This window comes from Sinomonas terricola (assembly GCF_034931225.1).
In the GTDB taxonomy this organism is placed as follows: domain Bacteria; phylum Actinomycetota; class Actinomycetes; order Actinomycetales; family Micrococcaceae; genus Sinomonas; species Sinomonas terricola.
In genome coordinates this window covers 113,513-169,436 of sequence record NZ_JAYGGQ010000013.1, presented here as the reverse complement: position 1 = coordinate 169,436, position 55,924 = coordinate 113,513, and the positions used below count along the sequence as shown (strand labels likewise).

The following is a 55,924-nucleotide window of genomic DNA, read 5'->3' as shown; positions in this document are numbered from 1 at the left end:
CACGGCTGGAGCGCGGCGAGGCGGCTCCGGAACGCGTCCAGGCCCTCGTCCCTAAGCTTCGCGTCCGCGCCCTTTCGGATGAGGAAGCCGCACTGCCAATAGTCGCCGCGGTCGATCATGATGAGGAATTGTCCGCGCGAGAGCCGCCCGATCGCGCCCTCCGGATCACTCTGCTCACGCCGCACGCGGAACCACCACACGTCCATCGGGGCCCCGAATTCGCGCGGGACGAGGCCCGCTGCGGCGCGAACGGAGGAGCCGCGGCCGTCGCACGCGACCACGAGGTCGGCCTCGAGCGTGTGCTGGGTCCTGGGCCCTCCGCCGTCGGCTCGACCGCGCCAGACGACCCCGGTGACTCGTCCGCCGTCGCCCGTCCCGCCGTCGCGCAGCAGCCCCGTGACCTCCGCCTCCCGCAGAAGCCGGAAGCCGGGCTCGCGCGCGCCCGCATCGGCGAGCAGCTCAAGGAGGTCCCACTGCGGGACGAGGGCGATGTAGCGGTGCGGGACGCGCAGCCGGGTGAGGTCGCCGAGCTGGGCCGGCCCCGAGTCGAGCTCGGCGCCGATCCACGTGATGCGGCGCTGGGGGAGCGAGGCGAACTGCTCGCCGAGTCCGAGCTCGTCGAGCAGCGTGAGGGTTGAGGGGTGAACGGTGTCGCCGCGGAAGTCGCGTAGGAAGTCGGCGTGCTTCTCGAGGACGGTCACGGAGACGCCGCCGCGGGCGAGGATCAGCCCGAGGAACATCCCGGCCGGTCCGCCGCCGGCGATCGCGACGCGCGTGCGCTCGTTCGCAGGCATGGCTTCAGGCTAGCGCTGCCAGTCCGGGATCAGGAGAGCACGTACACGGTGATCGTGGCCGGCGAACTGGTCAGCCCGCCCTGAGATGCCGTGACCGTGCACGTCCCCGGGGCGACGGCCTTGACGCTGCCCTGGGAATCGACGGTGGCGACCTGCGGATTGGACGAGGCCCACAGACCGCCGCTCAGCGGCTGGGAGGAGCCGTCGCTCATGGTGACGCTCGCCGTCAGCTGGCCCGGCGGGCCACCCTTGTACAGGCTCAGCGCCAGCGGCTTCAGGTGGATGCTCACCGGGAGCGGAGGCCCGACGGTGATCCTCGACGTTGCGGAGAAGGCGATGCCGTTCGGATCCGTCGCGACGGCGGTCACTGTCGCGGTTCCGGGGCCGATCCCGGTGACAGTGCCGCGGTCGTCGACGGCGGCCACTTTGGCGTTCGAAGACGTCCACGAGACACGCCAGCGCACCTCGACTTGGGCGGGGGATATGGACGAGCCGTCGTCGAGCACGAGCAGCGCGCTGAGCGCGCGGGTCAGGCCCGCCGGGATTGTCGCGGAAGCGGGGTCGATGCGAAGCCCGGTCGCGAGCGGCTGCCTCGGTGGCGCCGTCGTCGGGCTGGCGCTGGTGGATCCGGTGGGCGACTGCGGGGCCGGAGAGGTGGCACTTGGGCTGTCCGTCTCGGCCGAGACGACCCACGGGAACGGCCCTGACATCGCGCGGAACACGAGGACTGCCACGGCGAGCGCCGCGACGACGGCGACTGAGACGATCGTGGCCGCGATGTACCTCCGACGCAGCCTGCGGATCCCCAGATCGACCGCCTGTGCAAGGTCGACGGGATACTCGTCGGCGAGCTTCGCCGCCTCGGCGAGAAGGTGGTCGCGCAGGTCGTGGTTCATGGCCGCCCCCTCTCAAGGGAAGCGACGCGCTGGCTCGCGGTGCCGAGCTGTTCCGTCACGAGGGGGGTGGTGCTGTCCGTGAGACCGGCGATTTCGGCGATCGTGAGGCGCCCGAAATCGTGCAGGACAACGGCTACGCGTTCGGGGAATGGCAGCGCGTGGAGCGGGTCCAGAGGCGACCTCGCGCGCCGAGCCTTGGGCGGCGTCGCCCACTTCTCATGCGCTTCGGCGAGCTTCACGAAAAGGCACAGCGTGTAGAGGCGCAGCTGCGGGGTGACGGGACCGCGCCATGCTTCGGCGGTCTGGGCCAGCGCGGCCTCGAGCAGCGTCTTCGCTTCGTCCGGCTCTCCGCACAGCATCTGGGCGCAGAGCTGGAGATCCCCGCGCTGGTGCTCGAAGACGTCGTAGATGTCGTCCCGGTGGTCATCAAGGGAGCCCGAGACCTTGAAGCCCGGAAGCTGGAGCTCCCAATCCCTGAGGGCCGGAAGGACGGCGCCGAGGAGGACAAGCGCCCCGGCGCCGATCGGCAACGTGCTCGCGAGGCCCGGGATGAGCCATGCCGTGCTGGCGAGGGCCACCCCGAGCACGCCGACCGCCAGTCGGGCGGGCTTGAAGACATTCCGAAGGTGCCGGCGGGGTAGTTCGCACATTTGCTGGACCTAGGTTCTGGAGTCGGGCGTCACTGACAGCCTGCCCAGCGTCGACTGCACTTGCGATTTTATCCCCAATGAATTGAATAATCCATGGGTTCACACGGCGCTGCCCTCGCGAGCGGGAGAATCCCGGTGGCGAGGGCAGCGTGAAGGGCAGTGCTCAGGCGAGGGGAGGTCCCGCCGCCCCGGCCGGCGCCGCGGCGGCTTCCGGCTGGGCCGGGAGCGGCCAACCCGCGACCTTCTTGGGGCGCGGAGTGCCGAAGGTGCGGATCTTCGACGTCGTGAGCCCGAGCCGCACGAGCGATTCGGCGGTCGCGACGGCGGCGGCCACGCCGTCGACCACGGGGACGCCGCAGCGCTCGCGGATGCGGGTTTCGAGGTCCGCCATGCCGCCGCAGCCGAGGACGATGACCTCGGCCTTGTCCTCACGGACAGCCCACTCGGCCTCGGTGACGATCGCCTCGATGGCGCGCGCCGGGTCGGATTCGAGTTCGAGCACGGCCAGACCGGACGCACGGACCGACGCGCAGCGGGTGTCGAGGCCCGCGAGCTTGAGGCGGTCCTCGATGAGGGGGACGGTCCGGTCGAGCGTCGTGACGACCGAGAACTTGTGGCCGAGGTACATCGCGGTCGCTGCGGCGGCCTCGGTGATGTCGACGACGGGGACGTCGAGGAGTTCCTGCAGGCCTTCGCGGCCGTGCTCGCCGTAGCCGGCCTGGACGACGGCGTCGAAGTCGCCTTCGTAGCGCGTGACGGCGTCCATGACGGCGACGGCCGCAAGATAGCTTTCGAAGTTCCCCTCGACCGAGTCAGCGCCGAAGCGCGGGGTGATGCCCACGATCTCGGTGCCAGGGAGGGCGACCCGCCTGGCTTGGGCGGCAATCGCGTCCGTCATGGACTGCGTGGTGTTGACGTTGGCGACGAGGATGCGCATCGGGGGACTCTTTCGGACGTCGTTGTCGGAGCGAGCTTGGCGGGCCTGGGGAAACCGAGGCCTTGCTTTGATGTCACGCTCCAACTATGGGTTCCTGCGTGACATTTTAGGAGGGTCTGAGCTCGGGTGGTGGTGGCGGACGACGACGGCGCGTGGGGCCGTCGTCGTCCGCCCGGGGGTGGGGGTTGGGTGAAGATGGGGTTAGGCGGTGGTGAGGGTTTCGGTTTCGGTGGTCTTGATCTGGGGGCGGGTGCGCTCGAGGGCGGCGAAGGCGATGAAGCCGAGGCCGCAGCCGATGAACCAGGAGTAGTCCGAGATCCACTGGGCCTGGCCGAGGATGGTGGGCAGGAGGACGGAGGCGATGGCGGGGACGCCGGAGAGGATGGTGGCGGCGACGGCGTTGGGGTTGAAGCCGTTGACGAACCAGTAGCGGCCCTTGGTGCTCATGGTGTACATCTCATCGACCCAGACACGCTGCTTGGAGACCACGAAGTACCCGGCGATGAGGATCCCGAACAGGGGGCCGATGAGGGCCCCGAGGATGCCGAGGGAGTACTGGATGGCGGTGGCGTTGGAGTACCAGTTCCAGGGGGTGAGGATCACGGAGCCGACGGCGGCGATCATCCCGCCGGTGCGCCAGGAGATCTTCTGCGGGTTCACGTGGGAGAAGTCGAAGGCGGGGGAGATGAAGTTGGCCACGATGTTGATCCCGACGGTGGCGATGACGAAGGTCAGCCCGCCCAGGATGGTCGCGAACGGGGCGTCGATCCTGCTCACGGTCTCGATCGGGTCGGTGATGAGCTCGCCGAACACCGGCACGGTCGCGGAGGCGGTGATCACGGTCAGGAGGGAGAAGAAGAGGAAGTTGATCGGCAGGCCGAGCAGGTTGCCCTTCTTGACGGCCTTGAAGGACTTGGCGTAGCGGGAGAAGTCGCCGAAGTTCAGCATCGGGCCGGAGAAGTAGGACACCACGAGGGCGATCGCGGAGAGCATGACCGGGATCGAGGCGCCGAAGTCCAGTGGCTTGCCCGCGGAGAGGTTCAGGGACACGTGGTCCCATCCGGCCTTGGAGACCAGGTAGATCGCCAGCAGGATCATCACCACGTACACGGCCGGGCCGGCCCAGTCCACGAAGCGCTTGATCGCCTCCATCCCGTGCCAGAACACGAAGCCCTGGGCGACCCACAGGATCGCGTACGCGATGTACCCCAGCGGGGACAGGCCCAGGAAGCCGTTCCCGTTCACCGCCAGGGGCGCCAGGGAGGGCCAGAACTTCAGCATCACGATCACCAGGGACTGGGAGGCCAGGTAGGTCTGCACCCCGTACCAGGCGATCGCGATCAGGCCCCGGATCACCGCCGGGATGTTCGCGCCCTTGACCCCGAAGATCGCCCGGTTGATCACCGGGTACGGCACCCCCGTGGCCTGGGAGGGCTTGGCGACCAGATTGCAGAAGAACTGCACGATCAGGATCCCCACCACCAGGGACACCAGCACCTGCCACGAGGCCAGGCCCAGGGCGAACAGGCTCCCCGCGGTCACGTACCCGCCCACGCTGTGCACGTCCGACATCCAGAACGCGAAGATGTTGTACGAACCCCAATGCTGATCCTTCAGCGGAACCAGGTCCTTATTCGAAAGACGCGGATCGCGCTCTGGAGCGGGGGCGGTGAGGGTGCCTTGCGAGGCAAAGTCATCGGTGGAAGTCAGCGGTTGGACGGCGCTGTCTCGGTTGCTGTTCATGATTCTCTCTTTGGATCGGTTGGCGGCTTGGCGCCGCCTGGAAGGGATCCGCTGGCCTGTTGTGGCTGTGAGGCTCAGCTCCGGTCTGGGGGCCGGTGTGCGGCGAGTCACGATCGGGTGTGACCGATATCTCAGGCGCTTGGTATACAAGGTAACTCTGGGATACCAAAGATCGCAAGAGGTTCGTGGAAATTAATTTCCACGGGCGTGATTCCTCGTTTGGGATACCGAAGCCCGAGTTGCGCCTGGGTGCCTCGGGCCGGCTTCCGGGTTTCCCGCGCTGTGCGGCGCCGGCTTCCCCAACTCTTGGCCGCCAACCCGGCCGACCTCCCCAGTTCTTGGAGGGGCGATGGTGCGACACGCCGGCACGTCCAGGCGAACCTCCGCGGATTGAAGATTGAAGTTGGGGAGGTTGGCCTTGGCGTTTGGGGAGGTTGGCTGTTGATGCTGCGAGCTCGGCCGGCGCGTGCCGAGCCGAGAAGGCGAGGTGCCGTTTCGGCGGACAGGCCTCAGTCTGCCGGATGCCGAGGCATCATTGGGCCGGGAGCTGGAGAACCTGGCCCGGGAAGATGAGGTTGGGGTCGGAGATGATGCTCGCGTTGGCGTCGGCGAGAAGCTGCCAGCCACCCTTGACGCCAAGCTGCTCGGCAATGGCGCTCAGCGTGTCGCCGGACTTGACCGTGTAGGTCTGGCCCGTCACGGGAACCGAGGCTGCATGCTTCGGGGCGGACGGAGCCTGAGGCGCAGGGGCCTGGGCCGGAGCGGCCTTCACCGGGACGGGGGGCTGGGCCTGGGCCGGGGCGACCTGGGCTGGCGTCGGGTTCGCGCCCGCGGTGCCGTAGAGGCCGAGCTTGGCGGAGCATGCGGCCACGCGCCCCAGCCCTGGCTCGCGAGGACGCGCTCGGCGACCGCGATCTGCTGATCCTTGGAGGCCTGGTTCGGCATGCCCGTGCTGCCGTAGGACTGCCACGTGACGAGGGTGAACTGAAGGCCGCCGTAGTAGCCGTTGCCCGTGTTGATGGACCAGTTTCCGCCCGACTCGCACTGGGCGATGGCGTCCCACGTGGACGTGCTCGCCGCGTTCGCGGCGGGGGCGGCGAGGGCGGTGCCACCCAGAGCGGCGCCGGAAATGGCGGCGAGGGCGAGAGAACGGCGCGCAGCGATGGAGCCGGAAGTCTGCGTGCGCCGCCGATCCCTGACAGATCGAGGTCAGGAGATCCCGCGTGCGTCACTCGAGCAGGCTCCGCACGTCGTCGGCGGTGAGCGCCGAGGCGAACATCGCGTCGTCGTCCATGACGGACGTGAAGAGCGCGGCCTTCTTCTCCTTGAGCTCCATAACCTTCTCCTCGATGGTTCCGCGCGCGACGAGTCGGTAGGTCAGGACGGTGCGCGTCTGCCCGATCCGGTGGGTGCGGTCCACCGCCTGCGCCTCGGCCGCGGGATTCCACCACGGGTCGAGGAGGAAGCAGTAGTCGGCCTCCGTGAGGTTGAGCCCGAAGCCGCCGGCCTTGAGCGAGATGAGGAAGACGGGCGCCGTGCCCTCCTTGAAGGCGCGCACGACCTCGCCGCGCCGCTTCGTGGTCCCGTCGAGGTAGGCGAACTCGATCCCTTCCGCCGCGAGCCTCTCGCCCGCGCGCTTGAGGAAGGACGTGAACTGGCTGAAGATGAGCGCGCGGTGGCCCTCCGCGACGACGTCTTCGAGCTGTTCGAGGAGCACGTCGAGCTTCGCGGGGGAGACGCCGTCGAGCGCGGGGTCGACGAGCGACGGGTCGAGGGCCATGAGCCGCAGCAGGGTCAGCGAGCGGAAGACGATGAAGCGGTTTCGATCCAGATCCTCGACCAGCCCGAGCACCTTCTCGCGCTCGCGCTGCAGGTACTGCTCGTAGAGGCGCCGGTGCTTGGGGGAGAGCTCCACGTCGAGCCGCTGCTCGACTTTCTCGGGCAGGTCGCCCGCGACGGCCTCCTTGGTGCGGCGCAGCATGAGGGGCCGGACCCGACGGCGCAGACGGGCGAGCCGCTTCGCATCCCCGCCTTTTTCGATCGGCCGCGCGAATTCCTGCGCAAAATTGCTCGGCCCCGGGAACAGGCCCGGCGCGACGATCGCGAAGAGCGACCACAGCTCCATGAGGCTGTTCTCGAGCGGCGTTCCGGTGAGGGCGAGCTTGAAGGGCGCGTCGAAGTCCCGCGCGTATTGGTGCGCCTTGGTCGCGCGGTTCTTGAGGAACTGGGCCTCGTCCATGATGAGCCCGTCCCATTCGAGGGCCGAGTAGGCGTCGATGTCGAGCCGGAAGAGCGCGTAGCTCGTCACGACGATGTCCGCGCCCCGCGTCACCTCCGCGAGCGGGACACCTGCGGACGCCTCCGTGTCCGCGACCGCGACCGTCTGGAGCGAAGGAGAGAAGCGGGCGGCCTCGGCGGCCCAGTTGGGAACGACGGACGTCGGCGCGACGACGAGGAACGGGCGACGGCGGCGCTCCCCGTCGGCGTGAGGCGTCGCCTCGTGCGCCGCGCCCCGGGCGTGCAGGACGAGGGCGAGCGTCTGGAGCGTCTTGCCGAGCCCCATGTCGTCGGCGAGGACGCCGCCCAGCCCGTTCCGCCACAGGAACGCGAGCCACTGGAAGCCCTCGGACTGGTAGGGCCGCAGTTCGGCCTCGAGGCCGTCGGGAACCGGAACGGCCTCGAGCGCGCCGGGATCGAGGAGCCCGCGGACCGTCTCGCGCCAGCGCGGCGGCTGGACGGTCTCGCCCGCGATCTCGGCGATCTCGTCCCACAGCCCCGCCTGGTACAGGCTCAGCCTCGGGGGCTTGGGTGTGCCGCCCTCGACGCGCCATTCGCGCAGCTCGTGCGACGTCTCGATGAGCTCTTTGAGCCGCAGGATCTCCGGGGTGTCGATCCGGAACCACGACTTGTCCGGCAGCATGACCTTGGTGCGCCCCTTGGCGAGCGCGACGAAGACGTCTTGGAAGGCGATCTGGCGCCCCTCGATCGAGATCATGAGCCCGAGGTCGAACCAGTCGCGCTTCTCGCTCTCGACCGCGCTCAGCACGAGCTCGGGAACGCCGTCGAGCCGGCGATAGTCGGGCCGTTCCCCGCGCAGCACGACGTCGAGCCCCTCGACCGCGCGGAGCTCCGGGATGGTCCGCTCGGCGAAGTCGGCGAAGTCGGCGGTGTCGAGGTCGGCGAGCGTGGCGTCGCCGAGCGCACGATGGCCTCCCGGTGCCCGATGCCCCAGCGCACTGTCTTCGAGGGCGGCGGACGCCCGCTCGATCGCGGCTGCTTCGGCCGCCTCGTCCCGGACGTGGCGCTCGCCCGGCGACGAGTACAGCGGGACCTGGCGGACGTCGTCGCCCGTCCGGTACTCCCAGTGCCACGCGAGGCGCAGGCGATCCCGCGGCTCGAACGTCGCGGTCAGGACGAGCACGGGCGGCTCGACCGGCGGAAGCTCGATGCTCCCATCCCCGCTCGCGACGGCGAGTGTCCGTGCGAGATCGGGGTAGAGCTCGCTCAGGAACACGGCCCTGTCCGGCGCGGGCACCTCGATCGGCTCGGGCCGGCCCAGGAGCACGCGCTCGCGGGCCGTCAGCTGGCGGGCCGTCGGGCCGATCACGATGAACTCGTCCTTCCCCCGGACCATGACGGCGTACGCGCCGTGGTCCGAGATCGCGCCCGTCGCCGTCGGCGGGGCCGGAAGCCGCTCGCCCTCGAAGGCGAGAGACGGCGCAAGGGTGATGGCGCCGTCGTCGGCCGCGCTCACGTCGAGCCCGATCTCCGCCGAGCGCGCGCACACGACCTCGGCGCCGCCGCGCCCCGCCACGAGCTGGACCCCCGCGGCCTGCGCCTCGGCGAGGAGCGCCCAGAGGAGCGGGCTCGTGAAGTCGTCGATGTAGATCCACGGGTCGTTGGGGCGCCAATAGTAGGCGCCGGACGCGTGGTGGAGCGGGTAGAGCTGCTGGAGGAGGCGGAAGTGGGCGGCGTTGAACTCGCCCGCGGCATCGGGGCGGCTGAACGTCTGCCACGAGAGGTTCCCTCGCAGCCAGCGCTTCGTCTGAGCGTTCCAGCTCACGGGGCGGATGCCGAGCTTGGTCCCCTCGCGGTGCTGGCGGGCGAAGGCGCGCCCGAACTTCTTGACCTTGTGGGCGTCGAGGTCGCGCAGTTCGAACTGGACGCCAAGCGCCGCGGGGTGCGGCCGCCGAGCGCCCGCGCGGCCAGCCGCCGGCGGGGCGAGGATCTCGTCGAGCGCCGTGCGCCAGCCGGGGGCTCTTGCGGACGACGGCGCGGCGTCGCCGCCCGCGGTTGCGAGACCCATGCGCGAGCGCAGCGTCTGCTCATTCGCGGCGAGGACGGTCGCGAGCATGTGCTTGCAGTCGGTTCCGACAGGGCACGAGCACCATCCGCCGTCGTACGCGTCGCGGCCTCCGGTGTGCCGGATGCGGATGACGCACTCGTACGGCTCTTCCTCGCCGCCCTGCACGCGCGAGGTCAGCTGGCCCGCTGCGGCGTCCCAGTCCAGCTCGAGGACGTGCCCGCCGCGCGCGTACGCCGTCGCGCGGGCCATCGTCGCGGGGCCGACGGCCTTGAGGAGGCTCGGCACGTCCACGAGCGGCAGCGTGCTAGGCAGCTCAGACGAAGGGGAGGAGGACACCTTGCCATCCTCCCACGCACGCCCGACAGAACAGTCGGGGGAAGATCGCGGAGATGAGCGGGGAGGCCGAACCGCCTCAGCCGGCCGGAACGTCGGAGAGCCGGCGAGCCCCGGTGCCGAGCCCGCGGAACGTCCAGCCCGCGGCCCGCCACGCGTCGCCGTCGAGCACATTCCGTGCGTCGACCATGACCGGGCGCGAGACGCGCTCGGCGAGATCGATCGGATCTATCGCCCGGAACTCCGCCCACTCGGTCACGAGCAGCACGATCTCGGCGCCGTCGCACGCCGCCGCGACCGAGGTCTCGAACTGGAGCTGCGGGTAGCGCATCCACGCGTTGTTGATCGCCTTCGGGTCCGTGACCGTCACGTGCGCACCGGCCTGGGCGAGGCGGAGCGCAACGTCGATCGCGGGCGAATCGCGGATGTCGTCCGTGTCCGGCTTGAACGCGGCCCCGAGGACGGCCACGCGCCGCCCTGACACCGATCCGCCGCACAGCTCGCTCGCGATCTCGGCAACGCGCGTGCGCTGGTTGATGTTGATCTCGTCGACGAGCCCCATCCACGCGTCCACGGACTCGACCCCGAGCTCTCGCGCCTGCGCCCGGAACGAGCGGATGTCCTTGGGCAGGCACCCGCCGCCGAAGCCGAGGCCCGCCGCGAGGTAGCGCTGGCCGATGCGGGGGTCGAGGCCCATCGCCGCGGAGAGCTGCGTGACGTCCGCTCCGGCCGCGTCGCACAGCTCCGCCATCGCGTTGATGTAGGAGAGCTTCGTCGCGAGGTACGCGTTCGCCGCGGACTTGATGAGCTCGGCGGTCGCGAAGTTGCACACGATGCGCGGCACGCCCGCGTGCAGGAGCGGCGCGTAGACCTCGTCGAGCGCGCGCACGACGGCGCTCGCGGCCTGCGCGCCCGGCGCGAGGTCGGCGTCGTCCACCCCGTACACGAGGCGATCCGGCACGAGAGAGTCCTTGACCGCCGTGCCCTGCCGCAGGAACTCGGGGTTCCACGCGAGCTCGGCGCCAGCCCCCACGAGCCATCCGCGCACCCGCTGGACCGTTCCGACGGGCACGGTGGACTTGCCGACGACGACGGAGCCCGCCCGCGCGCGCTCGGCCAGCGAGCGGGTGGCCGCCTCGAGGTATGCGAGGTCGGCGAGCTCGCTCGTCTTCGACTGCGGCGTGCCGACGCACAGGAAGTGCACGTCGCAGTCCGCGACGAGGTCCATGTCGGTTGTGAAGGCGAGCCGGCCGGTGGCCCGCCCGTCCCGGAGCAGATCCTCGAGGCCGGGCTCGAAGAACGGCGCGAAGCCGCGCGCGAGATGCCCGACCTTCTCGGCATCGGTGTCGACGCCCACCACATCGTGGCCCATCGACGCGAGGGTCGCTGCGTGGACTGCCCCGAGGTAGCCGCATCCGATAACCGAGATCTTCATGGGGTTCCTTTCACTGCTTGGCCGCGGTCAGCGCTGGGAGACGAGCGTCCGAGCCGCGATGACGTCTTCGTAGTGGCCCACGAGCTGATCGCAGATCGAGGACCAGGTGCGCCCCTGGACCGTGCGCAGGGCAGCCTCGGCGAACGCGGCTCGCTTCGCGTCGTCGCCGATGAGGTCCTGGACGTAGGAGCGCATCTCGTCGAGCCGGCCCGGGGTGTAGAGCCAGCCGGTCTTGGAGTTCTCGACGAGGTCGAGGGGCCCGCCGCGGCCCGTCGCGACGACCGGAACGCCCGAGGCCATGGCCTCCTGGATGGTCTGGCAGAACGTCTCGAACTCGCCCGGGTGGACGAAGAGGTCGAAGCTCGCCATCATCCGCGCGAGGTCTTCGCCGCCCTGGAAGCCGGCGAAGTGCGCCGTGGGGAGCTGCGCCTCGAGCGTCTGCCGGAGCGGGCCGTCCCCGACGATCACGAGCTTCGTGTCCGGCAGGTCGGCGAGCACGCGCAGGTCCTCGACCTGCTTCTCGGCGGCGAGGCGGCCCACGTAGCCGATGATCTTCTGCTGCCTCCGGTTCGTTCCCCCGCCCGCGGAGGGGACCGTGATCGAGGCCCGCCACGCGGCGTCGCGCTTCGCGGGGCTGAACCGCTGGGCATCCACGCCGCGGCGCCACAGCTCGATGTCGAAGATGCCGCGCCCTCGCAGCTGGTTCATGGCGAACGACGACGGCGCGAGCGTGCGGTCCGAGAGGAGGTGGATCTTCTCGACGCGCTCCCACGCCCAGTTCTCGAGGAACGGGAAGCCATACCGGGCTGCGTAGCTCGGCACCTCGGTCTGATAGATCGCGACCGTCGGGATGCCGAGGCTGCGAGCCGCGCGCACGGCACGCCAGCCGAGCTCGAACGGCGAGGCGAGGTGGACGACGTCGGGCGCAAACTTCCGCAGGATGCGCTTGACCTTCGGGACCGCGCCGAACGCGACCCGGACCTTCGAGTAGCCCATCATCGGCATGGCGGGGAGGCGGCGTACGAGGGCGCCGGAGACGTACTCGGGCTCGGAGGTCGCCTCGCCCGCGGGGGCGATGACGAGGACGTCGTCGCCGCGTTCCTGGAGATGGTCAAGGACCCGCAGAACCGAGTGGGTCACGCCATTCATCTGCGGAAGGAACGATTCGGCAACTATCGCTATCCTCACGCTTCCACGGTCACGGCGGCGCCTAACGGGACGGCGGAAACGCCGTGACGCGGAGGGGAAGGGTTGGTTAACGCGCGGCGTCGGGGCTGCCGCGGGGAGCGACCGCGGCGATGGCGGCAACCGCGACGGCGAGCGCGCCGAGCCCCCAGCCGATCCCCGCCGCGGCCGCGACGGAGCCGACGAGGAGCGGCCCGCCGGCGTCGCCCAGCTCGCGGCCGAGCTCTGCCGAGCCCATCGTGCGCCCCATGCGCTCGTGCGGGGTCGCGTCGGCGAGATGCGCGAACGCGACAGGCGTCGCGACGCCGATGCCCGAGCCGACGAGCAGCGCGGCGGCGTAGACGGCGATGCCCGCCCATGCGCCTGCGGCCAGGGCCCCGCATGCTGCCACGAGGACGCCCGCGACGATGGCTGCGAGGCCGCCCGTCATCCCGGCCCGGTCCGTGATCCTGCCCGCGTCGCGGAGGCGTCCGATCTGCGGCTGCACGACGGACGAGGAGAGGGCGAGCACGGTCACGACGGCGATGCTCGCGGCCGTGCCGAGGCCCTCTTTGGCAGCGAGCGCGGGGAGGAAGCCGACCGCCGCGCCGAGCGAGCCTGTGGCCGCCGCGAGCACGGCCGTGGGACCGACGAATGAGCGTTCGCTCAGCTGGCGGACAAGGTCCGCGAGCCTGTAGCGGGGCCGGGGGAGCGGGTCGAGGCGCGGCATCGCGACCGCGACCCACACCGAGACGGCGAGCGCGAGCCCTGCGAGCACGCCGAATAGGAGCGGGAATCCGCCAATAAGGAGGGCCCCCGCCCCGATGAGCGGTCCGAACGCGTAGCCGAGCCCCTTCCACGCCCCATAGCGGCCGAAGTACCGGCCCGTGCTCGCGCCCGCGACCCGCGCGACGCTGGCCGAGGACGCGGGCGAGAACGCCGAGGCTGCCGCGCCCTGGCCCAGCCGGGCGAGCGCGAGGGCGAGCGGCTGAGCCCACTCGATGCCCACGGCAGACGCGAGCGCGAAGCCGATCAGGCCTCCGACGATGACAGGCTTCGGCCCGATCCGGTCCGCGAGCGATCCGAAGACGGGCTTGAGGAAGACCTCGGCGACGTCGTAGAGGGCCAGGAGCACGCCGAGCACGAGGAGGTTGGCGGCGATGCCGTGGCCGCCCGCGCCGGCTTCCGCGCCGAGGCCGGCCGCGACGCTGTGGGCCCCGAAGGCCGTCGTGAAGCCAGCCGCATAGAGGGGCGCGACGGAGGCCCGGGTCGGCGTTCCCAGGCGGTTGGTTTGGCTCACAGGGCGAGTCTAAGGAGGGGCACCGACAACGGTAGCCCGCGAGGGTGAGTGACCAAGATCACGCGGTCTGTGACGCCCACTGGAAATGACCGACCGGATTCGGCTGTTGCCGCCACCATGACGCTTGAGTTCACTGAAGAGAACACCGCTGCCCACGCAGCCACCCTCGAGGACCTGTTCACGCCCGTCGAGCTCGGATCGCTCAGGGTCCGGAACCGCTTCGCGATGGCCCCCATGACGCGCGAGTTCTCCCCAGACGGGACCGTGACGGACGAGGTCGCCTCGTACTACGCGCGCCGCGCGGCGGCCGGCGTCGGCCTGCTCATCACGGAAGGCGTCTACGTCTCCGAGGACTCAGGCCCGAGCACGCGGGTGCCGCGCCTGTTCGGGGAGGTCCAGCTCGCGGCCTGGACGCGGCTCGTCGAGGCCGTGCACGCCGAGGGCGGCCTCATCGCGCCGCAGCTCTGGCACCTCGGCGCGGAACGGGGCGATCACCCCGCCTACAACGCCGAGCTGCCCACCCTGAGCCCGTCGGGCCTCTCCTCCTCGGGCAAGAGCCGTGGCCGTGCCGCGACCATCGATGAGCTCGCCCGCATCCGCGACGACTTCGCGCGGGCCGCCGCCGCCGCGAAGGACGCCGGGTTCGACGCCGTCGAGCTCCACGGCGCCCACGGCTACCTCCTCGACCAGTTCCTCTGGGAGGGCACCAACAAGCGCGACGACCAGTACGGCGGCTCGCTCGAGGCGCGCACGCGGTTCCCGGCCGAGGTCGCCGCCGCGGTGCGCGACGCCGTCGGCCCCGATCTCCCCGTCATCTTCCGGTTCTCGCAGTGGAAGTCGGGCGACTACGCCGCCCGCATCGCCAACTCCCCGGCCGAGCTCGAAGTGCTCCTCGGCCGCCTCGCGGAGGCAGGCGTCTCGGTGTTCCACGCGTCGACCCGCCGCCACTGGGAGCCGGCGTTCCCCGAGGCCGAGGGCCCGGACGGGCAGCTCGGCCTCGCGGGCTGGGCGAAGAAGGTCACGGGTCTGCCCTCGATCGCGGTCGGCTCGGTGGGACTCGACGAATCGTTCCAGGTCGCGTTCCAGGCCGACGGCCATGCTGGGGTGTCGGGACTCGGGCCCGTGCTCGAGCAGCTCGGCCGCGGCGAATTCGATCTCGTAGCCCTCGGCCGCGTGCTCCTCAGCGACCCCGCGTGGATCGAGAAGATCCGCGACGGCCGGCATGAGGAGATCCGCCCGTTCCGCGCCGAGGACCGCGAAACCCTGAGCTGAGTCCCCGGCCCGGACGGTGCGCCTGAACCGGCTCCCGAGCCGCGCGTGGCAGAGTGGATCGCGATGAAATTGCGCGCCGACCAGTCCGGGCTCCGAGGCCTCCCCATGCCGCTGTGGCTCCAGGGCGCCGTCGAGTCGTTCCAGGCGGTGCTCATCTCCGCCGTCGGTGTGCTCGTCCCCATCGCGGCGGTATGGCTCACGGGCGGCTTCGGTTCCTTCCCTCTGGACCACGCGGCGCGCCTCGGCGGGCAGGCCTGGCTTGTGGTCCACGGCGTCCCGCTCCGGCTGAACGGTGCGGGCGTGGCGGCCGACGGCGGCGCCTCGCCGACGTCGAGCGTCCTCGCGTTCGTGCCCCTCGGCTTTGCGCTCATCCCGTTCTTCCTCTCGTGGCGAGCGGGGCGCCGCCTCGCCCGCGCGTCGTACGCGGACACGCTGTGGCAGGGCCTCCTCGGGGCCGCGGCCCTCTACGCGGCCGCCGGGTTCGCGACCGCGTTCGTGTGCAGCACGCCCGAAGTGAGCGCGGGCGTGGGGCTCGGCGCCGCGGTCCCGCTCGTCCCGGTGCTCCTCGGCCTCGTCGTCGGGGCGCGCCGCGAGGCCGGCTCGTGGGCGCGCCTCATCGGGGTCGAGGCCGTCGACTGGATCTCCCGCACGGGCCAGTACTCGCGCTGGGCCGGGAGCTACGCGTGGGCCATCATCCGCGCGGGCTACGTCTCGGCGGTTGGAGCGCTCGGCCTCTCCGCGGCGCTCCTCACGGTGGACCTCGCCGTGAGGTGGGCGGACATCGCAACGGTGTACGAGGCCCTCGGGGCCGGCGGCGTCGGCGGTGCCGCGCTCACGCTCGCGCAGCTCGGCTACGCTCCGAACCTCGCGGTGTGGACGCTCGGCTGGTCCTCCGGGGCGGGCGTGTCGCTCGGCGTCGGCTCGAGTGCGAGCGCCCTCACGACGGCCGTGGGCCCGCTTCCGCCGATCCCCGCGCTCGCGGCCATCCCGACCTCGTCCGTGCCCGTGGCGTCCGCCGCGCTCGTGCTGCCCGTCATCGCCGGCGTGTTCGGCGGCTGGTGGTTCCAGCGCGCGGGGGAGGACCACTTCGACGAATGGCTCGCGATCAAGGTTCCCGCGCGCTGGTTCACGGCCTCGGTCTCGGCCCTCGTCGTGGGCGCGCTCGTGGGCCTCGTCGGCGGAGCGCTGTGCGCCGGGGCTGCGTGGCTCGCGGGCGGATCCGGGGGGGTGGGGCGCTTCACGCAGCTCGGCCCGAACCCCCTCTGGACGCTCGTGTGGGTCGGGGCAGAGACCGCGATCGGCGCCGTCCTGGGCTACGCACTTGGGCCGTGGCTCGAACGCGGGCAGCTCGCCCGCGCGGAAGGTGTCGCGGCCAAGGCGTGACGCGGCCGGAGCACCGAATATCGTTGACCCATGCGCATCGTGGTCCTCGTCTCCGGCACCGGCTCCAATCTCCAAGCTGTCATCGACGCGGCGAAGGCCGGTGACCTCGATCTCGAGATCGCGGCCGTAGGGGCCGACCGGGAGGGGACCTACGGGATCGAGCGCTCCGAGGAGGCCGGGCTCGAGACCTTCGTCGTGAACTTCAACTCATTCGCGACCCGCGCCGAGTGGGACGCCGCGCTCGCCGATCGCGTGGCCTCCTACGCGCCGGATGTCGTCGTCTCGTCGGGCTTCATGCGGATCGTGAGCGCAGACTTCATCGAGCGCTTCGGGGGGCGCTACGTCAACACGCACCCCGCCCTCCTGCCCGCGTTCCCGGGCGCGCACGGGGTGCGCGATGCGCTCGCCTACGGCGTCAAGGTCACAGGGTGCACGGTCCACTGGGCCGACGCGGGCGTGGACACGGGGCCCATCATCGCCCAGGAGGCGGTCGCCGTCGAGCCGGACGACGACGAGGAGAGCCTCCACGAGCGGATCAAGATCGTCGAGCGGAGGCTCCTCGTCGACGTGCTGCGTCGGCTCGCGGCCGGGGAGCTTGCGCCGCCGGCCACGGTCTGATCGGCGGCGCCGTTCAAAACGCCACAACTCGCGGACGTCCCGGCCGAAAAACGCGCTCAGGCCCCGCGAATTGTGGCGGTAGGCCTCAGGCCTTGACAGGCTTCGCCGGCTTGGGGTCCTTGCGCCGCTTGCGGTCGACGAGTAGCGCGAGGCCGATTGCCGCGAGCCACGAATCCTTCGCCATCGCGACGCCCGCGGGCGTCGGGCGGACGCCGTCGGCGTGGGTGAGGCCGGGGGTCTTGGCGTACGTCGCAACGAGGCCGACCCCGAACGCCGTGAGGCCGAGGGCAGCGAGCTTCGTCGGCACGAACGGCAGCACGAGTGCCGAACCGAGCGCGATCTCGCTCGCGGCAAGCGCCTTGCCGAACGTCGCGGCCGGGATCTGCTTGACCTGCGGGATCGCGTTGGCCGCCATGTTCTGGATGGCCTCGGCACTCTCTTCGTCGAGCGAGAGCTTGGAGACGCCCGAATTGATCATGTAGGCCCCGGTGGCAAGGCGCAGGATGGCGTGGCTCGGCGTGAATCCCATGAGTTCTCCTTCAATCCGCTCGCGTCAAGAGTGTCCCCGCGTTGCGAGGCGCGCCTTCAGCCTAGGGAGCCGGGGCGCGATTGTCAGCCCGTGCGCCTCCGCGCCGCCGGGCGGCTCATGCCTTCGCCCCGGCCCTCGATAGAATGAGGCCGACCACACCCCTTGACGTGCCGTGCGCGAGAGACGAGTGCCCCGTGATCCAGCTTGACCGTGTTCCCATCCGACGTGCCCTCATCTCGGTCTACGACAAGACCGGCCTCGAGGACCTCGCGAAGGGCCTCCACGCGGCCGGGGTGCGGATCGTCTCGACGGGCTCGACGGCGAAGCGCATCGCCGCGATCGGCGTGCCGGTGCAGGGGGTCGAGGAGGTCACGGGCTCGCCCGAGATGCTCGACGGCCGCGTCAAGACCCTGCACCCGCGCGTGCACGGCGGCATCCTCGCGGACCGCCGCGTCCCCGAGCACATGAAGACGCTCGAGGAGTTCGAGATCGAGCCGTTCGACCTCGTCGTCGTCAACCTCTACCCGTTCGTCGACACCGTGCGCTCGGGGGCGGCGATGGACGACGTCGTCGAGCAGATCGACATCGGGGGCCCGGCTATGGTGCGCTCGGCCGCGAAGAACCACGCTGCCGTCGCTGTCGTCGTCGACCCCTCGTTCTACGGCGAGGTCGTCGCCGCGGCCGCGGCGGGCGGCTTCGATCTCAAGACGCGCCAGCGGCTCGCCGCGAAGGCATTCGCCCACACGGCCGCCTACGACACCGCGGTCGCGACGTGGACGGCCAGCCAGTTCCTCGACGAGGACGCCGAGGGCGTCGTGCAGTGGCCCGCCTACGCGGGCCTCGCGCTCGAGCGCTCCGAGGTGCTCCGCTACGGCGAGAACCCCCACCAGCAGGCCGCGATGTACGTCGACAAGGCGGCGCCCGCGGGCATCGCGCAGGCCGACCAGCTCCACGGCAAGGCCATGAGCTACAACAACTTCGTCGACGCCGACGCCGCCCTCCGCGCCGCGTTCGACTTCGCCGAGCCCGCCGTCGCGATCATCAAGCACGCGAACCCGTGCGGCATCGCCGTCGCGACCCCCGGCGCCGAGGACCCGATCGCGGACGCGCACCGCAAGGCCCACGCGTGCGACCCCGTCTCGGCCTACGGCGGCGTCGTCGCGGCCAACCGCACGGTGTCGAAGGGGATGGCGGAGACGCTCGCGGGCATCTTCACCGAGGTCGTCGTCGCGCCCGACTTCGCGCCCGAGGCCGTCGAGATCCTCTCCAAGAAGAAGAACATCCGCCTGCTCGCGCTTCCCGAGGGCTACGACCGGTACCCGACTGAGTTCCGCCAGATCTCGGGCGGCATGCTCGTGCAGGTCTCCGACCGTCTCGACGCCGCGGGCGACGACCCCGCGAACTGGACGCTCGCCGCGGGCGAGCCGGCGGACGAGGCGACGCTCGCGGACCTCGCGTTCGCGTGGAAGGCCTCGCGCGCGGCGAAGTCCAATGCGATCCTCCTCGCGAAGGACGGCGCCTCGGTCGGTGTCGGCATGGGCCAGGTCAACCGCGTGGACTCGTGCCGCCTCGCGGTCGAGCGCGCGAACACGCTGGGCGTCGCGGTGGAGTCCGCTGTCGACGCGCCCGGCGGGGCAGCAGGCGGCGGCGTGGAGGCCGACGGCGGGGCCGCGCCCAAGCGGGCGCGCGGAGCGGTCGCGGCGTCGGATGCGTTCTTCCCGTTCGCGGACGGCCTTGAGATCCTGCTCGACGCCGGGGTCCGGGCTGTCGTGCAGCCGGGCGGATCGATCCGGGACGACGAGGTCATCGCGGCCGCGCAGGCCGCGGGCGTGACGATGTACTTCACGGGTTCACGTCACTTCTTCCACTGACGGCGCGGGGCACCGCGTTCCGCCCTCCGAACTGTCCAGCGCTGCGCCGAGCTCCCCAACTTTAGGCTTCACGTCACGGCGCGCCGCGGGGAACCACCGGCGAGTTGCGCCGTCGTGCGTCTGAACGCTGGGGAGCACGGCGGAAGACCACGGGGGCACGCAAGGAGGGAGGCCCGGGCAACCGGGCCTCCCTCCTTCGCGTCGGGGCTCAGCCCTGCGTGACGGTCACGCCCTGAAGCGCGGTGCTGTTCGCGAGCGAGAGGATCGTGGTCGCGTTGACGGCGTACGACGCGTTCTGGGCCGCGATGAGGGCCGAGTTGACGTCGAACAGGAGCGTCTCGCGGCCCGGGAGCAGGTCGACGGTTTCGGCGGACAGTTCTGCGATGGTGAGCTTGGTCATGATGATCTCCTGAGGTGGTGGCGCCTCGGCGCCGGGGGTGTGGCTGGGGTGAAGGCCGGTCCGGGCGCCGAGCGGGGGTTTCCCCTCCGCAGGGCGCCGGGTCCCGGCCGGGGCCGGTCAGTGCTGGAGCACGCCGACGAACTGGAGCGCGGTGGCGTTCGCCGTCGACCCGACGGTTGCGGCGTTGACCGCGATCGCGAGGTTGACTGCGACGACGGGCGCGACGTTGATGTCGAAGAGCATGGTGTCCCGCTGCGGGAGCAGCTCGGCATGCTCGACGGCGACGTCCGCGGCAGTGAATGCCGTCATGATGTCCTCCTAGGTGGTGTGGGCGGCCCGGCGCGGGTCTGGGTGGGTGCAGCGCGGCCGGGACCGCGGGTCACGATCAGTGCTGGTTGACCGTGATCCCCTGGAGCGCCACGCTGTTCGCGGACGAGAGCACGGTTGCCGCGTTCACGGCGAAAGAGGCGTTCGTCGCGGCGACGAGAGCGGAGTTGAGGTCCCACACGAGGGTCTCGCGTCCGGGGAGCAGCTCGACATCCTCGGCGGCGAGGTCGGCCATGGTGAGCTTCTGCATGATTTTCACCCCCTTTCAGGGTCTTGGTCGGTGACTCTCAACGGGTGAGAGCTGGTCCGGATCAGCTGTGGCGGCCGGTCCGGAGCTTGGGCCGCTGCGACAGGTGCCGCGGGCGGGGAGTCGTGAGGCGGGGCGTGAGCCGGCGGATGACGGCCCGCGTGATGGTCCCGAAGGCCTGCGCGAGCATGAGCACCGAGCCGATGGCCGGGAGGGCGAGCATCCCGATCGCGAGGAGCGCGAGGACGGCGTCGATCGGCTGGCCGGCGGCCAGCGCCAGGGAGAGGTGCCGTGCGTGGGCGGTGATCGCCTGGATCGCCGTCGTGAGGATGTAGGGGAGGCTCACGGCGAGCCAGACGGTGACGCCGGCCAGGAACGGCACGACGACGAGGACCCAGCACGTCACGATGAGCCGCGAGGCCGGCCTGAGTTCGCTCACTCTCGGATCGGCCGGGCGCCCGGGCACGAGGCTCCGGAGCACGGGCCCCACACGGGCGAAGAGGTCTGGGACGCCCGCAAGGTCGGCGAGAACGAAGTAGCCGTCGAGGCGGATCGCGGGCGGGAGCTGCTGCACCATCTGGAGCTGGGTCATGATGATGAGCAGGAGCAGGAGCGGGCTGTCCGTCGCGAGGTACACGAGGCCCATCGCGAGAACCCACCAGAGGTGGAAGTAGAGCCCGCCGAGATCGGTGCGGATGCGCCCGGCGCGGCTGAGCCGGTACGAGTCCGTGACGTCCGTGTAGAACGCGGGAAAGACGACGTAGAGCCCGACGCCGATCACACCCGGCGTCGCACCCCCGTAGCGGCACGCGGTCGCGTGGCCGATCTCGTGGACGAGCGCGCCGAGGCTCATGAGGACGAAGAGCCCGAGGAGCATCGCGGGCGTCATGAGGACGTCGCTGAGCGCGGCGCCCGCGTTGGAGGTCACGAGGATCCGGACGTCGAGGGCGACGAGCGCGAGGCACGCCGCGACGACGACGGGGACGGCGTAGAGAGGGCGGAGGAGCCGCGAGAGGCGCACGACGGCGCGTTTCGGCACGATCGTCGCCTTCGCCCTGAGCGCGAGGAGCGGCGTCGCCGTGGGCGCGGGGGCCGCGGCTGCGGTTTCCGGATGCTCGAGGAGCCCGAGCGGTTCGAGCTTGGCCTCCGCGAGGAGGGTGAGGCCATCGACGTCGAGCTCTTTGCCGAAGCGCGCGCTCACGCGCCGGGCGAGCTCTCCCGACGCGAGCGGCCGGGCGGCCTCTTCGACGATGCGGTGGAGGAGCTCGCTCAGCTGCACGACCTGCCCGTCCGCGCGCCGCACGAGGTACGTCGAGCGATTGAGCCCCGATCCGGAGACGAGGCCCAGGAGCTCGATCCCGGCCGCGCGCTGCCAGCGCTGCGGCGCTGCGGCGAGTGCTTGCGTCATGGCCGGTTCTCCTGGGGGTGTCTGGCTGGTTCGGGAAGAAGCGTGGGTCGGCAGGGGAGCCGGGCGGTGGGTCGCGAGGAGGCGGACGACGGCGGCGCTCGCCAGTGCGGGAGTCCCTCCGGGTCTCCGGGGCGGCCGTGCTGGGAGGTGGCCGCCCCGGGATGGCCCGGCCGGGTCAGCCCTGCGTGACCGTGATGAATTGGCCGGCGGCGCTGTTCGCGACCGAGCCGAACGTCACAGCGTTGAGGGCGACCGAGCTGTTCGAGGCGAGGATGCCCGTCCAGTTCACGTCGAACATGAGGGTCTCGCGGCCCGGGAGCAGCTCGACGGTCTCGGCGGTCAGTTCGGTGATGGTCAGCTTCGTCATGGGACTCAACTCCTTGGTTGGGGGTTTCTGTTTGGGTTGGCGATCGAATCGCTGGAGTTATTCCATCGAATGGATTGTTATCGGTGCGTTACTGCTGCGTTATCAGGCTGACGTGGGTGAATGCTGCGCCGGAGGTGACGCCCCGCGACGTTCCGTGACCGCGCATTGCCCCGCGTTGCCGCGGATTTCTACCTTTTTCGGCGTGCGTCGGCGGCTTTGAGAGGGCCTCTTGCGAGCGTGTTCAGTGGTCGCATATGCGGCCCACGAGGGCCGCCCCAGCACCCGGAGTTCCCAGATGACACGATTCCCAGCCCGCCCCGCCGAACGCGAGGCCCCTCGCTCGCCTGCCGCCCGCCGTCGCACGCGTGCCGGGCACACCGCCGTCGTACGGGCCAACGTCGCAAAGGCCACCGTGGCCACCGTCGCGATGGCCGCCGTCGCCCTCGCCGGGCTGAGCGCGTGCGCGGACCCCGGCGCCCAGGCCGCGGGCACCACGAGCCAGCCCACCGTGGCGGGCAAGATCTTCAACCTCACGCCCCAGCAGGACCGCATCCAGGCGCCCAAGGATGACGCGGCTGCGGCCCTCGTTCCCGCAGACATCAAGGCGCGGGGCAAGCTGACCGTCGTCACGACGGGCGGCAGCGCGCCGCTCACGTTCTTCGCGACCGACAACAAGACGCTCATCGGGAACGAAGTCGACCTCGCCTACGCGATCGGGCAGACGCTCGGCCTGACCGTCGAGGTCTCGCCGGTCGCGTGGGCCGACTGGCCGCTCGGCGTTGAGTCCGGGAAGTACGACGCCGTGCTCTCGAACGTGACGGTCACCGAGGCCCGCAAGGAGAAGTTCGACTTCGCGAGCTACCGGAACGACCTCCTTGGCTTCTACGCCAAGAGCGACTCGACAATCGGCGAGATCAAGGAGCCCAAGGACGTCGCGGGCAAGCGCATCATCGTGGGCTCCGGAACGAACCAGGAGGCGATCCTCGTCAAGTGGGACCAGCAGAACAAGGCGGCGGGCCTTCCAGCGGTCCAGTTCCAGTATTACGACGACGACTCCGCGTCTTCGCTCGCCATCCAGTCCGGTCGCGCTGATCTCACCTTCGGTCCGAACGCGAGCGCTGCCTACAAAGCCGCACGGGACGGCAAGACGAAGCAGGTCGGCACACTGAACGGCGGATGGCCGCTCACTGCCCAGATCGCGTTCACGACGAAGAAGGGGAACGGGCTCGCGGCTGCGGCGCAGGCCGCGCTCAACAAGCTCATCGCCTCGGGGGCGTACGGGAGGATCCTCGACCGGTGGGGCCTGACCTCGGAGGCCGTCCCGCACTCGGAGCTCAACCCGCAGGGCCTGCCCAAGAGCTGAGACGTGGCCTTTGGTTCGGCGAGAGCTGGCCACGGGTTCGGCGAGAGCTGGCCACGCGTGGGGATTCCATCGCGTGGCCAGCTCTCGCAGCCTCAGGCCCAGCTCGTGGCCGGGAGCTCGAGGCCGAGGTGCTCGCGCAGGGTCGTGCCCGTGTACTCGGCGGGGTACACGCCCCGCGACTGGAGCTCGGGAACGAGGCGCTCCACGATGTCGTCGAGGCCGCTCGGCACGAGCCATGGCGAGATGTTGAAGCCGTCCACGGCCCCGACGCGCGCGTACTCCGCGAGGCGGTCGGCGACCTCGGAATACGAGCCGACGAAGCTCCGCGACGCCCGGGCATTCCGCTGGCGCACGAACTCGAGGATGCTCCAGCCCTTCTCCGAGGCCTCGGCACGCCACGATGCGGCGAGCTCGCGCGCCTTCGCCCCGTGGAAGCCGCTCCCGCGCGTCTCGGAGGTCGTCTCGACGGCGGGGTCGACGTCGGGGAGCGGCCCCGCGGGATCGTAGCCGCCGAGCGGCCGGCCCCAGAACTGCTCAAGATACGCGATGGCCTGCTGCGGCCCGATCTGGAGCTCGCGGAGCCACGCGAGCTTCTCGCGCGCGGCCGCGGGCGTCTCCGCGAGCACGAACTCGCTCGCGGGCATGATCTTGAGCGATTCGGGCCGGCGCCCGGCGGCGAGGGTCCGGGACACGAGGTCCCGCCGGAACTCCACGGCGTCCTCGAAGCCCGGATGGGCCGAGAAGATGACGTCCGCGCGCCGGGCCGCGAAGTCGCGCCCCTCGGGCGAATCGCCGGCCTGGAACAGGACGGGCCGCCCCTGCGCGCTGCGGGGAAGCCGCGGCTCGTAGTCCACGGTGTAGTGCTGGCCCTCGCGGCGCACGGGCCGCACGGAGTCGGGCGCAAGCCAGCGCCGCGCCGTCGTGCTCCCTCGCGCATCCGAGGCGAGCGCGCCGGGACGCCACGAGTCCCAGATCTCGAGCGCGGCCTCGACGAACGCCTCGGCGTGCCGATACCGGTCCGCGTGGGCGAGGTAGCCGCCGCGGCGGAAGTTTGCGCCGGTCCACGCGTTGTCCGTCGTGACGACGTTCCAGGCCGCGCGACCGCCGGAGAGGAGATCGAGCGAGGCGAGGCGATGGGCGAGGTCGGCCGGATCGTTGTACGTCGTGTTCTGCGTCGCGACGAGACCGATCCGGGTCGTCACCGACGCCAGCGCGGCGAGCATGGTCTGGGCGTCGGGGCGGCCGGCGACGTCGAGCTCGTGGATCCGCCCCAGGTGCTCGCGCAGCCGTAGCCCCTCGCCGAGGAAGAACGCTGCGAACAGGCCGCGCTCGGCGGTCTGCGCGACGCGGCGGAACGATTGGAAGTCCGTCTGCGAGCCCGATTGCGGGAGCTTCCACACGGTGCCCGAGTTGACGCCCTGGAAGAAGACGCCGAACTGGAGTTTGCCGCTCGGCGTGAAGTCGGGATGGATGCTCATGGGTGCGCCTTTCAGATCGTGGAATCGGCTCAGATCGTGGAATCGGCGGTCGGCGCCGGATACACGGGCAGGGGCCCGGCGGCGTAGCGGCTGGGCGGGCGGCGCAGCCCGAGGCGGTATCGCAGGGACGTGTCCGGGACAGTCGGGGCCAGGAGGCCGCGACGGCGCAGTTCGGGAAGGACGAGCTGGGCAAGCTCGGGGAGGTCGACGTCGAGCACGGCAGGGTGGAGCCGCACGCCGTCGGCCACGCGGAGGAGCTCGCCGAGGTAGTCGGCGAGCTCGGCCGCGCCGCCCGCGAAGAGCGCGTGCGGGGACTCCCACGAGGACGTCGCGTCGAGCGCCGCGAGCCGTTCGCCTCCCGTTTGGCCTCGGGCGTCGAGGACGAGGTCGAGCTCGGCCACGACCACGTGCTCGGGGTTCTCCTCGCGCACGAGGGCGGCCTCGGCGAGGAGCAGGTCCCACGCGGGAGCGGTTGTGAGGAGCACGTCAGCCTCGGCGGGCGGAACCTGGCCATAGGGGGCGAACACGGGGAGCTGGCCCTGCGGCGGCCGCGGAATGATCGAGGGCCCCTTGATCGAGAAGCTGCGCCCGCGGAACTCGGCATAGTGCACGCGCGAGGCGTCGAGGTAGCGGCCGGTCGCGCCGTCGCGGATCTCGGCGTTGTCCTCCCACGTGTCCCACAGGCGCCGGATCACCTCGATGGCGTCGGCGCCCTCTGCGAACGCCTCGTCCGCGGAGAGGGGGCCGCGCCCGACGGCGGCATGTCGCGGGGCGGAGCCGTCGACGACGACAAGCCAGCCCGCCCGCCCGTAGCTCACGTAGTCGAGGCTCGCGAGCTGGGTTGATACGTGGAACGGCTCGGTCGACGTCGCCTCGACCTGGGGCACGAGCGCGATGGTCCGCGTGAGCGGCGCGGCGTGGGCCGCGCGCTGGACCGCGTCGAGCCGCCCGCGCTCGTCGGCACCGCCCACCGGCAGCGGATCGGAGAAGGTCGCGAAATGGAAGCCTGCCGACTCGGCGTCGAGCACGCGCCGCAGCGAGCGCTCGGGGGAGAAGGCGTGCGACGGCGGTGTGGCGGCGAAGCGCCAGCCCGAGGGATGGGCGTCGTCCAGGTCGAGGCCGACGAGTCCGTTGGATCGTGTCATGATGCGGCTCCTTGCGTGCTGAGTGAGGATTCGGCGCGGCCTGCGTAGGGATCCCCGTCCTCCCACAGCGTGGTGGGCGCCGCCGCGCGGACCGCGGGGATGACCTCGAGGGCGAAGCGCTCGAGGACGTCGAGCTGCTCCTCGAACGGCAGGACGGTCGGGAGCGAGACGGACTGGAGGTCGTGTCCGTAGAGCTCGTGGTAGGAGAGGATCTTGTCCACGATCTGCTGCGGGCTGCCCACGAGCGAGGGGCCCTCGGCCACCGCGTGGTCGATGTCCCGGAACGGCGTGTTGTTCCCCGGAACGTCTCGGGCCGCGGTCAGGGCCTCATAGACCCGGCCGAAGCGGCGCTTCGCCTCCTGGGTCGTGTCCGCGATGAAGATCCCGCCCGCGCCGCTGCCCGAGCCGAGATACGCGTGCCTGGGGTCGTGGCCGTGGTCGGCATACTGCTCGCGCCAGTGGTCGATGAGCACCTTGTAGTTCTCGCGCGGCTGGATCGCGTTGGCCGTGTAGAGCGGTTCGCCCCACTTCCCGGCGAGTGCGGCCGACGCGAGAGACGTAGCACTGCCGTGCCAAATCCTGGGCGGGCCGGAGAACGGGCGGGGGAGCGCCGTCGTCGGCTGCTCGAGCGGCGGCCGGAAGCGCCCGCGCCACGTGACGCCCTCCTCGCGCCAGAGGCGCCGCAGGAGCTCGTGCTTCTCCGCGAGAAGCTCCCATTGGTCCGCGAGGTCGAGCCCGAAGAGCGGGTACTGGAGCACCTCGTTGCCCTTGCCGACCGTGATCTCGAGGCGCCCGCGGGAGAGCTGGTCGACGGTCGCGTAGTCTTCCGCGACGCGCACTGGGTCGAGGACGGAGAGGACCGTGACCCCCGTGTGCAGCCGGAGGCGGGAGGTCGAGACGGCGATGGCAGCCAGAAGGGTCGCGGGCGAGGAGGAGAGGAACTCGCCCGCGTGCCGCTCCCCGACGGCGAACGAGTCGAAGCCGAGGGCCTCGGCGCGCCGGGCGGTCTCGATGACCTGGGCGAGCCGATCCGCAGGGCGCACGCGCTCGCCCGTGATCGGATGTCGATGATGCGGGATGATGTCGAGGAGCTGGAACTTCATGTCAGCTCCCTGCCTTTTGCGCGAGCGATTCGGACGTGACGGTCTCGGACTTCTGGACGGCCTCGTCGCCGAGGCCCCACCGGTCAAGGACCTTGCGGTACGAGCCGTCCGCGATTGCCGAGTTGACCGCGGCCGTGATCGCGTCGGCGAGCCCGTTGCCCCGCTTCGTGGTCGCGGCGACGAGCGTCTCCTTGGGCCAGCCCGCGTTGACCTTGCCGACCACCTTGAGGTCGTCGCGCGTCGCGGCCCGGTACACGACCGAGGGGTACGGCGCGAGGTTGAGGTCGATGCGCCCGGACGAGAGTGCGAGGATCGTGTCCGCGTCCGAGGCGTAGTAGCTCAGCTCGGCCGGCGCCTTGCCGCGCGCCTGGAGATCCTTGTTCCACGCGAGCAGGATCTTCTCCTGGTTCGTGCCGGAGCCGACGGCGACCTTCTTGCCCGAGACGTCGTCCGCGCCGCTCACCGTGAACGTGGCCGACTTCCTCGCCTCGAAGCCCATGAACGCGGCACGGTACGTCGAGAAGTCGAAGAGCTTCGCGCGGTCCGCGTTGATCCCGACGTTCGAGAACACGGTCTCGAACGCGCCCGACTGGGTCTTGAGCGGCCAGTTCTCCCACGACGTCTGCTGGAGGTCGAGTTCGAGGCCGAGCTTGTCCGCGACGAGCTGCGCGATATCGATCTCTGAGCCGATGAGCGTGCGGTTGTCCGTGGCCTGGAAGCTCAGCGGGATCGAGCCGCCGGTTGTCGCGACGGTGAGCTTGCCGTCCGCGCCGATCGCCGCCGGGACCTTCGCGGCCGCCGCCGCATCCTTCTGCGCGCGGATGCGTTTCTGCTCCGGGGCGAGGTTGTAGTGGACGCCGTTCGACGGCGTGGCCGTCGCCCCGGCGGCCTGGGCCCCCGGATCGGCGCACCCGGCGAGCGCGAGGACGACGACGGCGGAGGCGGCCCAGGCGGGCAGCGGGCGGTGGACGCGAGTCAAGGGGACTCCTTTCTCAAGGTCAACGAGTGGCCACCTCTCGACAAACGCGTGGCCACTTCTCGACGGCGGTCAGATCTGGAAAGTTGGTTCGATCACCTTGGACAGGAACGCGCGCGTGCGCTCCTCGCGGGGCGCCCCGAAGATCTGGGCGGGCGTCCCCTCCTCGACGATCGCGCCGTCGTCCATGAAGACGACGCGGTCGGCGACGTCGCGCGCGAAGCCGAGCTCGTGCGTCACGACGATGAGCGTGGTCCCGGAGGAGGCGAGGTCTCGGATGACGTCGAGGACTTCGGAGACGAGCTCGGGGTCGAGCGCCGAGGTGGGCTCGTCGAAGAGGACGACTTTCGGATCGAGCGCGAGAGCGCGGGCGATCGCGACGCGCTGCTGCTGTCCGCCCGAGAGCTGCCGCGGATAGGCCTCCGCTCGCTCGGCGAGGCCCACTCGCCCGAGCAGTTCGAGCCCCTTCGCGCGTGCCTCGGCCTTGGGCCGCCGCTGCGCGTAGACGGGAGCCTCTGCAACATTCTCGAGGGCCGTGAGGTGGGGGAACAGGTTGAACGCCTGGAAGACGAAGCCGATCTCCGCGCGCTGCCGGAGCACCTCGTGCTCGCGCAGTTCGTGGAGCCTGCCCCGCGCGGGGCGGTAGCCGACGAGTTCGCCGTCGATGGCGACGAAGCCGCCGTCGACCCTCTCGAGGTGGTTGATGGTCCGCAGGAGGGTCGACTTCCCCGAGCCCGACGGCCCCAGGATGACGACGACCTCGCCCGGCTGGACCGTGAGCGAGACGCCCTTGAGCACCTCGTGCGCTCCGAAGGACTTCCGGACGTCGGCGATCTCGACGAGCCCCGTGGTCATCGCACACCTCGCGCGTGCAGCGAGAAGAACGCCGAAAGGAAAGCGCTCGCGCGCTGAAGCGGCGTCGGCGGCAGGGTGCGCACGGCGCCCCGCGCGAAGTGCCGCTCGATGTAGTACTGTGCGACGCTCAGCACGGACGTGATGACGACGTACCAGACCGTCGCGACGAGCAGGAGCGGGAGCACCTGCTGCGTCCGGTTGTAGATGACCTGAACGGTGTAGAACAGCTCGGAGTAGGCGAGCACGTACACGATCGAGGTCCCCTTGACGAGCCCGATCACCTCGTTGAACGCCGTTGGGAGGATCGCGCGCATGGCCTGCGGGAGCACGATGCGCGTTGAGCGGCGCCAGGCGGGGATGCCGAGCGCGGCCGCAGCCTCGAGCTGGCCCTGGTCGACGGAGAGGATGCCGCCGCGGATGATCTCCGCCGAGTACGCGGCCTGGTTGAGCGTGAGGCCGAGGAGGGCGGCCGCGAATTGGCTGATGAGCGTGGTGGTGGGCGCCTCGAAGAACCGCACGTCGGTGAACGGGATGCCGAGGCTGACCTTCTCGTACAGGTACCCGAGGTTGTACCAGAGCAGGAGCTGCACGAGCAGAGGCGTGGATCGGAAGATCCACGAGAACGTCCACGCGACGCTCACGAGCAGCGGCGACGAAGAGAGCCGCATGAGCGCGAGCACGAAGCCGAGGAGGAAGCCGAGCGTCCCCGCGATCGCGGTGAGCTTGAGCGTCTCGACGAGGCCCGCAAGCACCGATTGCGCGGTGAACCATTGGGCCACGACGCCCCATTCCCAGCGGGGATTCGTCGCGAGGCTCCAGAGGATGGCGAGCGTGACGAGGGCGACGACGGCGGTGCCGGCCCAGCGCCACGGGTGCCGCGCGGGGACCACGGCGTAGGCGGCGTAGTCGGGCTTCCCGACGGGCCGCGGTGGGGCCGCAGGGATGGCGCCTGCGATCGATGAAGCGGCGGACATGAGGTTCTCCTCGGGGCGGGTGATGGTTTGTGGATGGCCCGCCGATGGATGACAGGTCAATGAATGGAGGGAGTGGCCTCAATCTAGGAGGGCCCAGAGTGCCTCTCAATGCGCTGGACGCGGGGCGTCACCAGCCGACGTGAAGCGTCACGTTCAGAAACGAAAGGTCATGATGACCCCGTGCGACGGGCCGTGACCGCGTGTGGCGCGCGGCTGGAAGCCGGCCCGGGCGGCCCCTAGCGTGGCTTGTCCGAGGGCCTGATCACCCGGCCCGCACCCGAGGGGACACCCGTGAAGCCAGCCGTTCTCGCCGTCGTCGGCGGCGGGCCCCGCGCCGCGATGCTGCTCGAGCGGCTCTCCGCGAGCCTGCCCGAGTACGCTCCCGCGCACCTCGACATCCACCTCATCGAACCGCACGTTCCGGGCTCGGGCCGCATCTGGCGCCGCGACCAGTCACCGCTCCTCGCGCTCAACTCGCGTGCCGCGGACGTGACGATGTTCACCGATTCGTCCGTGCAGTGCGAGGGGCCGTCCGCCGACGGCCCGAGCCTTCTCGAGTGGTCCATGGACGTGAGCGGTCCGGGCACCTTCCTGGCGGACGACGGCGAGCTGCGGCTCGCGCTCGACGCCGCGCCCGAGCTTGCGGCGGAGGCGCGCGGCCTCACGGCCGAGTCGTTCCCGACGCGCCGCCTCCAGAGCCTGTACCTCGAATGGTTCTTCCGCTGCACGGTCGCGCGGCTCGAACGGCAGGGCGTCGCGGTCGCCGTCCATCGGGACACGGCCGTCCGGGTCGAGCCCGCGCCAGCGGGATCGCGTTCGGCGCTCGTGCGGCTCGCGACGGGTCGGCACGTCGCGGCCGACGCCGTCGTCCTCGCCCTCGGCCACGCGGATGCGGAGCCGCTGCCGTCGTCGTCCGCCCTCGCAGACTTCGCGCGCCGGCACGGCGCCACGTACGTCCCACCCGACTACACGACCGACGCGGACCTCTCCGGGATCGCGCCGGGCGCCGACGTGATCGTCTCGGGGCTCGGCCTCGCGTTCGTGGACCTCGCGGTGCTGCTGTTCGAGGGGCGGGGCGGGCGTTTCGCGGCCGATCCCTCGGCTGGGCCCGAGGAGGGCGCGCTCACGTACGTGCCGTCGGGCCTCGAGCCGCGGCTTTTCGCGGGGTCGCGGCGCGGCGTGCCCTACCGCTCCAAGGCGCGCGGGCCCCTGCGCGGAGAGGAGCCCGAGCCGCTCCGATTCCTCACGGAGCAGGCCGTCGCGCCGCTCCTCGCGCGGCGAGGCGAGATCGACTTCGTCGGCGATCTGTGGCCGCTCATCGCGAGGGACATCGAGTACGGGTACTACCGCGAGCTGTTCACGGGCTACCCCGACCGGGTGCTTGCCTCCTGGGCCGAGTTCTCGGCCCGCTTCGAGGCGGCCGCCCGGGGCGAGCGGTCCCGCACCGAGCTCGACGCGCTCATTGGCTCCGCCGTCCCCGTCGCCGCAGACCGCCTCGACCTCGACCGCCTCGACCGGCCGCTCGACGGACTCTCGGGCTCGCCCGACGAGGTGCACCGCGCCGTCGTGCGCCACGTGCAGGACGACCTGCGCCTGCGGGACTCGGGCGAGCACACCGAGACGCTCGGGCTGTTCCTCGGGATCCTCCGCGCCTACATGGAACTCGGGCGGCTCGTGCCGCTTGAACGGCTCTCGCCCGCGTCTCGCGAGGTCGTGTGCGGGTGGTGGCACGGCTTCTTCAGCTTCGTGGACTCCGGCCCGCCGCCTCGGCGGCTCCGCGAGCTGCTCGCGCTCGAACGAGCCGGATTCGTGCGGTTCCTCGGGCCGGGCCTCCGCGTTGAGGGCGACGACGCCTCCGGGCTCTTCCGCGCGACGGCGGCGGCTGGCAGCCTGACTGCCTCGGCGAGCGTCTTCGTCGAGGCGCGACTGCCCGGCCCCGCCGTGGCGGGCTCGGCCAATCCACTCCTGCGGGCGCTCGCCGCCGACGGGCTCGCGCGCGAGGACGCCGCTGGGCGCCTTCGGACGGGCGACGACGCGCGGGTCCTCGGCGATGCGTTCGCGTGGCTGTTCGCGGTCGGGGCCGGAACGACAGGCTGGGGAGCCGGCGCCTTCGCGCGCCCGCGCAGCAACGCCGCGCCATTCCGGGACACCGACGCCCTCGCCCGGCGTCTCCTCGCCCAGCTCACGCCCGAACCCTCCGCGCGGCTCGAATCCGCCGTCGCCCTCGTGCACGGCCTCGCGGGCTGACGAGCCTGGCTGCTCGCTCCGCGCCCCGCTTGCGCACCGTGCCGCCGACGCACCTCCTGGAAGGACCGACATGACCGCCCATCGCTCGCCGACCGCCGTCGCCGCTCAGGCTGGGCCCGCCCGGTCGATCCTCCAGCTCCGGCTCGGTGACCCGCGCGTCGCGCCCCTGCTCGCAGGACTCCTCGAGGAGTACACCGCGCGGTACGGCGACCGGTATGGCGGGGCCTCGCACGAGCTCACGCGCTTTCCCGCGGAGGAGTTCGCCCCGCCGCACGGCACGCTGCTGATCGTGCGCGAGGCGGGGGAGTCTGTGGCCGGCGGGGCGTTCCGGCGCTTCGACGCCCGGACCGCGGAGTTCAAGCGCATCTGGACGCATGCGGCGCACCGACGCCGGGGCCTGGCTCGCGCGGTGCTTGCCGCCCTCGAATCCGAGGCCATCCGGCGGGGATACGCGCGCGTCTACCTCACGACCGGTCCGCGGCAGCCCGAGGCCGTCGCGCTGTATCTCACGGCCGGCTACACGCCGCTCTTCGACCTCCACGCGGATCCCGAGACGATCGGGCACCTTGCGTTCGAGAAGCATCTCGGCGTGGGCTGATCGGGGCGGCGCCCGAGTTCCCCAGCTTCTGCGCCGGGTTCCCCATTTTCTGAGGCCCCTGAATTGCGACACGCCGGCAGTTCGGGCAACACGCTGCGGGTTGACGCGTGAAGTTGGGGCGGTCGGCGTTAAACGTGGGGAGTTCGGCGGGCAAAACCGACGACAGCGCCCCCAACCGGTCCAAACCGGTTGGGGGCGCGGTGCCTGAGGAGGTGCGCTACACCTCCGCGAGCTGGGTGGCCGGCCGTGCGAGCCCGTAGTGCTCGCGCAGGGTCGAGCCCTCGTACTCGGTCCGGAACAGCCCCCGGGCCTGCAGGATCGGCACCACGTGGTCCACGAACTCCTCGAGCCCAGACGGCAGGGCGGCCGGCATGATATTGAAGCCGTCGGCGGCCCACGCCCCGGACCATGATTCGAGGGCGTCGGCGATCTGCTCGGGCGTGCCGGCCACGGTCCGGTGCCCGCGGCCGCCGCCGAGACGCCCGATGAGCCGCCGTACCGTGAGCCGCTCGCGCCGTGCGAGGTCCACGATGAGCGTGTACCGGCTCTTCGCCCCCTCGATCTCGTCCTCGCCCGGGAGATCCGGGGGCAGTTCCCTGTCCAAGGGCAGGTCCTCGGGCGCGACGCGAAGCGTCCGGGCGAGCTCGTCCCGCGCGTACTCGGGGCGGATCAGCGCGTCGAGCTCGCGCTCGCGCCGCCGCGCCTCGGCCTCGGTCCCGCCGATCACGGGCACGATGCCCGGCAAGATCTTGATCGAGTCAGGGTCGCGTCCGGCCGCCGCAGTCCGAGCCTTGAGGTCGGCGTAGAACGCCTGCGCCTCCTCGAGGGTCTGCTGCGCCGTGAACACGGCTTCGGCGTAGCGCGCCGCGAGATCCTTGCCGTCCTCCGAGGAGCCGGCCTGCACGATCACGGGGTGGCCCTGGGGAGACCGCGGGATATCGAGCGGGCCGCGGACCGAGAAGTGCGGCCCCGAATGGTCGACGGCGCGTACCCGGCTGTCGTCGCCCCACACCCCGGCCGCCTTGTCGGCGAGCACGGCGTCGTCGTCCCACGAGTCCCACAGCTTGAAGGCGACATCGAGGAACTCGGCCGCGCGCTCGTACCGATAGCGGTGCAGCGGCTGATCGTCGAGGCCGAAGTTCCGCGCGGCGTCGGCCCCCGCCGTCGTTACGACGTTCCATCCGGCGCGTCCCCCGGAGAGGTGGTCGATCGACGCGAAGCGCCGCGCGAGGTTGTACGGCGAGTTGTAGCTCGTCGAGGCCGTCGCGATAAGTCCGATGCGGTGCGTCGCGGCGGCGAGCGCCGCGAGGAGAACCGTGGGCTCGACGGCGCTCGAGGGCCGCCGCGCGACCGATCCCCACAGCACCGGAGAGTCGGCGAAGAACACGGAGTCGAGCTTGCCGCGCTCCGCCGTCTGAGCGAGGCGGGTGAAGTGGGCGAGGCTCGTGCCCGCGTGCGGATCGCTCTCGGGGAGCCGCCACGAGGCCTCGTGGTGGCCCGTGCTCATGAGGAACGCGTTGAGATGCAGCTTCCTCGCCACGGTCAAGCCCCCGCCCCGACGGAGACGACCTCGGAGTACTGCGACGAGTCGCCCTCGATCGCCTGGCTCTTCGTCCCGTCAATCGCCACGGGGACGTCCCCGGCGATGGTCACGCGGTTGAGGCGCCGCGGCTGGTCGTCGTAGTTCGATGGCGCGTAATGCTGCGTGATGCGGTTGTCGAACAGGACGAGCTGGTTCGCCTCCCAGTTCACGCGGACCACGTTCTCAGGCCGCGTGACGTAAGCCTGGAGGAGGCGCAGGACGTCCTTCGACTCCGTGTTCGAGAGGCCCACGATGCGCAACCGCTGCGCGAAGCCGCCGATGAACAGCCCGCGCTCGCCGGTCAGCGGGTGGACGCGGACCACGGGGTGCGCGGTCTGGTACTTGATGCGCGTGAAGATCTTGCGGCGGTCCTCGGCGTTCTGGTGCTCGAGGTTCTTCGGCACGGAGTAGTCGTAGTCGTTCGTGTGGATGGCCCAGAGCGTGTCGGCGAAGTTGCGAAGCTCGGCGGGCAGGTCCTGGTACGCCCCGGCCGAGGACGCGATGAGCGTCTCGCCGCCGTATCGCGGGAGCATGATGCTGCGCAGCGTCGAGGCCTGCGGCGGGTTGAGCACGAACGTCACGTCCGTGTGCCACGTGTTCGCAGAGCCGTCTTCACTGTCCACGGGGAGGACGTTCTCCGCGCCGTCCACCGACGCGACCGTGGGATGGGCTTTCGTGAGCGGGCCGAAGCGCGACGCGAAGCGCACCTGCTCCTCGTCCGTGCGGATGTTAGCCTCGCGGAACACGAGGGCCTTGTGCCGGTTGAGGGCCTCGCGAATCTGGGCGATCACCTCGTCCGAGAGGTCCTGGCTCAGGTCGAGGCCGCGGATTTCGGCGCCGATGCGCGAGCCGAGCTTGGTGAATTCGAGGCGGGTTTCGAGCGACGTTGTCATGGCTGGATTCCTTTGCGTGGGGTTTGGCGAGAGGGAGAAAGGCTAGGAGCGGGTCTCGACCCGCCACCGCGAGAAGTGGCGTTCGAGCGCGACGAGGAGGGAGTTCACGGCGAGCCCGAGGAGCGAGACCGTGAGAATTCCCGCGTACATGTCCGGGATGAGGAAGCTGGACTGCGCGTTCACGATCAGGTACCCGAGCCCGGCCTTCGCCCCGACCATCTCCGCGGCGATGAGCACGAGGATGGACGCGGTTCCGGCCATGCGGATCCCGGTGAAGATCGTGGGGACGGCCGAGGGCAGGATCACCTTGCGGAACAGCGCGAGGCTCGAGAGCCCCAGCGAACGCGCCGCCCGGACGAGCAGCGGGTCAACCGTTCGGACCCCCGCGATCGTGTTGAGCAGCACGGGGAAGAACGCGGCGTACGCGACAATCGTGACCTTCGATTCCTCGCCGATCCCGAGCAGGAGCGTGAACACGGGCAGGAGCGCGAGCGCGGCCGTGTTGCGGAAAACCTCGAGCAGCGGCGTGATGAACGAGTTGAGCGGCCGGTACCACGCGATGAGCAGGCCTCCCGCGACCCCGAGGACGACGGCGACGCCGAACCCCGCGATCGAGCGCGTGAGGCTCGCGGCGAGGTGCCCCCCGAGCGCGCCGTTCGCGAGGAGCTTCCCGGCGGCCGCGAGCACCTCGTGCAGCGGCGGCAGGAAGACCTGGGTGGACGGCGGCGCGAACCACAGCGGGCCGATCTCCCACAGCGCGAGGAAGGCGAGGACCGCCGCGGACTTCCACAGGGAGGAACGGACGACGGCGCCGACTCGCCGGAGCGTGCGGCCCGCCCCCTCGCCTCGGCTGCCCGAGGGAGCTTCCCCGGGGGCCTCGGCGGACCGGAGGGATGGCACGGTGAGTGTGCTCATCAGGCGGGGATCCTTTCTGCGTTGGCGCGGCGGACCTCGTCGTGCAGGAGGTCCCACACCCGGTGGCGATAGTCGACGAAGGCGGGGTGCGAGCGGATGTCGGCCTCGTCGTCGTACGCGGGAAGGTCCACGTCGACGATCGCCTTGAGCCGCCCGGGCCGCGAGCTCAGGACGGCGACGCGCTGGCCGAGGTACACGGCCTCCTCGATGCCGTGGGTGATGAAGACGATCGTCTTGCCCGTGGCCCGCCAGATCTTCAGGAGCTCACCCTGGAGCTGCTCGCGGGTCTGTGCGTCGAGGGCCGCGAAGGGCTCGTCCATGAGGAGGATGTCCGGCTCGAACGCGAGGCTCCGGGCAATCGCGACGCGCTGCTTCATGCCGCCGGAGAGCTCGTGCGGGTAGCGGTCCTCGAACCCCGCGAGGCCCACGAGGCCGAGGTAGTACCTGGCCTTCTCGGCGCGTTCGCGGTGGCTCAGGCCCGGTCCCTCGAGCCCGATCGAGACGTTCTGCGATGCCGTGCGCCACGGGAAGAGCGCGTACTGCTGGAAGACGATGGCGCGGTCGGGGCCGGGGCCCGTGACGGGCTGGCCGTTGACGAGGACTTGCCCGGATGTGGGTTTCGTAAGCCCCGCGAGCAGGTCCAGCAGCGTGGTCTTGCCGGAGCCGCTCGGCCCGACAAGAGTGAGGAATTCGCCCTCACGGACGTCGAGCGTGAGGCTGTCGAGGGCGGGCGAGGTTCCGCCGCGCACCGAGAAATGCTGGCTGACGTCCCGGAGGCTGATTTTCGGGGTCATGTCTCACCCTTTCGCGAGGGAATTGAATTCGTTGGTGTAGTACTTGGGCGGCGTGATGGGGCTGTTCAGGATGCCCGTCTCGCGGAGCCACGAATCCCAGCGGGAGAAATCCGCGTCGGTAACAATTCCCGCATTCGGCACGCCGACGCTCTTCCAGTACTGGAGGTTTGCGGTGCTCTCGCCGCGGTTGCGCTTCTGGATGATCTGCGTGAAGCGCTGGATCACCTGATCGCGCGGAGTCGTGCGCTCCCATTCGATGGCCTTCGCGACGCCGGTCGTGAACGTGCGCACGGTATCCGGATTCTGGGCGAGGAAATCGCTCCGGAACACGTATTGGCCGCCCGCAAAGGCGCCGAACAGCCCGTAGTCGCTGAAGAGCGAGCGCAGGCCGCCCGTCGCGATGGCGTGATCCTGGAGGGGCCCGCTCAGCGAGCCGACGTCGACCTGCCCGCGCCGAACGGCCTCCTCCGTGTCGTTCGGCGGGAGGACCACGAGCTGCACCTGATTGATCTCGTCCTTCGAGAGCCCGTTCTTCTCGAGCCACGTGTCGATGACGGCCTCGGAATGCGCGCCGAGCGTATTGACCGCGATCTTCTTGCCGATGAGATCGCGCGCGCCGTGGATCGAGCTCTCGTTCTTGACGTAGAAGCCCGAGAAGGTCTTCTCATCCTCGCCGTAGTAATTCACCACGGCTTTTACGGGCGCTCCCGCTTCGACGAGCTTGACGACGGCGCCGGCGAACGCGCCGCCGAAATCCGTCTGTCCCGTCGCGGCGGACTGGATATCCTGCGGGCCGCTGATCGTATTCCCGACCCACGTGAGCTTGACGTCGCCGAGGAATCCGAGATCCTGGGCCAATTCGGGCAGGGTGACATTGTTCGCGGAGCCCTGATACCGGAGTTCCGTGACCTGGTGCGCCCCACTCGTGGCGGCGGCCGGGCCCGAGCAGGCCGAGACGGCGAGGGCGACGATTGCGGCGGAGGTCGCGCCGACGATGGACGTGAGTTTCTTCATGGGGGAGTTCCTTGGGGGTTCTGTGGCCGCGCGGAGGCAGCCGTGAAGGCACGCCGAACGAACCGGGTGTGCGCTCGGCATGGTGAAAGGCAGGGACGAGAGGGGAAAACGGGTGTGGCGATCCGCCGCGCCCGGGCGAGAGGCGCCTTCGACCGGGGCGGCGGTTCGGCGGGCTACAGGGTGTGAAGGACTACTTGGCCCAGTAGACGTGGTTCGTGAGGGGACGGAAGCTCCCCGGATCCGAGACGCTCACTGCCTCGCCGATCAGGATCACGTGGTCCCCTGCGTTCACCCGCTGCCAGAGGCGACACTCGATGCGCGGGACGTCGTCGGCCACGATTGGCGAGCCCAGCGCGCCGGGCTCCCAGGCCAATCCCGCAAACTTGTCCGTTCCCCTCGCCGCGAACCGCTGCACGAGATCGCGGTGCGATTCGGACAGGATGTGCACGGCGAAGTTGTCGGTCGAGGTCCACAGGCCGAAGGACGAGGACCGCTTGTCCACGGCCCACGAGACGAGCGCGGGCTCGAGGCTCACGGACGTGAACGAGTTGCTCGCGAGGCCGGCAATCGCGCCCTCGTGCTCCGTGGTGATGACCGCGATGCCTGTGGCCCAATGCCCCATGGCGCGGCGGAGCTCCGCCCCGCTGACGGCGTTCTGCACAGTTGTCACGGTCATCTGCTGTCCCTCGGCATTCCCACCGGACGCCCCTTGCGGGCGCCGTACTTGCCGCGGATGGCCACCGCGGCCGGATCCTCATCTGGGGCACCCCGCTACGGGAGAGGGTTGCCGCCCGGCCAGCCAGAGCTTGTCGCCGGGACTCTTGATCCTTGGCCTCGACTGTATGGGGCGGCGCAGGGGCGGGTCTAGGCACGCCGTAACAGGGAAACGCGGCGTCTCACGCGTGCCAACGTGACTGCGCGTGACGTCGCGTTGCGGGGGCTGGGAGAGAGGCGGCCACGCGTCGAGCGAGAGGTGGCCACGCGTTCATGTCTCGGATGCGTGGCCAGATGTCGCCATACGCGTGGCCAGATGTCGCCATACGCGTGGCCAGATGTCGCCATACGCGTGGCCACTCGCGGTCCGAGGGCGTGGTGCGAACGCGTTGCGGGGTTCAGTCGCCGGTCTCGACGTCGACCCGGGCCGCGACGCTGTCCGCGCGGGTGTCGTTTTTGATGGCGTCCCGAGCCCGCGCGGCCGCGTCCTCGGCGGCGCGTTCGGCGTCGTCGTGATGCGACCCGTCGTTGCGCGCTTCCTGAGCAGCCAGGGTGAGCCCAAGCTCCTGTTCGATCTGCTGGATGATTGCCTTCGCCTGGGCCGAGAGCTCGCGCCGGGTGCCTCCCAGGATCACGAATTGGAGCGCGACCGCCGTGGACTGGCAGTCCGCGCACGCGATGTTGGCGGCGAGGGAGCGATTGTTGGCCTCGATGGGCGCGGCTCGGGGGCCGGTGATGATCTGGACGGACACCGCGGTCGACGAGCAGCCCACGCAGCTCGACCACGCCGTGGCGACGTTGTCCCCGACGGCCGCGGCGGGGCCATCCAGCGTGACGGTCTGGAGCGTGGTCGCCGTTCCGGAGCATCCGTTGCATTCGCTCGTCGCGACGGCGGTCGCGACAGCCTTGCCGCCCGTGGGCCGGAGGCCGGTCTCGGAGCGCGCCGCGTCCGTGACGAGGGGGTTGGCCGAGGTAGGGATCGCCGAGGATGCCACGTCGAGCGACGACGACGCGCGGGACTCATCGGATGGCCCGCGGCCTTCGGCGGAGGCGGACTCCGGAACGGAGGCCGCGAGTGCGACGGCGGCGAATGCGGTGACGAGGAGGGCGAGCGGGTGCTGGGGGCGACGCGCCATGCCGGCACATCCTTCCGGGGCTAGCGATGGACCAAGATTCGGTCCGCGTGCGCCTTTGCGGCGAGCGGCCCGGGAAGGCCGAAGTCGTCGGCCGAGTTCCCCCCGATGGCTGCTTCGAGCCGTCGCGAGGGCGAGAGCCCCATTTCGTCGCGGAGCCTCCGGCGGAAATCCTCGAGCGTCCGGTGGGCGCCTGCCGCGTTGCCCGCGCGGAGCTGGCCCCGGATCACGAGCGCGTGGGCGGATTCCCGGAGCGGCTCGATCGCTGCCGCGTGCATCGCGGCGGCGATCGCGGCGTGCGGATCGTCCTCCGCGAGGCACCGCTGGGCGACCGCCTCGAGGGCGGCGATGCGCAGCTCGCGCAGCCGCTCCTGCTCGAAGATGACCCAGTCCTCGTACCAGCCGGGGAGGAGCTCCGCCGAGTAGAAGCGCTCGGCCTGACGCGCGCTGAGCGGGTGGCCCGCGCGGGCCGCTTCTGCGCTCCGCCGAAGACCGTCAACATCGACGACGACGGTGGGGGCGAGCGAGACGGGCTCGGCGGCGTCGCCGAGGAGGCCGGGAAGCTGGTGGCGGAGCTTGAACACGGTGGCCCGAAGGCTCCCCGAAGCCTGCTGTTCCGTGCTTTCCGGCCAGAGGAGGCCAGCGAGGAACGAGCGGGGCCGCTGGCCCAAGAGTGCGAGTGCCGCAATAAGGCGCTGCTGGCGTGCCCCGACGGGGACGGTAGTCCCGTTGCGGAGGAGTTGCCAGCATCCCAAGAGGCGCAATTCCCATTCCATGGGCGGTAACCCTCCATCGAGAAGCGAGAGCCCGCGGGAGGTCCGTCTGGTTGGCGATTCTCCCCGGTGATGCACGCCTGCTGAACGACTACAAGCATGACGATGCCGAGATAATCCAGTCAATGGATTTTTTCGAATTGACTAGATCTTTGGGCTAAGCTTGAGCGTACTCCCTGTATCATGAACGATTCAGTCACACGTGCCATGGATATGGCCATGCCCAGAATGCACCGCGGACGTTCCTGAGACTACATAGCTCTTGGACACGGCTTATGGAACACGACACACCACAATCGCTGAGTCCGTCGGGGAGTGTCCCGTGGACGGTCGTCCATGGAACAGTTGGCTGATGGTGGGGTGTTGATCTGCTGAAGTCGTCCGCGTAGACGACCGGAAGTCCCTCTGCACGGCCTCGGCTGGCCTCCGCGGAGCGGTCCTCTGAGCGATCCCTCCCCGGGGACAAACCATTGAGATCGTGATGCCAGGACGGCGCGCTGATCACGAGGGACCCTGAACGGGGGCGTTCAGGGTCCCTCGTGGGGAGCGCGCGGGGGCGGTTGACTGATGGGCCGCGGGGATCTCCGGTGTCGGGCCTGGTCAGCCCCGTGCCGGAGTGGTCTCCCTGGGGCGGGGCCGTGTCCGGGTTGCTGACGGCTTGCCCACTCGAGCCCGTCGCTCCACCCTTCCTGCGAGGTGGGTCAGCGGGTAGCAGACGAGGAAGAAGAACAGGAGCACCCCGGCGAAGATCGGCGCTGCGTGGCCATCGCCCTCGGACAGCTGGGAATACTCTACTGCTTGGCGGGATCGTTGAAGGACCTCGATGACGCCGATCAGGGAGGCGAGGGTCGTGGCTTGGATGAGGTCCACTGCGAGGTTCACAACGGGTGGGAGCATTCGGGCAGTTGCCTGGGGGAGGATCACCAACCGCATGACCGACCGCCACGGGAATCCGAGCGCGGAGGCGGCCTCGAACTGGGCGGTCGGAATGGAGCGGACGGCCCCGCGCACCACTTCCATGACGTTCGCGCTGCCCCAGAGCGAAAGGCCTACGATCGCTGCTTCGCCGGATGGGAGTTGCAGTCCCAGCGACGGGGAGACGAAGAACACCATGAAGAGCGTGACCAGGACGGGAAGCCCTCGGAACAGCTGAAGGTAGATCGTCAGGATCCACCGGAACGTGTCGTTCAGACCACCCTTGGGAAGGCACAGAAGGACGCCGAGCACGACCCCGACCAGAACGGACGCTACTAGCGATGCCAGCGCGATGATTGCGGTCTGCAGGGCGCCCGAGGCGACGAGGCCGAGGGTTGGCTGAATCCACGATAGATCGTTCATCACACACCTGCTCCCAGTGCATAGCGTCGGCTGATCATGTGCATCACTGAGCTGAGGGCCAGCACGAGCGCAAGGTAGACAGCGCCCAGGACGACGAACAGCTCGACAGTTCGGAACGTTTCCGCCGACAGGCGCTGCACGACGAAGGTCAGCTCCGCAAGGCCGATGCTCAAGAGCAGGGCGGAGTTCTTCACCACGGAGATCATGGTGTTCGTCAGGCCCGGAAGGGACAGGCGCAGGCCGATCGGGACGCTGACGTTGATGAAGGCGCGGGCGTGCGAGAAGCCCAGGGCCCGCGCCCCCTCCATGTATCTGGGTGATACCGAGCCGAGGCCGGCGCGCTGCGAAATACCTGCCAAGTATCACTGCGATTCACAGCTCACTCGGATGCAGCATCTCGAACGGCGCAGCCGGTAGGAGTAACGGCTTCGTGGTCCGAAGCCATATCCAGAGGACGTCTGGCACCGCCAGCACATCGTTCCGGCCTCTGATGGCGGAGCTAAGCCAGGATTTCAAGATTCTCGTCCTCCAGGTGCACGTAGCGGCGTCTGTCCGGACCGTCAGGAGCCAGCCAAAAGCCGGTGCCGTCCGGCATCACCGTCTCGACTCGTCCTACTCGGGTAACGCCGAGTTCACGGAGCTCGATCACATCTCCTGGGTCCGGGATCCAGGGCCTTCGCCGGGGAACCCGACGTCGAGGAGCCGCCTTGTAGTTCATTCGTCCTCCGGTGTCGATTTTTGGTTCGGGCAGCAGCAGGCATGACTGGGTGGGATCCGCCGGCGAAATCGGAATTGAAGGCGTCCAACATGTGCACGTCCTCGCTGCCCTCACCTCTTTCGCCAACCCTTCGAACCCGCGCTGGGCGCGCCGAGGCCCGCTCTCGGAACTCCTCCTACCAGGAGCCCTTGAGGTTGTCGCCGCCGTCTATGATCACCAGCTCGCATCCGTCGCATGCGGCCTGTCTGATAGCGGCCGCCATGCGGTACTCGGGCGAGTCGAACATGGCCCTGGCCGCATCCATGGAGGGGAAGCGGTGCAGGAAATACCGCTCGAACTTCAGCTCGCCCTCCAGCTCGATGAACGCCTGCCCTCGGGAAAGGGGTTCCAAGCCGTACTGAGGCTGAATGCGCGAGACGATCTCGGCGTATTGCGCGAGCAGAAGGTGGTCGCGAGGGTTGGCTCGTCCGAACCAGTAAGCAGACATGTCACTCCCTAGTCGTGGCTCCACCGCCGATCAGCGATCCACGGTGATTTGGGGTTCTTTCTTCCGGTTAATGAGGCCAAGCCGGCTGGCCGCGAGCAGGTAGCCAAGGGGCACCGGAACGTCGCTCTCGGCCCTGCGCTGACTTGGTCGCTGTCAGTGCACTTTCCGCTCGGAGCCGGCCCAGTACCGCTCGCGCAGTCGCTTCTTGTCGACCTTTCCGACGGCGGTCAGGGGCAGCTGGTCGACGATTTCCACTGATTTCGGGGCCTGATGTCCGCCCTTCCGCCGCTTGACCGCCTCGATCATCAGGGTGGCATCGATCGTCGCTCCGGGGCGCGGGACCACGACGGCGGTGACTGCTTCACCCCATCGTTCATCGGGCACGCCGATCACTGCCACGGCTGCGACTGCAGGGTCTTCGGCTATCACGTCCTCGATCTCTCGGGAGTAGACGTTGAATCCGCCGGAGATGATCATGTCCTTCTTCCGCTCCACTATGTGGAAGAAGCCCCGATCGTCTTCCAATGCGAGATCGCCGGTGTGGAGCCAGTCGCCGCGCAGCGCCTCTGCGGTCTCCTGGGGGCGGCCCTGGTAGCCGCTCATGATCCCTCGTCCGCGCACGCAGATCTCCCCCACCGCTCCCGGCTGCACGGGCTGGTCGTCGTCATCGAGGAGTTCGACGCGGGCGCCGAGGACTGGACGACCGCAGGAGGCGAGCAGGTCCGGATCGCCGATGGGGTCGTGCTCGTCCTTGCGGAGCACGGTTGCCCATGAGACGCATTCGGTCTGGCCGTATGCCTGCAGCAGCACCGGACCGAGGACTTCGTGGGCTTCGGCGATTCGTGCCGGTGACATCGGCGAGGCCCCGTACATCAGCGTCTCCAGGGAGCTGACGTCGAACTTTCCGGCCAGTCCGGAGTCGAGGAGCCTGTAGAGCATGGTGGGGACGCAGAAGCTCCAGTTGACGCGCTCTTTCTCTACGGCTCGCAGCCATTGCTCCGGGTCGAAGGACTCGTGCACGACCACGGTCCCGCCCCGCAGGAGGGTGGGCAGGATTGGCAGGACCCCGGCATGCGAAAGCGGTGCGACCGCGAGGAAGCGTGGATTGCTCGGCAGGTCGAGTGATGTGGTGACTGATACCAAGGTCTGCATTAGCGCACGGTCCGGCAGCCTGACCCCCTTCGGACGGCCGGTCGTCCCGCCCGTGTAGGGAATCCAGGGGACGTGCTCGGGCCCAGTGGGAGTTCGCACCAGGCGTACTCCAGGGGCTGTCTCACACAGCTGGAGCAGGTTGGGGGCGAGGTCCGAATCTCCCAGCACCAGGACGTTCTCCACTGCGCCGGACCTCGCCGCGACAGCTGCTCCCGCTTCGGCGTGGGGCGGATCCACGACCAGGATCTTGATTCCGGCATCGTCGCACACGTACGCGTGGTCCTCGGCCGAGCCGAGCGGATGCAGGCCGCTGTAGTGCAGCCCCAGCAGGAACGCGGCGGCCTGAACCATCCAAACCTCGGGCATGTTCCCGCTGAGCACGCCGACGCCGTCTCCGGGGACGGCTCCATGATCGGCAAGGACGCTGGCGATCCTGCCGATCCGCTCCTCGACCTGGGCGTAGCTCAGGCGGCGGTCTCCCGCCACGAACGCTGTCCGGTTCGGGTACCTCGTCAAAGCCTCGATCAGCAGGTCGCTGTAGTTGACGTCTGTCAGGGAAGACATCGGTTCACCTCTTCGTCGAAGTTCATCGTGACTTATCGCACACCGTCATGGTAACTTGGTAAGACCAGCTATCCAAGCACGAAGGAGTGCAAGATGAGTTGCAGCACAGGTTCCGCGATCGTGACGCCGCGCGGCGCCACCTCGCTTGGCATCTCCCGCGTTCTCGATGCACCCAGGGAGACCGTGTGGGATGTCCACCACCTCCCCGAGTACGTGAGCAGGTGGTGGGGTCTGGAGGGGCACGAGAACCACATCACCGAGATCGACCTGCGTCCGGGCGGCCGGTGGCGGTTCGGCCAGCGAGGCGCGGACGGCTCCGAGGTGATCTTCGGCGGCGTCTACCGGCAGATAGACCCGCCGAACAGCTTCAGCTACACCAAGGGCTGGCCCGGCGGCGACCCTGCCCACGACGGCCTCGAGGAGAGCGTGATCACGATCGTGTTCGACGAGCACGACGGGCGCACCACCGTCACGCTGATATGCGACTTCCCGTCTTCCTCACTCCGGGATCGCGTCGCTTCGACCGGAATGGAGCGCCTGCAGCAGTCCTACGACCGCATGGACAAGCTGCTCCACGCCATCTCGGACAAGCACCACATCTGACCCGGGACCGGGCCGCCCCACACCACGTCTGGGCGAAAGGCCCGCCAGGCGCCTGCGGCTTCCCCCGGGCGCATCACCGAGGAGACCGGCAGCGAACGAGCGGCCGGAACCCGCGATCCCTTTTCCCTTTGAGCTCTCGCACTGGAGGCGACAGCCATGCAACCTGAATTCAATGCGCCAAGATCAGTGATCGGATCCCTTGAGGACCGGTCCGGCCCGGAGATCATCGCCCGTCTGGAGGGGCTGCCGTTCACCCGGCTCCACAAGCGGGTCATTGCGATCGTGGGCACGGCTTACCTGTTCGATGCCGCAGATGTGGCAATCCTGACGTTCGTGCTGGCGCCCATCAGCGCTGAGTTCCACCTGAATCCCATCCAGGCCGGCACAGTCGCGAGTACCGCGTTCGTCGGCATGGCGATCGGCTCGATCGTCGCCGGATGGCTCTCTGACCGATTCGGCCGACGGCCCATCTTCACATTGAGCATGCTGCTGTGGGGCCTGGCCACGCTGTTCACTGCCTTCAGCTGGGACTACAGCTCGCTTCTCGCCGGGCGGTTCATCACCGGCATCGGCATGGCAGCCGAACTCCCGTGCGCCATGGCGCTCGCCTCGGAATACCTTCCGGCGAAACGTCGCGGCCCCTACCTCGGGTCGGCCCAGATCCTGGTGATCCTCTCGTTCCTCATCTCCGGCGGAATCACGCTGCTGGTGGGCTGGCGGGCTGCATTCATGATCATGTTCGTACTGTCGCTGTTCGCGTTCGTCGTTCGACGGGGAATACCGGAATCGGTGCGATGGCAGGTGGCCCACAGTGACCTGGACGGCGCACGGGCCACGCTGAGCCGTTTCGAATCCACCGTCCCCGCGGACTTGATCGCCCAGGTGCCCCCGCAACCGCCCGCGGCCGGCACTATGGTACCGGCTTCCCGCGGACCCGTCCGCGACCTCTTCGCCCGCCAGCAGCGCAAGCTGACCCTGACCGCCTGGTCGATGTGGTTCTTCCAGCTCCTTGCCCAATACGGGATCAGCATCTGGATCGCCAAGCTGCTCTTCGACCACGGCGCGAGCATCACCGCATCGATCGGCATCACCATGCTCATGCAGGTCTGGGGCATCCCCGGTGCGCTGATCTCCTCCCTGCTCCTCGAGCGGCTCGGGCGACGGCCGGTCTACGTCGCAAGCGCGATCTTGGCCGGCGCGGCCGCCTTCTGGTACGGAAACGCCTCGACAGCCGTCATCGCCATCGTCGCCGGTTCGGTGCTGAACTTCTTCCTCTCGGCCATGACGGCCGGGATCAACGCCTACACCCCGGAACTCTTCCCCACCGCTTCGCGGGCAACCGGCACCGGCACCGCATCGGCTGCCGGCCGGGTCAGCTCGGTGATCGGCCCCCTCGTCGTGCCGGTGATCCTCGTGACCTGGGGCTACGCGGCAACCTTCCTGGTGCTCAGCCTCTGCTTCCTCATCGCCGCGGGGGTCGTCCTCGTCCTCGGGCGGGAGACCCGAGGCAAGAGCCTGGAGGCCATAGCCGTTGACGCCTCAGAGTAGGGCTTCCTCCGAGGGCGGGCGCGTACTCTTCCCCGCCCTCGGCAGGCCAAGGTGCAACGCCGACCGACCGCTTCACTGAACAACCAGCGCCTCCAGGTGCGATACCCGAAAGGAAGGCCCTCAGATGCCAGTCGTCATAGGCCAAGTCGTTTCGCTGACCGGCAACAATCCGGGAGGGAGTGAGAACCAGCTCGGAGCGCAGCTCGCTGTGGCCGAGCTCAACTCGCAGGGTGGCCTGCTCGGAGGCCAGCACGTGGAGCTCCTCCTGGCCGACGACCGCACACAGCCCAGCCACGCCGTCACGGCTTTCGCGAATCTGGTGGATCACGGGGTCTGCGCCGTCGTGGGAACGTCGTTCTCCAATGCGAGCCTCGCGATCCTTCCCGAGGCAGAGGCAGCCCGTGTTCCGTACATCTCCACCGGTGCAGCCGACAGCCAGGTCCAGCCCGTGCGCCCCTACGCCTTCATGACCCCGCCGACGGCCACCGCCGTCGCCGAGCAGCTCCTCCGGTATTTCAAAGCCCAGAAGCTGACGAAGCTGGCCATCGCCTACGACGACAACAGCATGTTCGCCAAGACCGGCCTTGAGAAGCAGACTCAGTTGGCCGGAGAGCACGGCGTAGAGTTCGTCCATCTCGAGAAGTTCCACGTCGACACCACCGATTTCGAGCCCATGCTGACCCGGATCCAGTCCAGCGGGGCGGACGCGATCATGGCATGGGCCACGGGACCACCCGCCGTGGAACTGGTCCGGCAGCGCCCAGCAGACCTTCCATTCGTGATGAGCCACGGGAATTCGGACCAGCGGTTCCTCGACGCCACCGGGGCAACGGCCGAGGGCGTGATCGCCGCGGCCTCTCTCGGACTCGTGGCCGGCGAGCTGCCGGCCTCGGATGTGCGGGACGCTGGCGTCTCCTTCACGAAGGCCTTCCAAGAGCGCCACGGCAGATCCCCGTCTTCCTACGCGATCGACGGCTATACGGCGGTCATGCTCATCGCTTCCGCGATTTCCCGCGCGGGCAGCGACGAGCCGAAGAAGGTCCGGGACTCGCTCGAAGGACTGGAGACGACTACGCCCCAAGGCAGATACCACTACTCCGCGTCCGACCACCAGGGCCTGAACGCCGATCAGGTAGCTGTGACGACCATCGAGAACGGCAGGTTCGTCCTGACGGAATGGTCGCGCAACGAACTGGCCGTGACCATGAACACCCATAGGAGGCTCCCATGAACGACAGCCAGGTTGTCCTGACCCGAGTGGACGGACCCGTCGGCTGGATCCGCCTGAACCGCCCAGAGGCGCTCAACGCACTCAACGCCGATCTCGTCCCCCAGCTCGACGCCGCACTCACCAGGTTCGAGCAGGACCCCGCCATCCGAGTCCTCGTCATCACCGGAACGGGCCGGGCGTTCTGCGCTGGCGGAGACCTGAACTCGTTCGACCCCGAGGAGAAGGACACCGTCCACGTGTTCCTCGAACGCGCGGCGGAGACATTAGAGCACATCCCCAGCATCCAAAAGCCCGTCATCGCCGCGCTCAACGGCGTGACAGCCGCAGGCGGGCTGGAAATCGCAATGGCATGCGACCTCGTCATCGCCGCGCGCAGCGTGCGGATCGGCGACGGCCACGCCAACTTCGGCCTGCTTCCCGGCGCTGGCGGCGCTGTGCGGCTCGCCCGCGCGGTCGGCCCGGCCCGCGCCAAGTACCTCTCCTTCACCGGGCAGCTCTTCCCCGCCGACTTCTTCCTCTCCTGGGGCCTCGTCAATGAGGTCGTAGATGACGATGAGCTCGACCAGCGGGTCCAAGAACTGGCCGAGACGATAGCAGCAAAGAGTCCAATTGTGCTCGCGGGGGCCAAGCAGCTCATCGACGAGAGCTTCGATCAGCCCCTCGAAGCAGGACTGCGCGCCGAACGCATCGCGATGTACGCCCACATGCAGACCCAGGACATGCGCGAAGGCCTGGCGGCATTCGCCGAGAAGCGCACACCCCACTACACAGGACAGTGAAGGAGCCCGAAATGACCACCTACGTACTCGTGCACGGCGCCTGGCAGGACGGCGAGAGCTGGGACCGGGTGCGCCCGGAACTAGAAGCGCTCGGACACGCCGTGCACACCCCGACCGCAGGCGGCCTGCGCCCGGGCGATTCCGCAGATGTGGGCACCGAGGACGCTTGCCAGCCGATCATCGACTACATTCTCGAGCATAAGCTCATCGACTTCGTGCTCGTGGGCCACAGCTGGGGCGGGGTGCTGATCGCCAAGATCGCAGAGGCGCTGTCCGACCGGATACGCCGCCTGGTGTTCCAAAGCGCATTCGTGCTCCTCGACGGCCAGGCCGTGCTGGACAACATCCCCCCGTTCTTCCCGCCAGCGCTGCAGGCGAACGCCGAAGAGCGGGGCGACGGGACGGTGATGCTGCCCTTCGAGGTCTGGCGCGACGGCTTCATGAACGACGCGACCATCGACCTCGCCCGCGAGGTCTACAGCCATCTGCGCCCGCAGCCTCTCCGCACCTTCACCGAGCCGGTCGACCTGAAGAGGTTCTTCGAGCTGCCCCTCCCGAAGAGCTACCTGAATGCCACCGAGGACAACGGCCTGCTGCAGGGCGAGTGGGGCTGGCACCCAAGGATGTCCAATCGGCTCGGATACTTCCGCCTCGTGCAGATGCCGGGCGGCCACGAAGTCATGTACACGTCACCGAAGCTGCTGGCGACGAAAATCGTAGAAGCGGGGCGAGACTGACAGCAGTCAGTTGGTCTGACCAGATAAGCTGTGCGGTAGAGACCCAAGCAGCGGAAGGACGCCCGCATGACCCGGCCCGCAGGCGACGACGCCGAGCTGTTCGAGCCTGTGGAGAAGCAACAACGGCTGTTCGAGACCGTCTTGGGCCAGCTGGAGAAGCTGATCCAAGACGGCCGGCTGACCGCCGGCGACCGACTGCCCAGCGAGCGGGCGTTGAGTGAGATGCTCCATGTGAGCAGGCCCTCGGTCCGCGAAGCGCTTCGGGTGCTTGACGCCATGGACATCATCACCGTCCGCACCGGCGTCGGGTCTGCCGGGGGAACCAAGATCAGCGACAAGCTCGGTCCGACGATCTCCCGGCTGATGCGCCTGTACATGGCACTCGGACATTTCGACCTAGACGACGTCCTCAAGACCCGCCGCCTCCTCGAGGAAGAGGCCGCGCGCGAGGCTGCGACGGAACGCACAGAAGAGCAGCTCGAAGGGATGGACAAACTGCTGGCCGAGATGGACGGAGCCGTGCACGACCGTGAGCGGTATCTGGCCCTCGACGGGAAGTTCCACGTCGCCGTCGCCCTCGCGAGTGGGAATCCGCTTCTCGCACACCTCATGGGATCCATGCGGGACGCAGTCACCGAGAACCTGGTCAAGGCGCACATCGACGACCAGCAGTGGCCGACGCTGGCAGCTAATGCCCAGCAGACCCACCGGTCACTGGTCGACGCCTTGCGCGCCGGCGATGCCCTGGCCGCAGCCCAGTATGTCGGCCAGCACGCAGGGTTCTACGATGACTCCCGCGCGCGAGCCTGAGAGAGCGGTTTCGATGCATTCCGCCCGTCACCCGATCAAGCGGGTCTCCGGCTACAAGGTATGCGACAGCCACATAGGTATGCGACAAGCTCTTGGACCTCGGTTACCCGCAGGCGTTGCCGGAGAAAGTCGGCAGTGCGGCTGGACCTCTCAGGAAGAGTCTGTGAGCCTGCGCGACGAAGATGAGGTACTCGTAGCTCTCCCGCTTGATTCCCGACGCGACTGGTATCGCGCTGCTCCTTCCCTGGCTGAGTTCCTGATGAAGTACCGGGAGGCGCTCGGGAACAAATATTGGAAAGGCGTCGCCTCAACCTGAAGAGGCCAAAGCCGTCCTATGGACAGGCCCTAGTTCGACTTGGGCCCCTCGTCAGCCCCGGCCCGGCCCGCAAGCCACGAGCGCACGACCTCAAGGGCCGCCGCCGGATCCGAGGTGAGGGTCAGCTCGGAAGGCTCCCAAGCGCCGTCGGACGTCAGGACGCGGATCCGCGGGCTGTCTTCGGGCTCGGGTCCGTTCCAGACTCGGAGCACGAGGGTCCCGAGCTCTTCGAGACCGGCCTCGTGGGGGTCGGAGCCTGCGCCGTGCGCGGAATGCTGTGCCATCTTCTCCTCTGTCGTGGCGTGGTGGCCAAGTCAGGGTGCGTTTGTACCCCCACTCTGAGAGGCAGTCTAGGGGGAGAAGTGACGCAAGTGGCGGGATCGCGCCCGTGAGCCGCCTGATCGGCAAGCTTTTGGGGCCGTTCATCCCGATGACACCTCCTTGTTGACAGGTGGTCAGGACAAACGATTCCCATGGAATGTCGGCATCGCACCGGGGGAGCGAAGCGCCAGATGCACCCAGAGACGTACCAGGCAGAGAACCTGCCCGCGCACCAGGAGACCTCCATGAAGCTCAGATCCGCCTTCGCGGCCGCCGCGGCCGTGACCGCGACCGCCCTCGCGCTCACGGGTTGCGCCCAGAGCAGCACGACCGCCGCCAACGCCGGAGACACCGGCTCGAAGACCGTCAAGGTCTTCATCAGCGGCGACACGAACATCCAGAACCTCTGGGAGAAGGACCTCGGCCCGGCCTTCGAGAAGGCCAACCCCGGCTACAAGGTCCAGGTCACCATCGACCTCCACGGCGAGCACGACGCCCAGACCCTCGCGAAGCTCTCGAGCTCGATCGAGCAGAAGAAGGAGCCCGATTTCGACCTCGTCGACGGCGGATTCGTCGCGAAGGCCTCGGCTGCGAACCTCCTCGAGCCGGTCGACCCGGGCAAGATCTCCGCGCTCGCGAACATCCCGGCTGACGTCGTCAAGGCCGGCGGAACGGGCGGCATCCCGTACCGCGGCTCGTCCGTGCTGCTCGCCTACGACACGAAGGCCGTGCCGACGCCGCCCAAGACGCTCGACGAGCTCCTCATCTGGATCAAGGCGAACCCGGGCCAGTTCACGTACAACTCGCCCAAGTCGGGTGGCTCGGGCGGGGCGTTCGTCGCCACCGTCCTCGACAAGTACGTTCCCGCGGACGCCCGCCAGAAGATGACGGTCGGCTACGAGAAGGACCTCGAGTCCCTCTGGGATCAGGGCTTCGCCGAGCTCAAGGGCCTCAACGCGTCCGTGTACCAGAAGGGCGTCTACCCGAACGGCAACCAGCAGACGCTCGACCTCCTCGCTCGGGGCCAGATCTCGATGGCCCCGGTCTGGTCCGACCAGTTCACGACCGGCGTCGCGAACGGCTCGATCCCCTCGACCGTCAAGGCCGTCCAGATCTCCAACCCGTCGTTCACGGGCGGCGCCGCCTACCTCGGCATCCCCGCGAACACGCCGAACAAGGACGCGGCGCTCAGGCTCGCGAACTTCGTGCTCGATCCCGCGCAGCAAGCGATGATCGTCAAGGACATCTCGGGCTACCCCGCCATCTCGCTCGACAAGCTCCCGGCCGAGTTCAAGGACAAGTTCGCCAACGCGGACACGAACAACCTCCGCAAGGGCTACTTCGACCAGATGTCGAAGGACATCAACAACCTGTGGGACCAGAAGGTCCCCGGCCAGTGACGACTGGCATCCGGATGGGGAGCGGGGCGCCTGCACGCCCCGCTCCCGCGGGCGAGGCCTCCCCGGCGCCCGCCTCGCCCTCGTCCGCACCCGCCCGCCGCGTCGGACGCGCGGGCCAGGCCCGCGGGCTTGTCATGGCGCTCCCGCCCATCCTGCTCATCGCGCTGTTCATCGGCGTCCCGATCGTGCTCGCGTTCGGCTTCAGCCTCGGCTTCACCGGCGGGCTCAACCACACGATCGCGCTCATCGGCCAGAACGTCCACGAGGCCGCTGGCCTGCCGACGCTCGGCGCCTACGGTGACATGTTCACGGACCGGCGCTTCCTCGGCGACCTCGTCGTGACGGTCGTCGTCACGCTCGTGAGCACCGCCGTCGTCGTCCTCCTCGCCGTGGGCATCGGCCTGTACCTCAAGTTCGCGGGCGGCGTGCTCGCGAAGGTTCTCTCCGCGCTCGCGGTCGTGCCGCTCTTCATCCCGGTCGTCATCGCGTCGTGGGCCATCCTCGGCTTCTACTCCGCGGACGGCTTCCTCCGGAGCATCGCGGCGCAGTTCGGCGCCGACTTCCCCGTGTGGTCCTTCACGATGGTCACGGTCATCATCGGCTCGGTGTGGACGTCGCTCCCGTTTGCGACGCTCCTCGTGACGTCGGGCCTCCAGGCGGTTCCGCAGGCGATGATCGACGCGGCGCGCGACGCCGGAGCCTCCTTCGCGAGGGTCGTCGCCTCCGTGGTCATTCCCATGGCGGGCGTCCCGATCGTCATCGCGACGACGTTCACGGCCATCGGCATCCTCGGCTCGTTCACGGTGCCGTACTTCACCGGGCCGAACTCGCCCAACATGCTCGGCGTGGACATGTCGAACTACTTCTCTGCGTTCAACCAGCCCCAGCAGGCCATCGTCATGGCGTTCGTCGTCTTCGCGATCGCCTCGGGCATCGCAGCCGTCTACGTGTGGGCGAACTTCCGCTCGGCGAAGGAGAACATGGGAAAGCAGGCCGTCCGATGACCGCCGCATCGCGGAAAGCCCTCGCCCGTGCGCTCGCGGCGATCTTCGCCGTCGTCCTCGCGGTGTTCATCATCGGGCCGCTCGCGTGGCTCGCCGTGCGCGCGTTCGCCGAGAGCTGGACGTTCCCGCACCTCCTCCCGGACGGCTGGACCCTGCATTGGTGGGAAGTTGTGTTCCGCGACCGGAGCCTCGGCATCGCGGTGCAGAACTCGCTCTTCTTCGCGCCGCTCACGGTCCTCGTCTCGGCGCTCGTCTGCCTCCCGGCGGCGTACGCGTTCGCGCGCTTCGAGTTCCGGGGGCGGCGATTCTTCCTCATCGGGCTGTTCGCGGCCAACGCGTTCCCGAAGATGGGCCTCTTCGTCTCCCTCGCCGCGCTCTTCTACGCGTTCAACCTCATGAACTCGATCCTCGGCATCCTCATCGTCCACGTCTTGGGCACGGTCGTGTTCATGACGTGGATCCCCGCCGCGGCCTTCGCCGCCGTGCCGCGGAGCCTCGAGGAGGCCGCGCGGGACGCAGGAGCGTCGAAGCTGCGGGTCTTCTTCAGCGTCACGCTCCCCATGGCGCTCCCAGGAATCCTCGTGGCTGCGATCATGAGCTTCCTCGCCTCGTTCGACGAGGCGCAGGGCACGTATCTCGTGGGCGCGCCGGACTACATGACGATGCCCACGCAGATGTACAGCCTCGTGCTCAATTACCCCACGCAGGTGGCGGCAGTCTTCTCGATCCTGCTCGCCATCCCCTCCGTCGCGCTGCTCCTCGCCGCGCACAAGCACATCGTCGGCGGCCAGCTCGCCGAGGGCTTCCAGATCAAGTAGAGGCGCCATGACCAGCAACCCCACCCTCGCCCGCACTGCCTCGACCACCGGGGACGCCGCGGCCCGCGCGGATTTCGACGGCGCAGTTCCCCAGAGCGCGCCCCCCACCGGCGGCCTCGACATCACGGGCCTGACCAAGTCCCTCGGCGGGCGGACCATCATCGACAGCCTCGACATGGCGGTCCGACCGGGCGAGCTCGTCTCGCTCCTCGGCCCGTCAGGCTGCGGCAAGACGACGACGCTCCGCATGATCGCGGGCTTCCTCGCCCCGGACGCGGGCTCGATCCAGGTGGGCGGCCGCGAGGTCGTGCACCTCGGCCCCGAGCAGCGCCCGAGCGCCATGGTCTTCCAGAACTACGCACTGTGGCCGCACATGACCGTCGCGAAGAACGTGGGCTTCCCGCTCAAGCTGCGCAGGCCAAAGCCGTCCAAGGCGGTGATCGCCGAGCGCGTCGACGCGGCCCTCGAACTCGTCAACCTCCTCCACCACAGGGACTCGCGGCCCGCGCGCATCTCGGGCGGCGAGCAGCAGCGCACCGCGCTCGCCCGCGCGCTCGTGCAGGAGCCCGAGCTGCTCCTCCTCGACGAGCCGCTCAGCAACCTCGACGCGAAGCTGCGCGTCAAGGTCCGCGAGGACATCCGCGAGATCCAGCAGCGCCTCGGCATCACGACTCTCATCGTGACGCACGATCAGGAGGAGGCCATATCGATGTCGGACCGCATCGCGGTCATGAACCACGGGCGCATCGAGCAGTTCAGCACGCCCTCCGAGCTCTACGGCGCGCCGGCCACCGAGTTCGTCGCGACGTTCGTCGGGAGCCTCAACCGCCTCGAGGGACGCCTTGAAGGCGGCCGGATCGTCGAGGGCAGTGGCGTGCTCGGGATCCGGCCCGAGGACGTCGTGTTCGTCGAAGGTGGCGAGGGGAGCGCGGAGGATGGGTGGCTTCCCGCGACGGTCGAGCGCGTGGTCCCGCGCGGCCACTTCGCCGAGCTCACGGTGCGCCGCGAGGACGCCGTGCTGCGCAGCTTCGCGACAGGGCTGCCGCCCGCTGTCGGGTCCCGGGGCCGTGCCCGCATCGGGAACTGGCTCGAGTTCGAGGACGGCCGGCTCGTCCGGAAGGGATCGGCATGAACACGGCATCCGCGGAGGTCGCGCGCCAGGCATCCGGACCGGGGCCCCTGGCCGCCCCCCAGCGCACGGCCCAGCCCACGGCGCCACAGCTCACGGCGCACCGTGGGGACGTCGAGCGGTTCCGCGAGAACACGCTCGACGCCGTGCGCGCGGCCGTCGAGGCGGGCGCCGACTTCATCGAGATCGACGTCCACCTGACGCGGGACGGGCACGCCGTGCTCCTCCACGACCGGACGCTCGAGCGCCTGTGGGGGCTCGACTGGCCGGTCGCCGCGCTCGAGTGGCGCGAGGTCGCCGAGCTCGGCGGTGGGAGCGAGCGCATCCCGCTCCTCACGGACGCCCTCGCACTCGTGGCCGGGTCGTCGTCGACCGTTCTCATCGACCTCGAGGACCCGGAGTGCGCGGCGCCCGCAGTCGCTGCCGTGCGCG

53 protein-coding genes, 1 pseudogene and 1 riboswitch (2 of these 55 cut by a window edge) are annotated in these 55,924 nt (G+C 69.6%); of the genes and pseudogenes, 19 read left to right on the top strand and 35 right to left on the bottom strand.

Features of this window, described 5'->3' with window-relative positions; all coding sequences use genetic code 11:
* From SPF06_RS16530 to SPF06_RS16485, 10 genes and pseudogenes are all read right to left on the bottom strand, one after another.
* Positions 1-794 carry the 5' portion of an FAD-dependent oxidoreductase gene (locus tag SPF06_RS16530; RefSeq protein ID WP_323280225.1) on the bottom strand. The gene continues 526 nt to the left of window position 1, outside the view, so only the first 794 of its 1,320 coding nucleotides appear in the window; it begins with the start codon at positions 792-794; the stop codon falls past the left edge of the window.
* Between the two features lie 29 nt (positions 795-823).
* Positions 824-1,690 carry an Ig-like domain-containing protein gene (locus SPF06_RS16525; RefSeq protein ID WP_323280224.1) on the bottom strand — a complete coding sequence of 289 codons (867 nt, stop codon included), beginning with the start codon at positions 1,688-1,690 and terminating at the stop codon, positions 824-826.
* The gene (locus tag SPF06_RS16520; RefSeq protein ID WP_323280223.1) at positions 1,687-2,340 is read right to left on the bottom strand and encodes a hypothetical protein; all 654 of its coding nucleotides are present in this window, start codon (positions 2,338-2,340) and stop codon (positions 1,687-1,689) included. Before SPF06_RS16520 ends, SPF06_RS16525 begins: the two co-directional genes overlap by 4 nt.
* A 163-nt stretch (positions 2,341-2,503) precedes the next feature.
* Positions 2,504-3,277, bottom strand: coding sequence for an aspartate/glutamate racemase family protein (locus SPF06_RS16515; protein ID WP_323280222.1), 774 nt, complete (start codon positions 3,275-3,277; stop codon positions 2,504-2,506).
* 201 nt (positions 3,278-3,478) lie between these two features.
* The gene (locus SPF06_RS16510) at positions 3,479-5,020 is read right to left on the bottom strand and encodes an NCS1 family nucleobase:cation symporter-1 (protein WP_323280221.1); all 1,542 of its coding nucleotides are present in this window, start codon (positions 5,018-5,020) and stop codon (positions 3,479-3,481) included.
* A 532-nt stretch (positions 5,021-5,552) separates the two neighbouring features.
* A pseudogene (locus SPF06_RS16505) lies at positions 5,553-6,184 on the bottom strand (transglycosylase family protein).
* A gap of 64 nt (positions 6,185-6,248) precedes the next feature.
* A complete protein-coding gene (locus tag SPF06_RS16500; RefSeq protein ID WP_323280220.1) occupies positions 6,249-9,662 on the bottom strand; it encodes a DEAD/DEAH box helicase in 3,414 nt (1,137 codons plus the stop codon).
* A 76-nt stretch (positions 9,663-9,738) separates the two neighbouring features.
* Positions 9,739-11,094, bottom strand: a complete 1,356-nt coding sequence (locus SPF06_RS16495; RefSeq protein ID WP_323280219.1) for a UDP-glucose dehydrogenase family protein — start codon at positions 11,092-11,094, stop codon at positions 9,739-9,741.
* Positions 11,095-11,121: 27 nt separating this feature from the next.
* A complete protein-coding gene (locus SPF06_RS16490; RefSeq protein WP_323280218.1) occupies positions 11,122-12,282 on the bottom strand; it encodes a glycosyltransferase family 4 protein in 1,161 nt (386 codons plus the stop codon).
* Between the two features lie 67 nt (positions 12,283-12,349).
* The gene (locus SPF06_RS16485) at positions 12,350-13,558 is read right to left on the bottom strand and encodes an MFS transporter (protein ID WP_323280217.1); all 1,209 of its coding nucleotides are present in this window, start codon (positions 13,556-13,558) and stop codon (positions 12,350-12,352) included.
* 48 nt (positions 13,559-13,606) lie between these two features.
* Between SPF06_RS16485 and SPF06_RS16480 the strand changes: the two genes are divergently transcribed.
* The 3 genes from SPF06_RS16480 to purN all read left to right on the top strand — a co-directional run bounded on the left by SPF06_RS16480 (position 13,607) and on the right by purN (position 16,831).
* On the top strand, positions 13,607-14,830 hold the full coding sequence (locus tag SPF06_RS16480; protein WP_323280216.1) for an oxidoreductase: 1,224 nt from the start codon (positions 13,607-13,609) through the stop codon (positions 14,828-14,830).
* Between the two features lie 63 nt (positions 14,831-14,893).
* Positions 14,894-16,213, top strand: coding sequence for a cell division protein PerM (locus tag SPF06_RS16475; protein WP_323280215.1), 1,320 nt, complete (start codon positions 14,894-14,896; stop codon positions 16,211-16,213).
* A gap of 30 nt (positions 16,214-16,243) precedes the next feature.
* The gene (purN, locus tag SPF06_RS16470; RefSeq protein WP_323280214.1) at positions 16,244-16,831 is read left to right on the top strand and encodes a phosphoribosylglycinamide formyltransferase; all 588 of its coding nucleotides are present in this window, start codon (positions 16,244-16,246) and stop codon (positions 16,829-16,831) included.
* An 85-nt stretch (positions 16,832-16,916) separates the two neighbouring features.
* On the opposite strand, the gene SPF06_RS16465 is transcribed toward purN, so the two are convergent.
* Positions 16,917-17,360, bottom strand: coding sequence for a DoxX family membrane protein (locus SPF06_RS16465; RefSeq protein WP_323280213.1), 444 nt, complete (start codon positions 17,358-17,360; stop codon positions 16,917-16,919).
* A gap of 197 nt (positions 17,361-17,557) precedes the next feature.
* Between SPF06_RS16465 and purH the strand changes: the two genes are divergently transcribed.
* Complete coding sequence (gene purH / locus SPF06_RS16460; RefSeq protein WP_323280240.1) at positions 17,558-19,231, top strand: bifunctional phosphoribosylaminoimidazolecarboxamide formyltransferase/IMP cyclohydrolase; 1,674 nt, start codon at positions 17,558-17,560, stop codon at positions 19,229-19,231.
* A 208-nt stretch (positions 19,232-19,439) separates the two neighbouring features.
* Here the strand turns inward: purH and SPF06_RS16455 are convergent, their stop codons facing one another.
* From SPF06_RS16455 to SPF06_RS16435, 5 genes are all read right to left on the bottom strand, one after another.
* Positions 19,440-19,631 (bottom strand): hypothetical protein, encoded by a 192-nt coding sequence (locus SPF06_RS16455; RefSeq protein WP_323280212.1) that lies wholly within the window; start codon positions 19,629-19,631, stop codon positions 19,440-19,442.
* Positions 19,632-19,748: 117 nt separating this feature from the next.
* Positions 19,749-19,940 (bottom strand): hypothetical protein, encoded by a 192-nt coding sequence (locus tag SPF06_RS16450; RefSeq protein WP_323280211.1) that lies wholly within the window; start codon positions 19,938-19,940, stop codon positions 19,749-19,751.
* Between the two features lie 76 nt (positions 19,941-20,016).
* On the bottom strand, positions 20,017-20,208 hold the full coding sequence (locus SPF06_RS16445) for a hypothetical protein (protein WP_323280210.1): 192 nt from the start codon (positions 20,206-20,208) through the stop codon (positions 20,017-20,019).
* 61 nt (positions 20,209-20,269) lie between these two features.
* Positions 20,270-21,613, bottom strand: a complete 1,344-nt coding sequence (locus SPF06_RS16440; protein ID WP_323280209.1) for a hypothetical protein — start codon at positions 21,611-21,613, stop codon at positions 20,270-20,272.
* A gap of 175 nt (positions 21,614-21,788) precedes the next feature.
* A complete protein-coding gene (locus SPF06_RS16435) occupies positions 21,789-21,980 on the bottom strand; it encodes a hypothetical protein (RefSeq protein WP_323280208.1) in 192 nt (63 codons plus the stop codon).
* A gap of 427 nt (positions 21,981-22,407) precedes the next feature.
* Between SPF06_RS16435 and SPF06_RS16430 the strand changes: the two genes are divergently transcribed.
* Entirely contained in the window at positions 22,408-23,343 is a 936-nt protein-coding gene (locus SPF06_RS16430; protein WP_323280239.1) for an ABC transporter substrate-binding protein, read from the top strand.
* Between the two features lie 92 nt (positions 23,344-23,435).
* Here SPF06_RS16430 and SPF06_RS16425 read toward each other — a convergent pair whose 3' ends face one another.
* From SPF06_RS16425 to SPF06_RS16400, 6 genes are all read right to left on the bottom strand, one after another.
* Positions 23,436-24,821: an NtaA/DmoA family FMN-dependent monooxygenase gene (locus SPF06_RS16425; protein WP_323280207.1), complete on the bottom strand. Its 1,386-nt coding sequence runs from the start codon at positions 24,819-24,821 to the stop codon at positions 23,436-23,438.
* 29 nt (positions 24,822-24,850) lie between these two features.
* Positions 24,851-25,966, bottom strand: a complete 1,116-nt coding sequence (locus tag SPF06_RS16420; RefSeq protein WP_323280206.1) for an LLM class flavin-dependent oxidoreductase — start codon at positions 25,964-25,966, stop codon at positions 24,851-24,853.
* Positions 25,963-27,069, bottom strand: coding sequence for an LLM class flavin-dependent oxidoreductase (locus SPF06_RS16415; RefSeq protein ID WP_323280205.1), 1,107 nt, complete (start codon positions 27,067-27,069; stop codon positions 25,963-25,965). Before SPF06_RS16415 ends, SPF06_RS16420 begins: the two co-directional genes overlap by 4 nt.
* A 1-nt stretch (position 27,070) precedes the next feature.
* The gene (locus SPF06_RS16410) at positions 27,071-28,048 is read right to left on the bottom strand and encodes an ABC transporter substrate-binding protein (protein ID WP_323280204.1); all 978 of its coding nucleotides are present in this window, start codon (positions 28,046-28,048) and stop codon (positions 27,071-27,073) included.
* Between the two features lie 69 nt (positions 28,049-28,117).
* Complete coding sequence (locus SPF06_RS16405) at positions 28,118-28,900, bottom strand: amino acid ABC transporter ATP-binding protein (RefSeq protein ID WP_323280203.1); 783 nt, start codon at positions 28,898-28,900, stop codon at positions 28,118-28,120.
* Positions 28,897-29,874, bottom strand: a complete 978-nt coding sequence (locus SPF06_RS16400) for an amino acid ABC transporter permease (protein WP_323280202.1) — start codon at positions 29,872-29,874, stop codon at positions 28,897-28,899. The genes SPF06_RS16405 and SPF06_RS16400 overlap by 4 nt, the downstream gene beginning before the upstream one ends.
* A gap of 291 nt (positions 29,875-30,165) precedes the next feature.
* On the opposite strand from SPF06_RS16400, the gene SPF06_RS16395 reads away from it, so the two are divergent.
* Together SPF06_RS16395 and SPF06_RS16390 are read left to right on the top strand one after the other, a co-directional pair.
* Positions 30,166-32,121 carry an FAD/NAD(P)-binding protein gene (locus SPF06_RS16395; protein ID WP_323280201.1) on the top strand — a complete coding sequence of 652 codons (1,956 nt, stop codon included), beginning with the start codon at positions 30,166-30,168 and terminating at the stop codon, positions 32,119-32,121.
* A gap of 70 nt (positions 32,122-32,191) precedes the next feature.
* Entirely contained in the window at positions 32,192-32,719 is a 528-nt protein-coding gene (locus SPF06_RS16390) for a GNAT family N-acetyltransferase (RefSeq protein ID WP_323280200.1), read from the top strand.
* A gap of 217 nt (positions 32,720-32,936) precedes the next feature.
* Here SPF06_RS16390 and SPF06_RS16385 read toward each other — a convergent pair whose 3' ends face one another.
* The 12 genes from SPF06_RS16385 to SPF06_RS16330 form a co-directional block, all read right to left on the bottom strand.
* Positions 32,937-34,259, bottom strand: coding sequence for an LLM class flavin-dependent oxidoreductase (locus tag SPF06_RS16385; protein ID WP_323280199.1), 1,323 nt, complete (start codon positions 34,257-34,259; stop codon positions 32,937-32,939).
* 2 nt (positions 34,260-34,261) lie between these two features.
* Positions 34,262-35,194 (bottom strand): TauD/TfdA dioxygenase family protein, encoded by a 933-nt coding sequence (locus SPF06_RS16380; RefSeq protein ID WP_323280198.1) that lies wholly within the window; start codon positions 35,192-35,194, stop codon positions 34,262-34,264.
* A gap of 42 nt (positions 35,195-35,236) precedes the next feature.
* A complete protein-coding gene (locus tag SPF06_RS16375; protein WP_323280197.1) occupies positions 35,237-36,109 on the bottom strand; it encodes an ABC transporter permease in 873 nt (290 codons plus the stop codon).
* Positions 36,109-36,903, bottom strand: a complete 795-nt coding sequence (locus tag SPF06_RS16370) for an ABC transporter ATP-binding protein (RefSeq protein ID WP_323280196.1) — start codon at positions 36,901-36,903, stop codon at positions 36,109-36,111. The genes SPF06_RS16375 and SPF06_RS16370 overlap by 1 nt, the downstream gene beginning before the upstream one ends.
* Before the next feature lie 3 nt (positions 36,904-36,906).
* Positions 36,907-37,917, bottom strand: coding sequence for an ABC transporter substrate-binding protein (locus SPF06_RS16365; RefSeq protein ID WP_323280195.1), 1,011 nt, complete (start codon positions 37,915-37,917; stop codon positions 36,907-36,909).
* Between the two features lie 190 nt (positions 37,918-38,107).
* Positions 38,108-38,593 carry a flavin reductase family protein gene (locus SPF06_RS16360; protein ID WP_323280194.1) on the bottom strand — a complete coding sequence of 162 codons (486 nt, stop codon included), beginning with the start codon at positions 38,591-38,593 and terminating at the stop codon, positions 38,108-38,110.
* A 39-nt stretch (positions 38,594-38,632) separates the two neighbouring features.
* Positions 38,633-38,744, bottom strand: a riboswitch (SAM riboswitch).
* A gap of 285 nt (positions 38,745-39,029) precedes the next feature.
* The gene (locus SPF06_RS16355) at positions 39,030-39,767 is read right to left on the bottom strand and encodes a hypothetical protein (RefSeq protein ID WP_323280193.1); all 738 of its coding nucleotides are present in this window, start codon (positions 39,765-39,767) and stop codon (positions 39,030-39,032) included.
* 20 nt (positions 39,768-39,787) lie between these two features.
* On the bottom strand, positions 39,788-40,540 hold the full coding sequence (locus SPF06_RS16350; RefSeq protein ID WP_323280192.1) for an AfsR/SARP family transcriptional regulator: 753 nt from the start codon (positions 40,538-40,540) through the stop codon (positions 39,788-39,790).
* A gap of 597 nt (positions 40,541-41,137) precedes the next feature.
* Positions 41,138-41,875 carry an amino acid ABC transporter permease gene (locus SPF06_RS16345; RefSeq protein WP_323280191.1) on the bottom strand — a complete coding sequence of 246 codons (738 nt, stop codon included), beginning with the start codon at positions 41,873-41,875 and terminating at the stop codon, positions 41,138-41,140.
* On the bottom strand, positions 41,875-42,234 hold the full coding sequence (locus SPF06_RS16340; protein WP_323280190.1) for an ABC transporter permease subunit: 360 nt from the start codon (positions 42,232-42,234) through the stop codon (positions 41,875-41,877). Before SPF06_RS16340 ends, SPF06_RS16345 begins: the two co-directional genes overlap by 1 nt.
* 534 nt (positions 42,235-42,768) lie before the next feature.
* Complete coding sequence (locus tag SPF06_RS16335; RefSeq protein WP_323280189.1) at positions 42,769-43,080, bottom strand: DUF1330 domain-containing protein; 312 nt, start codon at positions 43,078-43,080, stop codon at positions 42,769-42,771.
* A gap of 153 nt (positions 43,081-43,233) precedes the next feature.
* Positions 43,234-44,796 (bottom strand): AMP-binding protein, encoded by a 1,563-nt coding sequence (locus SPF06_RS16330; protein ID WP_323280188.1) that lies wholly within the window; start codon positions 44,794-44,796, stop codon positions 43,234-43,236.
* 93 nt (positions 44,797-44,889) lie between these two features.
* Between SPF06_RS16330 and SPF06_RS16325 the strand changes: the two genes are divergently transcribed.
* The 7 genes from SPF06_RS16325 to SPF06_RS16295 all read left to right on the top strand — a co-directional run bounded on the left by SPF06_RS16325 (position 44,890) and on the right by SPF06_RS16295 (position 50,820).
* Positions 44,890-45,399 (top strand): SRPBCC domain-containing protein, encoded by a 510-nt coding sequence (locus tag SPF06_RS16325; RefSeq protein ID WP_323280187.1) that lies wholly within the window; start codon positions 44,890-44,892, stop codon positions 45,397-45,399.
* 156 nt (positions 45,400-45,555) lie between these two features.
* Positions 45,556-46,947: an MFS transporter gene (locus SPF06_RS16320; RefSeq protein ID WP_323280186.1), complete on the top strand. Its 1,392-nt coding sequence runs from the start codon at positions 45,556-45,558 to the stop codon at positions 46,945-46,947.
* Positions 46,948-47,071: 124 nt separating this feature from the next.
* A complete protein-coding gene (locus SPF06_RS16315; protein WP_323280185.1) occupies positions 47,072-48,178 on the top strand; it encodes an ABC transporter substrate-binding protein in 1,107 nt (368 codons plus the stop codon).
* Entirely contained in the window at positions 48,175-48,957 is a 783-nt protein-coding gene (locus SPF06_RS16310) for an enoyl-CoA hydratase/isomerase family protein (RefSeq protein ID WP_323280184.1), read from the top strand. The genes SPF06_RS16315 and SPF06_RS16310 overlap by 4 nt, the downstream gene beginning before the upstream one ends.
* Before the next feature lie 11 nt (positions 48,958-48,968).
* On the top strand, positions 48,969-49,694 hold the full coding sequence (locus SPF06_RS16305; RefSeq protein WP_323280183.1) for an alpha/beta hydrolase: 726 nt from the start codon (positions 48,969-48,971) through the stop codon (positions 49,692-49,694).
* A gap of 66 nt (positions 49,695-49,760) precedes the next feature.
* Positions 49,761-50,504 (top strand): FadR/GntR family transcriptional regulator, encoded by a 744-nt coding sequence (locus SPF06_RS16300; protein ID WP_323280182.1) that lies wholly within the window; start codon positions 49,761-49,763, stop codon positions 50,502-50,504.
* 163 nt (positions 50,505-50,667) lie between these two features.
* Positions 50,668-50,820 (top strand): hypothetical protein, encoded by a 153-nt coding sequence (locus tag SPF06_RS16295; protein WP_323280181.1) that lies wholly within the window; start codon positions 50,668-50,670, stop codon positions 50,818-50,820.
* A gap of 29 nt (positions 50,821-50,849) precedes the next feature.
* Here the strand turns inward: SPF06_RS16295 and SPF06_RS16290 are convergent, their stop codons facing one another.
* Positions 50,850-51,104 (bottom strand): hypothetical protein, encoded by a 255-nt coding sequence (locus SPF06_RS16290; RefSeq protein WP_323280180.1) that lies wholly within the window; start codon positions 51,102-51,104, stop codon positions 50,850-50,852.
* Positions 51,105-51,386: 282 nt separating this feature from the next.
* Here SPF06_RS16290 and SPF06_RS16285 point away from each other — a divergent pair, with 282 nt between their 5' ends.
* The 5 genes in view from SPF06_RS16285 to SPF06_RS16265 are tightly spaced (at most 7 nt apart) and all read left to right on the top strand, a layout consistent with a single transcriptional unit that may run on beyond the window.
* Complete coding sequence (locus SPF06_RS16285; RefSeq protein WP_323280179.1) at positions 51,387-52,541, top strand: extracellular solute-binding protein; 1,155 nt, start codon at positions 51,387-51,389, stop codon at positions 52,539-52,541.
* On the top strand, positions 52,538-53,545 hold the full coding sequence (locus SPF06_RS16280; RefSeq protein ID WP_323280178.1) for an ABC transporter permease: 1,008 nt from the start codon (positions 52,538-52,540) through the stop codon (positions 53,543-53,545). Before SPF06_RS16285 ends, SPF06_RS16280 begins: the two co-directional genes overlap by 4 nt.
* Positions 53,542-54,363: an ABC transporter permease gene (locus SPF06_RS16275; protein WP_323280177.1), complete on the top strand. Its 822-nt coding sequence runs from the start codon at positions 53,542-53,544 to the stop codon at positions 54,361-54,363. Before SPF06_RS16280 ends, SPF06_RS16275 begins: the two co-directional genes overlap by 4 nt.
* A gap of 7 nt (positions 54,364-54,370) precedes the next feature.
* Positions 54,371-55,495: an ABC transporter ATP-binding protein gene (locus tag SPF06_RS16270; protein WP_323280176.1), complete on the top strand. Its 1,125-nt coding sequence runs from the start codon at positions 54,371-54,373 to the stop codon at positions 55,493-55,495.
* Positions 55,492-55,924: the beginning of an inositol monophosphatase family protein gene (locus SPF06_RS16265; RefSeq protein ID WP_323280175.1), read on the top strand. 1,208 nt of this gene lie beyond the right edge of the window; 433 of the gene's 1,641 nt are visible here — the first part of the coding sequence; its start codon is at positions 55,492-55,494; the stop codon falls past the right edge of the window. The genes SPF06_RS16270 and SPF06_RS16265 overlap by 4 nt, the downstream gene beginning before the upstream one ends.

Coding starts and splice junctions, on each gene's coding strand:
- SPF06_RS16325 (WP_323280187.1), top strand. CDS start 44,890: ATGAGTTGCAGCACAGGTTCCGCGATCGTGACGCCGCGCGGCGCCACC.
- SPF06_RS16270 (WP_323280176.1), top strand. CDS start 54,371: ATGACCAGCAACCCCACCCTCGCCCGCACTGCCTCGACCACCGGGGAC.
- SPF06_RS16375 (WP_323280197.1), bottom strand. CDS start 36,109: ATGAGCACACTCACCGTGCCATCCCTCCGGTCCGCCGAGGCCCCCGGG.
- SPF06_RS16520 (WP_323280223.1), bottom strand. CDS start 2,340: ATGTGCGAACTACCCCGCCGGCACCTTCGGAATGTCTTCAAGCCCGCC.
- SPF06_RS16430 (WP_323280239.1), top strand. CDS start 22,408: ATGGCCGCCGTCGCCCTCGCCGGGCTGAGCGCGTGCGCGGACCCCGGC.
- SPF06_RS16285 (WP_323280179.1), top strand. CDS start 51,387: ATGAAGCTCAGATCCGCCTTCGCGGCCGCCGCGGCCGTGACCGCGACC.
- SPF06_RS16415 (WP_323280205.1), bottom strand. CDS start 27,069: ATGAAGTTCCAGCTCCTCGACATCATCCCGCATCATCGACATCCGATC.
- SPF06_RS16345 (WP_323280191.1), bottom strand. CDS start 41,875: ATGAACGATCTATCGTGGATTCAGCCAACCCTCGGCCTCGTCGCCTCG.
- SPF06_RS16290 (WP_323280180.1), bottom strand. CDS start 51,104: ATGGCACAGCATTCCGCGCACGGCGCAGGCTCCGACCCCCACGAGGCC.
- SPF06_RS16450 (WP_323280211.1), bottom strand. CDS start 19,940: ATGACGGCATTCACTGCCGCGGACGTCGCCGTCGAGCATGCCGAGCTG.
- SPF06_RS16305 (WP_323280183.1), top strand. CDS start 48,969: ATGACCACCTACGTACTCGTGCACGGCGCCTGGCAGGACGGCGAGAGC.
- SPF06_RS16455 (WP_323280212.1), bottom strand. CDS start 19,631: ATGACCAAGCTCACCATCGCAGAACTGTCCGCCGAAACCGTCGACCTG.
- SPF06_RS16360 (WP_323280194.1), bottom strand. CDS start 38,593: ATGACCGTGACAACTGTGCAGAACGCCGTCAGCGGGGCGGAGCTCCGC.
- SPF06_RS16350 (WP_323280192.1), bottom strand. CDS start 40,540: ATGGAATGGGAATTGCGCCTCTTGGGATGCTGGCAACTCCTCCGCAAC.
- SPF06_RS16475 (WP_323280215.1), top strand. CDS start 14,894: ATGAAATTGCGCGCCGACCAGTCCGGGCTCCGAGGCCTCCCCATGCCG.
- SPF06_RS16300 (WP_323280182.1), top strand. CDS start 49,761: ATGACCCGGCCCGCAGGCGACGACGCCGAGCTGTTCGAGCCTGTGGAG.
- SPF06_RS16525 (WP_323280224.1), bottom strand. CDS start 1,690: ATGAACCACGACCTGCGCGACCACCTTCTCGCCGAGGCGGCGAAGCTC.
- SPF06_RS16275 (WP_323280177.1), top strand. CDS start 53,542: ATGACCGCCGCATCGCGGAAAGCCCTCGCCCGTGCGCTCGCGGCGATC.
- SPF06_RS16390 (WP_323280200.1), top strand. CDS start 32,192: ATGACCGCCCATCGCTCGCCGACCGCCGTCGCCGCTCAGGCTGGGCCC.
- SPF06_RS16330 (WP_323280188.1), bottom strand. CDS start 44,796: ATGTCTTCCCTGACAGACGTCAACTACAGCGACCTGCTGATCGAGGCT.
- SPF06_RS16310 (WP_323280184.1), top strand. CDS start 48,175: ATGAACGACAGCCAGGTTGTCCTGACCCGAGTGGACGGACCCGTCGGC.
- SPF06_RS16355 (WP_323280193.1), bottom strand. CDS start 39,767: ATGGCGCGTCGCCCCCAGCACCCGCTCGCCCTCCTCGTCACCGCATTC.
- SPF06_RS16370 (WP_323280196.1), bottom strand. CDS start 36,903: ATGACCCCGAAAATCAGCCTCCGGGACGTCAGCCAGCATTTCTCGGTG.
- SPF06_RS16400 (WP_323280202.1), bottom strand. CDS start 29,874: ATGTCCGCCGCTTCATCGATCGCAGGCGCCATCCCTGCGGCCCCACCG.
- SPF06_RS16495 (WP_323280219.1), bottom strand. CDS start 11,094: ATGAAGATCTCGGTTATCGGATGCGGCTACCTCGGGGCAGTCCACGCA.
- purN (WP_323280214.1), top strand. CDS start 16,244: ATGCGCATCGTGGTCCTCGTCTCCGGCACCGGCTCCAATCTCCAAGCT.
- SPF06_RS16405 (WP_323280203.1), bottom strand. CDS start 28,900: ATGACCACGGGGCTCGTCGAGATCGCCGACGTCCGGAAGTCCTTCGGA.
- SPF06_RS16510 (WP_323280221.1), bottom strand. CDS start 5,020: ATGAACAGCAACCGAGACAGCGCCGTCCAACCGCTGACTTCCACCGAT.
- SPF06_RS16445 (WP_323280210.1), bottom strand. CDS start 20,208: ATGCAGAAGCTCACCATGGCCGACCTCGCCGCCGAGGATGTCGAGCTG.
- SPF06_RS16335 (WP_323280189.1), bottom strand. CDS start 43,080: ATGTCTGCTTACTGGTTCGGACGAGCCAACCCTCGCGACCACCTTCTG.
- SPF06_RS16465 (WP_323280213.1), bottom strand. CDS start 17,360: ATGGGATTCACGCCGAGCCACGCCATCCTGCGCCTTGCCACCGGGGCC.
- SPF06_RS16420 (WP_323280206.1), bottom strand. CDS start 25,966: ATGACACGATCCAACGGACTCGTCGGCCTCGACCTGGACGACGCCCAT.
- SPF06_RS16315 (WP_323280185.1), top strand. CDS start 47,072: ATGCCAGTCGTCATAGGCCAAGTCGTTTCGCTGACCGGCAACAATCCG.
- SPF06_RS16320 (WP_323280186.1), top strand. CDS start 45,556: ATGCAACCTGAATTCAATGCGCCAAGATCAGTGATCGGATCCCTTGAG.
- SPF06_RS16380 (WP_323280198.1), bottom strand. CDS start 35,194: ATGACAACGTCGCTCGAAACCCGCCTCGAATTCACCAAGCTCGGCTCG.
- SPF06_RS16425 (WP_323280207.1), bottom strand. CDS start 24,821: ATGAGCATCCATCCCGACTTCACGCCGAGCGGCAAACTCCAGTTCGGC.
- SPF06_RS16435 (WP_323280208.1), bottom strand. CDS start 21,980: ATGACGAAGCTGACCATCACCGAACTGACCGCCGAGACCGTCGAGCTG.
- SPF06_RS16440 (WP_323280209.1), bottom strand. CDS start 21,613: ATGACGCAAGCACTCGCCGCAGCGCCGCAGCGCTGGCAGCGCGCGGCC.
- SPF06_RS16515 (WP_323280222.1), bottom strand. CDS start 3,277: ATGCGCATCCTCGTCGCCAACGTCAACACCACGCAGTCCATGACGGAC.
- SPF06_RS16365 (WP_323280195.1), bottom strand. CDS start 37,917: ATGAAGAAACTCACGTCCATCGTCGGCGCGACCTCCGCCGCAATCGTC.